General features: G+C 67.3%; 58 protein-coding genes (1 of these 58 running past the window's edge). 43 read left to right on the top strand and 15 right to left on the bottom strand.

Features of this window, described 5'->3' with window-relative positions:
* The first annotated feature begins 118 nt into the window (after positions 1-118).
* From treA to D9R12_RS04135, 4 genes are all read left to right on the top strand, one after another.
* Positions 119-1765 carry an alpha,alpha-trehalase TreA gene (gene treA / locus D9R12_RS04150; RefSeq protein WP_122228331.1) on the top strand — a complete coding sequence of 549 codons (1647 nt, stop codon included), beginning with the start codon at positions 119-121 and terminating at the stop codon, positions 1763-1765.
* A gap of 206 nt (positions 1766-1971) precedes the next feature.
* Positions 1972-2829, top strand: coding sequence for a DNA ligase (locus D9R12_RS04145; protein WP_122228328.1), 858 nt, complete (start codon positions 1972-1974; stop codon positions 2827-2829).
* A gap of 76 nt (positions 2830-2905) precedes the next feature.
* Entirely contained in the window at positions 2906-4114 is a 1209-nt protein-coding gene (locus tag D9R12_RS04140; protein ID WP_122228325.1) for an aldose epimerase family protein, read from the top strand.
* Positions 4115-4245: 131 nt separating this feature from the next.
* Positions 4246-5265, top strand: coding sequence for a hypothetical protein (locus D9R12_RS04135; protein WP_244671763.1), 1020 nt, complete (start codon positions 4246-4248; stop codon positions 5263-5265).
* A gap of 132 nt (positions 5266-5397) precedes the next feature.
* Here D9R12_RS04135 and D9R12_RS04130 read toward each other — a convergent pair whose 3' ends face one another.
* The 3 genes from D9R12_RS04130 to D9R12_RS04120 all read right to left on the bottom strand — a co-directional run bounded on the left by D9R12_RS04130 (position 5398) and on the right by D9R12_RS04120 (position 8195).
* Positions 5398-6594 carry an FAD-dependent oxidoreductase gene (locus D9R12_RS04130; RefSeq protein ID WP_122228322.1) on the bottom strand — a complete coding sequence of 399 codons (1197 nt, stop codon included), beginning with the start codon at positions 6592-6594 and terminating at the stop codon, positions 5398-5400.
* A 153-nt stretch (positions 6595-6747) separates the two neighbouring features.
* On the bottom strand, positions 6748-7473 hold the full coding sequence (locus D9R12_RS04125) for a glycosyltransferase (protein WP_170159139.1): 726 nt from the start codon (positions 7471-7473) through the stop codon (positions 6748-6750).
* 140 nt (positions 7474-7613) lie between these two features.
* A complete protein-coding gene (locus tag D9R12_RS04120) occupies positions 7614-8195 on the bottom strand; it encodes a hypothetical protein (protein WP_014161839.1) in 582 nt (193 codons plus the stop codon).
* A 378-nt stretch (positions 8196-8573) separates the two neighbouring features.
* On the opposite strand from D9R12_RS04120, the gene D9R12_RS04115 reads away from it, so the two are divergent.
* The 4 genes from D9R12_RS04115 to D9R12_RS04100 all read left to right on the top strand — a co-directional run bounded on the left by D9R12_RS04115 (position 8574) and on the right by D9R12_RS04100 (position 13675).
* Positions 8574-8912: a hypothetical protein gene (locus D9R12_RS04115; RefSeq protein WP_122228315.1), complete on the top strand. Its 339-nt coding sequence runs from the start codon at positions 8574-8576 to the stop codon at positions 8910-8912.
* A 208-nt stretch (positions 8913-9120) separates the two neighbouring features.
* A complete protein-coding gene (locus D9R12_RS04110) occupies positions 9121-9414 on the top strand; it encodes a hypothetical protein (protein ID WP_014161837.1) in 294 nt (97 codons plus the stop codon).
* 132 nt (positions 9415-9546) lie between these two features.
* Entirely contained in the window at positions 9547-10500 is a 954-nt protein-coding gene (locus D9R12_RS04105; RefSeq protein ID WP_122228313.1) for an oxygenase MpaB family protein, read from the top strand.
* A 184-nt stretch (positions 10501-10684) separates the two neighbouring features.
* Entirely contained in the window at positions 10685-13675 is a 2991-nt protein-coding gene (locus tag D9R12_RS04100) for a bifunctional diguanylate cyclase/phosphodiesterase (protein WP_122228310.1), read from the top strand.
* 184 nt (positions 13676-13859) lie between these two features.
* Here the strand turns inward: D9R12_RS04100 and D9R12_RS04095 are convergent, their stop codons facing one another.
* Positions 13860-14168: a hypothetical protein gene (locus D9R12_RS04095; RefSeq protein WP_014161834.1), complete on the bottom strand. Its 309-nt coding sequence runs from the start codon at positions 14166-14168 to the stop codon at positions 13860-13862.
* Between the two features lie 146 nt (positions 14169-14314).
* Here D9R12_RS04095 and D9R12_RS04090 point away from each other — a divergent pair, with 146 nt between their 5' ends.
* Complete coding sequence (locus D9R12_RS04090) at positions 14315-15955, top strand: Na+/H+ antiporter (protein WP_122228307.1); 1641 nt, start codon at positions 14315-14317, stop codon at positions 15953-15955.
* 53 nt (positions 15956-16008) lie between these two features.
* Here D9R12_RS04090 and D9R12_RS04085 read toward each other — a convergent pair whose 3' ends face one another.
* Positions 16009-16257: a DUF3297 family protein gene (locus D9R12_RS04085; RefSeq protein WP_014161832.1), complete on the bottom strand. Its 249-nt coding sequence runs from the start codon at positions 16255-16257 to the stop codon at positions 16009-16011.
* A gap of 179 nt (positions 16258-16436) precedes the next feature.
* Here D9R12_RS04085 and D9R12_RS04080 point away from each other — a divergent pair, with 179 nt between their 5' ends.
* Positions 16437-16967 (top strand): DUF6630 family protein, encoded by a 531-nt coding sequence (locus tag D9R12_RS04080; RefSeq protein ID WP_043291430.1) that lies wholly within the window; start codon positions 16437-16439, stop codon positions 16965-16967.
* 13 nt (positions 16968-16980) lie between these two features.
* Here D9R12_RS04080 and D9R12_RS04075 read toward each other — a convergent pair whose 3' ends face one another.
* Entirely contained in the window at positions 16981-17265 is a 285-nt protein-coding gene (locus D9R12_RS04075; RefSeq protein ID WP_014161830.1) for a DUF4031 domain-containing protein, read from the bottom strand.
* Between the two features lie 156 nt (positions 17266-17421).
* Here D9R12_RS04075 and D9R12_RS04070 point away from each other — a divergent pair, with 156 nt between their 5' ends.
* Both D9R12_RS04070 and D9R12_RS04065 read left to right on the top strand, forming a co-directional pair.
* A complete protein-coding gene (locus tag D9R12_RS04070) occupies positions 17422-17835 on the top strand; it encodes an EF-hand domain-containing protein (protein WP_014161829.1) in 414 nt (137 codons plus the stop codon).
* A gap of 101 nt (positions 17836-17936) precedes the next feature.
* On the top strand, positions 17937-18344 hold the full coding sequence (locus D9R12_RS04065) for an EF-hand domain-containing protein (RefSeq protein WP_170159138.1): 408 nt from the start codon (positions 17937-17939) through the stop codon (positions 18342-18344).
* 9 nt (positions 18345-18353) lie between these two features.
* On the opposite strand, the gene msrB is transcribed toward D9R12_RS04065, so the two are convergent.
* Both msrB and D9R12_RS04055 read right to left on the bottom strand, forming a co-directional pair.
* Positions 18354-18827: a peptide-methionine (R)-S-oxide reductase MsrB gene (msrB, locus tag D9R12_RS04060; protein WP_122228301.1), complete on the bottom strand. Its 474-nt coding sequence runs from the start codon at positions 18825-18827 to the stop codon at positions 18354-18356.
* Between the two features lie 91 nt (positions 18828-18918).
* Positions 18919-19485, bottom strand: coding sequence for a DUF3016 domain-containing protein (locus tag D9R12_RS04055; protein ID WP_014161826.1), 567 nt, complete (start codon positions 19483-19485; stop codon positions 18919-18921).
* A 297-nt stretch (positions 19486-19782) separates the two neighbouring features.
* Between D9R12_RS04055 and ku the strand changes: the two genes are divergently transcribed.
* The 3 genes from ku to D9R12_RS04040 all read left to right on the top strand — a co-directional run bounded on the left by ku (position 19783) and on the right by D9R12_RS04040 (position 24083).
* Positions 19783-20745, top strand: a complete 963-nt coding sequence (ku, locus tag D9R12_RS04050) for a non-homologous end joining protein Ku (RefSeq protein ID WP_122228298.1) — start codon at positions 19783-19785, stop codon at positions 20743-20745.
* Between the two features lie 3 nt (positions 20746-20748).
* Positions 20749-23259, top strand: a complete 2511-nt coding sequence (gene ligD, locus D9R12_RS04045; RefSeq protein WP_122228295.1) for a DNA ligase D — start codon at positions 20749-20751, stop codon at positions 23257-23259.
* 140 nt (positions 23260-23399) lie between these two features.
* Entirely contained in the window at positions 23400-24083 is a 684-nt protein-coding gene (locus tag D9R12_RS04040) for a DsbA family oxidoreductase (protein ID WP_170159137.1), read from the top strand.
* A 14-nt stretch (positions 24084-24097) separates the two neighbouring features.
* Here D9R12_RS04040 and D9R12_RS04035 read toward each other — a convergent pair whose 3' ends face one another.
* Positions 24098-24310 (bottom strand): hypothetical protein, encoded by a 213-nt coding sequence (locus D9R12_RS04035; protein WP_014161821.1) that lies wholly within the window; start codon positions 24308-24310, stop codon positions 24098-24100.
* Positions 24311-24519: 209 nt separating this feature from the next.
* Here D9R12_RS04035 and D9R12_RS04030 point away from each other — a divergent pair, with 209 nt between their 5' ends.
* Positions 24520-24807: a DUF3247 family protein gene (locus D9R12_RS04030; protein WP_014161820.1), complete on the top strand. Its 288-nt coding sequence runs from the start codon at positions 24520-24522 to the stop codon at positions 24805-24807.
* A gap of 19 nt (positions 24808-24826) precedes the next feature.
* On the opposite strand, the gene D9R12_RS04025 is transcribed toward D9R12_RS04030, so the two are convergent.
* Positions 24827-25087, bottom strand: coding sequence for a hypothetical protein (locus D9R12_RS04025; RefSeq protein ID WP_043291420.1), 261 nt, complete (start codon positions 25085-25087; stop codon positions 24827-24829).
* 141 nt (positions 25088-25228) lie between these two features.
* Positions 25229-25897 (bottom strand): arylesterase, encoded by a 669-nt coding sequence (locus tag D9R12_RS04020; RefSeq protein ID WP_122228289.1) that lies wholly within the window; start codon positions 25895-25897, stop codon positions 25229-25231.
* A 34-nt stretch (positions 25898-25931) separates the two neighbouring features.
* Between D9R12_RS04020 and D9R12_RS04015 the strand changes: the two genes are divergently transcribed.
* The 5 genes from D9R12_RS04015 (at position 25932) to D9R12_RS03995 (ending at position 32553) form a co-directional block, all read left to right on the top strand.
* Positions 25932-26657 (top strand): ABC transporter ATP-binding protein, encoded by a 726-nt coding sequence (locus tag D9R12_RS04015; RefSeq protein ID WP_014161817.1) that lies wholly within the window; start codon positions 25932-25934, stop codon positions 26655-26657.
* Positions 26654-29161 (top strand): ABC transporter permease, encoded by a 2508-nt coding sequence (locus D9R12_RS04010; RefSeq protein ID WP_122228286.1) that lies wholly within the window; start codon positions 26654-26656, stop codon positions 29159-29161. The genes D9R12_RS04015 and D9R12_RS04010 overlap by 4 nt, the downstream gene beginning before the upstream one ends.
* 88 nt (positions 29162-29249) lie before the next feature.
* A complete protein-coding gene (locus tag D9R12_RS04005) occupies positions 29250-30935 on the top strand; it encodes an ABC1 kinase family protein (protein WP_122228283.1) in 1686 nt (561 codons plus the stop codon).
* A 266-nt stretch (positions 30936-31201) separates the two neighbouring features.
* Positions 31202-31384, top strand: a complete 183-nt coding sequence (locus D9R12_RS04000) for a hypothetical protein (RefSeq protein WP_014161813.1) — start codon at positions 31202-31204, stop codon at positions 31382-31384.
* Positions 31381-32553: an RHS repeat-associated core domain-containing protein gene (locus D9R12_RS03995; RefSeq protein ID WP_083833569.1), complete on the top strand. Its 1173-nt coding sequence runs from the start codon at positions 31381-31383 to the stop codon at positions 32551-32553. Before D9R12_RS04000 ends, D9R12_RS03995 begins: the two co-directional genes overlap by 4 nt.
* Positions 32554-33547: 994 nt before the next feature.
* On the opposite strand, the gene D9R12_RS16235 is transcribed toward D9R12_RS03995, so the two are convergent.
* Entirely contained in the window at positions 33548-33730 is a 183-nt protein-coding gene (locus D9R12_RS16235; RefSeq protein ID WP_147475043.1) for an integrase core domain-containing protein, read from the bottom strand.
* Between the two features lie 136 nt (positions 33731-33866).
* On the opposite strand from D9R12_RS16235, the gene D9R12_RS03980 reads away from it, so the two are divergent.
* From D9R12_RS03980 to D9R12_RS03970, 3 genes are read left to right on the top strand one after another with little or no spacing between them, the layout of a single operon-like run.
* Positions 33867-34964 carry a class I SAM-dependent methyltransferase gene (locus D9R12_RS03980; RefSeq protein ID WP_122228791.1) on the top strand — a complete coding sequence of 366 codons (1098 nt, stop codon included), beginning with the start codon at positions 33867-33869 and terminating at the stop codon, positions 34962-34964.
* A complete protein-coding gene (locus D9R12_RS03975) occupies positions 34961-35671 on the top strand; it encodes a pseudouridine synthase (RefSeq protein ID WP_122228276.1) in 711 nt (236 codons plus the stop codon). The genes D9R12_RS03980 and D9R12_RS03975 overlap by 4 nt, the downstream gene beginning before the upstream one ends.
* Positions 35668-36354 carry an HAD family hydrolase gene (locus D9R12_RS03970; protein ID WP_244671762.1) on the top strand — a complete coding sequence of 229 codons (687 nt, stop codon included), beginning with the start codon at positions 35668-35670 and terminating at the stop codon, positions 36352-36354. Before D9R12_RS03975 ends, D9R12_RS03970 begins: the two co-directional genes overlap by 4 nt.
* A gap of 44 nt (positions 36355-36398) precedes the next feature.
* Here D9R12_RS03970 and D9R12_RS03965 read toward each other — a convergent pair whose 3' ends face one another.
* The 3 genes from D9R12_RS03965 to D9R12_RS03955 all read right to left on the bottom strand — a co-directional run bounded on the left by D9R12_RS03965 (position 36399) and on the right by D9R12_RS03955 (position 38810).
* Positions 36399-37199 (bottom strand): SDR family oxidoreductase, encoded by an 801-nt coding sequence (locus tag D9R12_RS03965; protein ID WP_122228789.1) that lies wholly within the window; start codon positions 37197-37199, stop codon positions 36399-36401.
* 96 nt (positions 37200-37295) lie between these two features.
* On the bottom strand, positions 37296-37868 hold the full coding sequence (locus D9R12_RS03960; RefSeq protein ID WP_122228270.1) for a DUF1415 domain-containing protein: 573 nt from the start codon (positions 37866-37868) through the stop codon (positions 37296-37298).
* 12 nt (positions 37869-37880) lie between these two features.
* A complete protein-coding gene (locus D9R12_RS03955) occupies positions 37881-38810 on the bottom strand; it encodes a LysR family transcriptional regulator (protein WP_122228267.1) in 930 nt (309 codons plus the stop codon).
* A 316-nt stretch (positions 38811-39126) separates the two neighbouring features.
* Here D9R12_RS03955 and D9R12_RS03950 point away from each other — a divergent pair, with 316 nt between their 5' ends.
* The 19 genes from D9R12_RS03950 to D9R12_RS15685 all read left to right on the top strand — a co-directional run.
* A complete protein-coding gene (locus D9R12_RS03950) occupies positions 39127-40485 on the top strand; it encodes a Rieske 2Fe-2S domain-containing protein (RefSeq protein ID WP_122228264.1) in 1359 nt (452 codons plus the stop codon).
* The gene (benB, locus tag D9R12_RS03945) at positions 40482-40970 is read left to right on the top strand and encodes a benzoate 1,2-dioxygenase small subunit (RefSeq protein ID WP_122228261.1); all 489 of its coding nucleotides are present in this window, start codon (positions 40482-40484) and stop codon (positions 40968-40970) included. Before D9R12_RS03950 ends, benB begins: the two co-directional genes overlap by 4 nt.
* 22 nt (positions 40971-40992) lie before the next feature.
* Positions 40993-42027 carry a benzoate 1,2-dioxygenase electron transfer component BenC gene (gene benC / locus D9R12_RS03940; protein ID WP_122228258.1) on the top strand — a complete coding sequence of 345 codons (1035 nt, stop codon included), beginning with the start codon at positions 40993-40995 and terminating at the stop codon, positions 42025-42027.
* Complete coding sequence (gene benD, locus D9R12_RS03935) at positions 42024-42791, top strand: benzoate diol dehydrogenase BenD (RefSeq protein ID WP_122228255.1); 768 nt, start codon at positions 42024-42026, stop codon at positions 42789-42791. The genes benC and benD overlap by 4 nt, the downstream gene beginning before the upstream one ends.
* Positions 42792-42914: 123 nt before the next feature.
* On the top strand, positions 42915-44225 hold the full coding sequence (gene salA / locus D9R12_RS03930) for a salicylate 1-monooxygenase (protein WP_122228252.1): 1311 nt from the start codon (positions 42915-42917) through the stop codon (positions 44223-44225).
* Positions 44226-44310: 85 nt separating this feature from the next.
* Positions 44311-44826 carry an MFS transporter gene (locus tag D9R12_RS15875; RefSeq protein ID WP_210538785.1) on the top strand — a complete coding sequence of 172 codons (516 nt, stop codon included), beginning with the start codon at positions 44311-44313 and terminating at the stop codon, positions 44824-44826.
* A gap of 4 nt (positions 44827-44830) precedes the next feature.
* Positions 44831-46039: a benzoate/H(+) symporter BenE family transporter gene (locus D9R12_RS03920; RefSeq protein WP_122228249.1), complete on the top strand. Its 1209-nt coding sequence runs from the start codon at positions 44831-44833 to the stop codon at positions 46037-46039.
* 222 nt (positions 46040-46261) lie between these two features.
* Positions 46262-46432 carry a hypothetical protein gene (locus tag D9R12_RS15695; RefSeq protein ID WP_170159136.1) on the top strand — a complete coding sequence of 57 codons (171 nt, stop codon included), beginning with the start codon at positions 46262-46264 and terminating at the stop codon, positions 46430-46432.
* Positions 46433-46496: 64 nt separating this feature from the next.
* Positions 46497-46802: a hypothetical protein gene (locus D9R12_RS15690; protein ID WP_170159135.1), complete on the top strand. Its 306-nt coding sequence runs from the start codon at positions 46497-46499 to the stop codon at positions 46800-46802.
* 26 nt (positions 46803-46828) lie between these two features.
* The gene (locus tag D9R12_RS03915) at positions 46829-47866 is read left to right on the top strand and encodes a porin (protein ID WP_210538783.1); all 1038 of its coding nucleotides are present in this window, start codon (positions 46829-46831) and stop codon (positions 47864-47866) included.
* A 133-nt stretch (positions 47867-47999) separates the two neighbouring features.
* On the top strand, positions 48000-48326 hold the full coding sequence (locus D9R12_RS03910) for a non-heme iron oxygenase ferredoxin subunit (RefSeq protein ID WP_122228243.1): 327 nt from the start codon (positions 48000-48002) through the stop codon (positions 48324-48326).
* An 85-nt stretch (positions 48327-48411) separates the two neighbouring features.
* Positions 48412-49602, top strand: a complete 1191-nt coding sequence (locus tag D9R12_RS03905; protein WP_244671761.1) for an ABC transporter substrate-binding protein — start codon at positions 48412-48414, stop codon at positions 49600-49602.
* Between the two features lie 57 nt (positions 49603-49659).
* Positions 49660-50520, top strand: a complete 861-nt coding sequence (locus D9R12_RS03900; protein WP_122228237.1) for a branched-chain amino acid ABC transporter permease — start codon at positions 49660-49662, stop codon at positions 50518-50520.
* Between the two features lie 40 nt (positions 50521-50560).
* Entirely contained in the window at positions 50561-51562 is a 1002-nt protein-coding gene (locus tag D9R12_RS03895; RefSeq protein ID WP_210538781.1) for a branched-chain amino acid ABC transporter permease, read from the top strand.
* Between the two features lie 12 nt (positions 51563-51574).
* Entirely contained in the window at positions 51575-52333 is a 759-nt protein-coding gene (locus tag D9R12_RS03890; RefSeq protein WP_122228231.1) for an ABC transporter ATP-binding protein, read from the top strand.
* Positions 52333-53067: an ABC transporter ATP-binding protein gene (locus D9R12_RS03885; RefSeq protein WP_122228228.1), complete on the top strand. Its 735-nt coding sequence runs from the start codon at positions 52333-52335 to the stop codon at positions 53065-53067. The genes D9R12_RS03890 and D9R12_RS03885 overlap by 1 nt, the downstream gene beginning before the upstream one ends.
* A 36-nt stretch (positions 53068-53103) precedes the next feature.
* A complete protein-coding gene (locus D9R12_RS03880; protein WP_202944891.1) occupies positions 53104-53592 on the top strand; it encodes an aromatic-ring-hydroxylating dioxygenase subunit beta in 489 nt (162 codons plus the stop codon).
* A gap of 40 nt (positions 53593-53632) precedes the next feature.
* On the top strand, positions 53633-54910 hold the full coding sequence (locus D9R12_RS03875) for an aromatic ring-hydroxylating dioxygenase subunit alpha (RefSeq protein WP_122228225.1): 1278 nt from the start codon (positions 53633-53635) through the stop codon (positions 54908-54910).
* Between the two features lie 215 nt (positions 54911-55125).
* On the top strand, positions 55126-55151 hold the 5' portion of the coding sequence (locus D9R12_RS15685; protein ID WP_170159133.1) for a hypothetical protein. Its footprint extends 148 nt past the window's final position; only the first 26 of its 174 coding nucleotides appear in the window; the start codon lies at positions 55126-55128; its stop codon lies off the right edge, out of view.

Below are 55151 nucleotides of genomic sequence, written 5' to 3'. Positions count from 1 at the left end.
AGTAGCAGATGTTGCTGGCCTATCGCTGGTGAGGCCAGTGGTGGGTGGTCCGCCATCACGGGTGGGCGACGCGGGGCGTCGTACATCTTTTTCCCCCTCGCCGATCCTGTCCCGTCGCATGAAGCCGTCCAATCCTCGCGCTTGCGCCTCGCTTCTTGCGCTGGCGATGTCGGCGCTGCTGGTCTCCTGCGCCAGTACCCCACAAGTTCAAACCCCGGTGGCAGCGCCTGCCGCTGCATCGCCGATGCGCGCGGTCGCATCGCCGGCCACGCCCGACCAGCTGTTTCCGCAGCTGTTCGAGGCGGTGCAGATGCAGGAGATATTCGAAGATCAGAAGCACTTCGTGGACATGATCCCCAGGCGTGAGCCGGCCCGGATCGAAGCCGATTACCTGGTCGCACGGACCCAGTCCGGCTTCGACCTGAAGGCGTTCGTGCTGCAGAACTTCGCCGAAGACCCGCCGATCCAGGTGCCGCCGATCCGTCAGGACACCGACCTGCGCACGCACATCAAGCAACTGTGGCCGGTGCTGACGCGCAGCTTTACCGAGGTGCCGGCGTACAGCAGCGCGCTGGCGCTGCCCGAGCCGACGGTGGTACCGGGCGGGCGCTTCCGCGAGGTGTACTACTGGGATTCGTACTTCACCATGCTGGGCCTGGCCCAGAGCGGCCGCACCGACCTGGCGCGGCAGATGCTGGACAACTTCGCCTACCAGATCGACACCTATGGCCATATCCCCAACGGCACGCGCAGCTATTACCTGAGCCGGTCGCAGCCGCCATTCTTTGCCTGGATGGTCGGCGACGAGGCCGTGCGCAGCGGCCAGGCGGTGTATCGAACGTACCTGCCACAGCTGCAGGCCGAGTACGCCTACTGGATGCGCGGCAGCCGGGTGCTCAAGCCCGGTGATGCGGCCGCGCGGGTGGTCAGGCTCGCCGACGGCAGCGTGCTCAATCGCTACTGGGACGATCGCGACATCCCGCGCCAGGAAGCCTGGGCGCACGATGTCCGGACCGCCGCGCAGGTGCGCGACGCGCGCCCCGGTGAGGTCTATCGCGACCTGCGCGCGGCCGCCGAATCGGGCTGGGATTTTTCCAGCCGCTGGCTCGATGATCCGCAAAAGCTGTCCAGCATCCACACCACCCAGATCGTGCCGGTCGATCTCAACAGCCTGATGTATCACCTGGAAGCCACGCTGGCCGATGCCTGCAAGCTGCAGCCGCAGGCGTGCACGATCGACTATGCCGCCCGCGCACAGTCGCGCAAGCACGCCATTGAACGGCATCTGTGGAATCCGAAGGGCTATTACGCCGATTACGACCTGCGCACCGGCGCGCCGCGCATGCAGGTCACGGCGGCCGCCGTCTTCCCGCTGTTCGCCGGGATCGCCACGCCCGCGCGCGCCGCGCAGACGGCCAGGATCATCGAGGCGCAGCTGCTGCGCCCCGGTGGCATCGCGACGACGGCGGTGCGCAGCGGCCAGCAATGGGACGCGCCCAATGGCTGGGCGCCGCTGCAGTGGGTCGCCGTTGCCGGCCTGCGCCGCTACCGGCACGACGCGCTGGCCGAAAGGATTGGCCGCGGCTTCCTGGGCCGGGTGCAGGCGGTGTTCGCCGCCGGGCACAAGCTGACCGAGAAGTACGACGTGGAGGCCACCGGCAACGCCAGCGGCGGCGAGTATCCCAACCAGGACGGCTTCGGCTGGACCAATGGCGTCACCCTCAAGTTGCTGGACCTGTACCCGCCGCCGGCCACCGTGCACTGAGCCGTGCGGCTGCCGCCAAAGGCAGGGGCGGGGGGCTGCGGCGCCTTTGCCGTCCCTTCTGCTTCCGTGCCGTGCCCGTGGCTCGCGCGCGCTGCCGGTGCGCGAGGCCGATGCAGGCTTTTCCTACCGGCCAGTGCGGCATGTCCCGATAGGCGCAGGTCGCAAGGTGGAAGACGCTGAGGGTCCCTCGTCCACGGAGCAGGCCGATGCGCGTCATGTTGCTGTCGCTGTTGCTGAACTGTCTGCTGCTGGGCGTGCCGGCGCATGCCGAGCCGCCGCGCCTGATGCTGGCCACCGGGTACCACGGCCACGTGGCGCTCGCCGATTACCTGGTCAGCGAAAAGCTCGATGGCGTGCGCGGCCGTTGGGATGGCCAGGCGCTGTGGACGCGTGGGGGCGCACGGATCGACGCGCCGGCCTGGTTCACCCGCGGCTGGCCGACGCAGCCGCTGGATGGCGAGCTGTGGCTCGGGCGTGGCCGGTTCGATGCGGCCAGCGCGCTGGTCCGCGCAGGCAACGCGGACGATCCGGCATGGCATGACCTGCACTTCATGCTGTTCGACCTGCCGGCCGATGCCGGGCCGTTCGAAGCACGCGTGGCGCGGATGCAGGCGCTGGTCAAGGCCAGCGGCAATGCGCAGCTGCGCTTGGTGGAGCAGCGCCGGATCGACAATGTCGCCGCACTGGACGCGCAGTTCGCCCGGGTCGTGGCCGCCGGTGGCGAGGGCCTGATGCTGCACCGGCGTGATGCGCATTACCTGGTCGGGCGCAGCGATGCGCTGCTCAAGTACAAGCCCTACGACGATGCCGAGGCGCGGGTGGTCGCCCACCTCGGCGGCAAGGGCAAGTATGCAGGCCTGCTTGGCGCGCTGCTGGTGCAGCTGCCGGATGGGCGAAGCTTCCGTATCGGCAGCGGCTTCACCGATGCCCAGCGCGCCGCGCCGCCGCCGCTGGGCGCCTGGGTGACCTATCGCTACAACGGGCTGACCAGCAAGGGCCTGCCGCGCTTTGCCCGCTTCCTGCATGTGCGCGACGAACCACCGCCACCCGATCCGCAGCGCTGAGAGGCGCGGGCCGGTCTTGACCGGCGCTTTGCACCGGCGCGGCCACACTGCCACTTCGATTCGGGAGGAGCGCAGCATGATGCGCATCGCAGTGATGGTTGCCGTGCTGGCCGCAGCGGTCTGTGGATGCAAGCCGGCCGAGGCGCCGCAGGCGGCGACACCGGACACCGCAGCCACGCCATCGGCAAGCAGCACACCGGTCGATACGCCGCGCGTGGGTGCCAGTGATTTCGGCACGCTGCCTGATGGCCGTACCGTGCAGAAGTACACGCTGGACAACGGCCGGGGCCTGACCGCGGTGATCCTCACCTACGGCGGCATCATCCAGTCGCTGATCGTGCCCGACCGCGACGGCAAGCGCGATGACGTGGTGCTGGGCTACGACACGCTGGAGGATTATCTGAAGGACGGCGCGAGCATCAATACCAATTTCGGGGCGCTGATCGGCCGTTATGCCAACCGCATCGCCAAGGGCACCTTCAGCCTGGACGGCAAGACCTACCGGATTCCAATCAACAACAACGGCAATGCGCTGCACGGCGGTCCGCAAGGCTTCGCGACCCGGCTGTGGGAGGCCACGCCGGCCGCCGACGGCACCCCTTCGGTGGCCCTGCACTACCGCTCGGTCGATGGCGAGATGGGGTTCCCCGGCAACCTGGATGTGACCGTGGTGTACACCCTGGAGACCGACGGCCTGAAGCTGGACTACCGGGCCACCACCGACAAGCCGACCGTGCTCAATCTGACCAGCCACGCCTATTTCAACCTGGCTGGTGCAGGCGCCGAATCGGTGCTTGACCACACCGTGCAGATCAACGCCAGCCAGTACACGCAGGTCGATGCCGAGTTGATCCCCACCGGCGAGCTGGTCGCGGTGGAAGGCACGCCGTTGGATTTCCGCACGCCCACCACGCTTGGTGCGCGCATCCACCAGGATTATCCGGCGCTCAAGTACGCCGAGCCCAGGCAGGGTGGCTATGACTTCAACTGGGTGCTGGACAGGGCCGGTGCGGACACACCCGCGGTGGTGGTGGAAGAACCGACCTCGGGCCGGACCATGTCGGTCTACACCACCGAGCCGGGCATGCAGCTGTACACCGCCAACTCGATCGATCGCATCGAAGGCGGCAAGGGCGGCAAGACCTACCTGCACTGGGGCGCGCTGGCGCTGGAAGCCCAGCACTTCCCCGACAGCCCCAACCAGCCGGACTTCCCCAGCACCCGCCTGGACCCGGGCCAGACCTATACCCAGACCACGGTCTATCGGTTCGGCGTCGCCAGGTAATGGCCGACCTTTCCTGAACGCTTTGCACACGCCGGTCACCCGGCATCACGCAACCGCAGCAACTGGCCGCAGCGACTCCCGCACACTTGACCATTGGCGTGGCGGAACGGTTGCAACACTTGGCGGCAGTGGTGAGACAGGGCTGGCGGGACGAGCTGGGGCTGCAGATTCCTGCGGCGCTGCTGACGATATTGATGATGGCGCTGTTCGCCATGGTGCTGTTGAAGACGCCAATGGCGCGGCTAGGACCGCTGCGCACCAGCGAAACCAGCGTCATGCGCCTGGAATTCCTGCAGCGCCAGGTCAGCCGGCCCACGCCTGCGCCGCCCCCGGACACCGCCCGGCCCGAGGCGTCCCGCGCCCCGGCCAGGACTGCCGCTGCCACGCCGGCCCAGGCCGAGCCACAGCCGGCGCAGCCGGCCGCGCCCAGGGCCCTGGTGGTGACCACGCCGACCAAGCCGCCCGCCAGGCCCGAATCCATCGCCAACGCCATCTACACCCGTGACGGCCAGGTGCGCCTGCCGCCGGGCGTGGCCGAAGCGCCGCCGTCCACGCCGCCCGGCACGCCGCCGGGCATGGCCAGCGCGCGCGATGCCGCCAAGGCCCGCAACGTGCTGGAAAAGCCCAACCCCATCGATTACCAGGAAACCCGCTTCGAGAAGGACTGGGCCGCCAAGGGCACCCTGGGTGATGCGGCTGCGCAGAAGATCAACGGCGTGATCAAGGACATGTTCAAGAGCGATCGCAGCAGCGCGGTGGCCCGTCCGCCGCCGGCCACCCGCTTCAACCCGGCGCTGGCGCAGAACCAGGCCGACCTGGGCAGCGAAGCCACCGGCGATGCCTACAAGGCCGCGCCGATCGGTTTCGAAAAAGCCCCGCAGCCCCCGGGCCAGGCCAGCAAGGCCATCCACGCCCAGCTCGATGCGTTGCAGGGCCGCGCCCTGATGTGCAAGGACCGGCAGAAGGACAAGTGGCTGGCCGACGTGCGCAAGCACCTGACCGAGCTGGAGCGCAACGAAACCGCGCTGACCCACGGTGCCGACGTGCAGCGCGCCCAGTACTACCTGCCGCAGGCCATCGACGCGGCCTACGACCTGTCGCGGCGCGCGCTGTGGTATGCCGACAGGCGGCTGTCGGCCTGCGGCGGGTAGGGGCGCCTGGACCCCGATGCCGTAGGGCGGGTCTCGACCCGCCACCGCGATGTCCGTAGGGCGGGTCTCGACCCGCCACTGCAATCCCGGTGGACCGCGCATGGCGGGTCAAGACCCGCCCTACGGCAGGCTTCAGGCAGCCGGAAACAACCTGGCCAGCTGCGCCACGGCCGCATCGGTGCTGGCACGGTCAATGGTGGTGTCGGCGTTGTTGAAGTCGCCCGGCATCTGCGCCTGGACCAGGATGCCGTCGCGGCGCGGCACCACGTTGAGGTTGTGGCCGCGCCAGTACAGGCCGTAATCCACTTCCGGCTGCGGGATCAGGCGCGCGGTCTGGCCGCGCACCGGGATCACGCTGTCATCGCCCAGCAAGGCACGCGCGCCGTAGCCGGTGCAGTTGATCAGGGTCTTCTCGCGCAGCTCGGCGAACTGGCGCGGGCTCTCGAACTCGCGCGCCTGGAAGCTGCCGCCGGCGTCCAGGAAGTCCTCCATCAGCATCCGGGCGTAGGCGCTGATGTTGAAGAGCAGGCCCGGATAGCGCGCCGCGTACGGCACCGGGAACGGATGTTCGCCCGGATCGAGCTTCAGCCCATGCGGGCGCAGGCCGTGGAGCAGGTCCGATTCCAGCGACGGGTAGTCCGGCTCGTCGTCCTCGCCGCCACCGCCGGCCGGCTGGTCCAGCGGCACCTCGGACAGCACGTAGCTGTCACGCCATTCCACCGGCGCCCCGGCAAGCCCGAGCATGCGCTGGTATTGCTGGAACGAAGCGGTGGCCATCTGCGTCCACAGCGCCTTGAAGGCCGGGCTGGCGTGTTCGGTGGTGCAGATGCGCGAGTCGGGTGACCACACGCCGGTGGCCAGGAACGAGCGGCTCGCCGGCAAGGTCTCCCTGGCGTAGATGCGCACCTTGAGCCCGGCCTCCTGCGCCACCCGCGCGGTGGTGATGCCGATCGCGCCGCAGCCGATCACCGCGATCTCGGTGTCGCCGCTGGCCAGGGCCAGGCGCACGGCCTGCTGCGCCGAGCCCCAGGACAGCGACCAGCCACTGCCGCCGTGCCCGTACTGGTGCACCACGGTGCGCCGGCCGATGCGTTCGGCCTCGATCCGTGGCCCCTGCGCGCGGAACGGCCGCGTGCACACGGTCACGGCCACCACCCGGTCGGCGCGTGCCTTGATCGGCGCCAGCGGCTTTGCTGCCGCAAACGGCAACTGGCCCAGCGGCGCGGCTGCGGCATGCGGGGAAGGCGGCGGGGTCTGCGCCAGCAGCCGGCCGGAACCGGCGAGCGCGGCCAGCGCGCCGGCTTGGCGCAGGAAATGGCGACGTTGCATGCGCAGTCCTTGGTAAGGAGGGGAGGCATATCCTGGCCCAGGTCGGGCATCTGGGCGTGCTGGTGTCGGTGGCGGCGAGCAGGCCGAGCTCGGGCCGCCGGCAACGGTCGAGGCCAGCGCGCAGGCGCGGAAGGCGATGGGCCTGGCCCAGCTTCAACCCGGCGGCCGTTTTCCCGCCTCATGTCCGCGCCGGGCGCCATACCAGAAGTCCAGCCGCTCGCGCGAATGCAGCAGGCCGCGCCCGTGTCGGGCCAGGGCGAGCAACAGCTTCACGTGCTCCCAGGCGCTGAAGGTCTGCAGCTTGCGCGGCGAGGTCCACACCACGCCGCGCAACAGCACAAACCGTCCCTGCCGGGCCAGCGCCCGGCTGATGACCACGTCTTCACCGGCATACAGGCGCGCGTCGAACCCGCCGACCTGCTCGAAGGCCTGGCGCGTGCAGAACAGAAAGCAGCCGGGCGCGATCCGCGCCAGCCGCAGCAGGCCGCCCAGCAGCGGCTCGCCCAGCCGCGCATGCCATGCGACCGGGCCCTGCAGCCGCACCCGTGCGCCGCCACCGGCCGCGCCGTCCTCCATCGCCTGCAGCGCCGCACGCAGGATCCCTGCATCCACATGCGTATCGGCATCGATGAAACACAGGTGGGTGCCGCGCGCATGGGCCGCGCCGGCATTGCGGGCGGCGGCGATGTGGCGTGCCTGGATCGGCAGCACCTGGACGCCGGCTGCGTGGGCCACCGAGGCCGTGGCGTCGGTGGAGGCGTCATCGACCACGATGATCTCGTGGGCGATGGCCAGTTCACTTGCCGCGGTCTTGAGCACGGCCAGGGTCTGCGGCAGCAGCCGGGCCTCGTCGTGCGCGGGCAGGATGAAGGAGAGCATCGCGCGCATCGTGGCATGCGCCAGGTTGCAGGCGCGTGCGCCCCCGCCCCAGTGTGCCGTCACCTCATTGACTGGACCGGCTCAATGCACCGTGCCAGGCTGCCCCGGGGTGGTCGCCAAGCCGGCGGCGCAGCCCGGCGTCAGCCGGCGTTGCCCAGCATGGTCAGCTCGCGTGCCAGTTCGGCATGGCGTCGCTGGCGTCCCATCTGGCGCATGATGCGGATGTCCTCGTGGCGCAACGGACGGCGGGCGACCACGCGCTGCTTGTACTCCAGCACTTCCGGATAGGCGCGGGCCAGTTCCAGCGCTTCCTGCAGCTGTTCGAGCGAATCGTGCTCGCCGCCGATCGGTTCGCGGCTGGCAAAGGCGGTGACCCAGCGCGACAGGCCGGCCTTCTGGTCGAACACCTGCGCGATCAGCCACAGCACGAACAACATGCCCACCCAGATCAGCAGCACCAGGATGATCTTGGGGAAGCTGGGGTTGTAACTGTGTTCCCACAGGTTGTCGGCAATGATCGCCAGCGCCGTGAGCGAAGCCAGCAGCCAGACCATCACCGAGCCGGCCAGCCACTGGCCCTTGGCGATGTCCAGCAGGTGGATCTCGTGCTCGATGCCGCGGTCGCTCTTGCTCAGCCAATAGGCAGCCTGCTGTTCCAGCGGCTTGCGGTGCAGCTCGTTGTCCGCAATCAGCAGGTTCAGGCCCTTGAAGAGTTGGCTCATGTGCATGTCCTCGGGTTGACAGTATTCGCGTTGCTGATCAGTAGGGGCGACTGCCTGAAGGCCAGCATAAGCCTGACGCGCGCGAAATTGCCGTGAGACGAAAGTCGAAAATCGGCTAGCAGCCTGTCGGGCTTTGGTGGTCGAGGCGAGAATTCGGCTGTGCGAGGTCAGATTTTCGACGGTTCGCCGGCCCATAGTGGTGCTATGGGCCAAGAAGCGACGGAAAGATGGACCGCACAGGCGGATTCGCAGCCCGGCCGACCAAAGTCCGACAGACTGCTAGGGGAGGGAATGCTGCGGTGCAGCGTCCTTCACGCCGTTCTAAGCCGCCTGCCACGAAAGTCGAAGCTGTTTCCATCCCCCCACGGAAGCTCCCTCATGAATGCTCACTCCGAACGGCGTCAGGGCACTGCCTGCATCATCGTCAGCATCGATCGCGAACGCAGCTTCTGGAAGAACCATTACACCGAGTTGCCCTGCCGCCAGGCGGGCCTTGGGTTCGACGCGTGCTGGCCGCTGCTGGCGTGTGCCTACGACATCTACTTGCGTCATCCCAACGTGGGGCGCGATGTGGGTGCGGTGATGTATGCCAACGCGCCGGAGGTCGTTGCCCAGGCCGTGGAGTCCACTCTGGCCGGGCGCATCTTCAGCCGGGTGATGGATCGTATCCACCGCGCCACCACCCGCCTGGAATATCCGCACATCGTCCAAGCCTGAAGCCCGTGCGGACGGCGCCCGGACCGAGGTGAAGCCAGGCGCCGTGTGCCACGAGTCACGCAGGTTATCGGAGAAAACGTGACGCCCGTCGCGGGCGCGGGCTGTTTTAACCGAAAATTCACGGATTGATTGACCGTTTTGGAACAAGCGCGCTGCAAGCCTATGGGGGCGGGGCAAGGCCCCCACTCCCCGAAACTTGGAGACGCGAATGACGTATCAGACCGAAGAGAACGCCCGCGCCACCCTCATCGACATCGAACGCGAGCGCGAATACTGGCGCCAGCACTACGCGCGCATGCCGCGTGCCTCGCAGCATCGTTCCTTCGAGTTGTACTGGCCGGCGCTGTCCAGCGCCTACGATGTGTATCTCAACCATCCCCACACCGACGAAGACACCGGTTCGGCGCTGTACGCCAATTCCCAGGCGGTTCGCTCACGCGGGCTGAGCCTGGAAGAGGCCCGCGCGGTCTATGCCGAGGTCTGGCAGCGCATCAAGGGCTGACGCCCGCGCTGGGTCGGCTGGACCGCCAAGGGCGCCTGGACGCCTGGACGCCGTGCGGCGGCCAGGCGCTCCCCCGGCGCGCAGACGCGGCAGGGGCTGCGCGAGGCGTGTCCTGTCCCGTTACGATGCGCCATGCCCCTGAGCCGCATGCTTGCCCGCTGCGCCACATCGCCGATCCGCCGCTGGGTCCTGGACGCCTTTCCGCGCGGCCAGTCCGGGATCGACTACGACCAGCCGGCCGGCGATGCCGGCCTGTTTGGTCCGGACAGCGTCACCTGGCGCATCCATGCCGACTTCCCGGGAATGCTGGCCGGCGGGCTGTCATCGCTGATGCTGCAGGCGCTGCACCCGCGGGTGCTGGCGGGGGTCTATGACCATTCCAACTTCCGCCACGACCTGGTCGGCCGTCTGCGCCGGACCACGGCCTTCGTCGCCGGCACCACGTATGCAGCAACCGACCAGGCCCGGCACCTGATCGAACGGGTGCGCCGCATCCATCACCAGGTGCGCGGCACCACTGCCGACGGACTGGCCTACGCGGCCGATGATCCGGACCTGCTGACCTGGGTCCACGTGACCGAGGCGCACGGCTTCCTCCAGGGTTACCGGCACTACTGCCAGGCCGTGCCCGAAGCGCTGGCAGACCGCTACTACGATGAAGGACGACGGGTGGCCCAGGCACTGGGTGCGCGTCAGGTGCCCGCTTCGCAGGCCCAGGTGCAGGCTTATTTCGAGGCGATGCAGCCACAGCTGCGCTTCGACGCCCGCTCGCGCGAGGTGATGGCGGTGCTGGCCCGGATCCGGCTGCCGGTGCCGCTGGCCGGGCTTTCGCGCGATCTGTTTTTGGGCGCCGCGGTCGCGTTGCTGCCGGACTGGGCGCCGCCGCTGCTGACCCTGGGCCGTGCCGATCGCGCCCGGGCGGCGGTGTCATCGGCCGCGCTGCGCACGATGGCGCCGCTGTTCCGCATGGCGTTGACCGATGGCGTCTGCGCCCGGGCGTGTGCGCGGATCCCGGTTCCGCTGGAGCAGCTGCGTCGATGGCCAACGCAGGCGGAAGTGCCCTCGACGTTCACCGCACCGGGTTGACCGGCAGCGCAGGTAACCCAGTCACGCCGCCGCTGCGCCCGGCCTGCAGCCGCCAGCGCCGGCCTGCATCGGCGTATGCTCCCCCACAGGCCGAGGTGTCTCGCAGGGCAGCGGGGGACACGACGGCTTCTGGGCTTCCTTGCAAAGGGGGGGAAGCAGGAAACCCGACCAAGCGCACGCCTGCATGGAACGTCCCGATTCACGCCATCGCCCCCTCCAGCCGGTCGTGCAGGCCCGCACGGTGCTGGGCTTTGGCCTGTTGCTGGCCCTGGCCCTGGCCATCGGCCTGGGCTACTGGGTGGTCAGCGACCGTCGCCACCGCCTGGACGCTGCCGAGCGCCAGAGCCAGGCGCTGGCGGCCGGCGTGGGGCGGGTGATCAACCTCGAACTGCGCAACATCGAACGCGCCATGCACGGCATTGCCGGCGATGCACAGCAGCTGCTGGAGACCGTGCCTGAGCAGGCATCGGCGCTGATCTCCGAATCCATCGCCGGGGTCGTCTCGCGCCATCGTGAAATCCACAGCATCGTACTGGTCGCCGCCAACGGCGTGGCACTGACCGATGGGCCGGGCGAGCCGGGCTTCGGCGACTGGATCGGGCGGGCCCCGCACGGACCGGACACGCGCCTGCAGTTCGGGCCCGCGTACGCCCTGGCCGACGGCCGCTGGGTGCTGCCGCTGGCCCTGGCCATGCCCGCCGGCCGTGGCGCCGGGCAGCGCTGGATCCTGGCCCGTCTCCTTACCGATGAGCTGCAGTCCATGACCGCTGGCCTGGACAGCGGGCGCGATGGGGTGGTTAGCGTCATTGGCCCCGGCAACATCCTGCTGGCGCGCAGCCTGGACGGGACTGCCAGGCCCGAACTGGTCGGCCGCCAGGTGGCCGTGCCTTCGCCGCAGGAACTGCGCCAGCGGCCGGAAGTTGCCCAGCACGCCAGCCAGGTCGATGGCCTGCGCCGAGTGGTGGCCGGCCATGCGCTGGTCCACTATCCGCTCCAGGCCTGGGCCGGCCTGTCGACCCGCCAGGTCCTGCTGCCGTGGTACCGGTTCGTGGCCATCGCAGTGATGCTCTACCTGCTCTACTGGGCGCTGCTGCTGGTGATGCTGCGTGCCGTCGGCCGTGTCGACCGTGCTCAGCGCGACATCCTGGAACAGCTGCAGCGCAATACCGAACACCTGCGCCTGGCCCAGTACACCGGCAAGGTCGGTGCCTGGGCAATGGAGCAGCACACCCGCGAACTGGTCTGGGGTGGGGACATCAGCGCCATGTTCGGCCTGGGCCAGGCGCACAGTTCCTCGCTGCGGCTGTTCGGCCGCCACGTGCACCCCCACGACCGCAGGATGCTGGCGCGCCGTTTTGCCAGTGCCTGGCGAAGTCACAGCGCGTTCTCCAGCGAGTTCCGCCTGGTGGCCGACGATGGCACCGAGCGCTGGGTGGTCGGACGCGGCGGCGTGGTCCAGGACCAGGCCGGACGCCAGCGCATGACCGGCACCCTGGTGGACATCAGCGAGCGCATGGAAGCCATGTCGCGGGTGAGCGATGCCGAACGCCAGTTTCGCCTGATCTTCGACCGCAACCCGTTGCCGTTCTGGGTGCATGACGCGCACAGCCTGCGCTTCCTTGAGGTCAACCGTGCCGCCACCGTGCAGTACGGCTTCAGCCGCGAGGAATTGCTGACCATGGAGCTGGGTGACCTCTGCCCGGGCGGCTTGCCCGACGCCAGTGGCCTGGTGGAAGACCCGGCAGCCGGTTTCGACGCCGCGCACGTGTCCCAGCACCGGCGCAAGGATGGCTCGACCCTGCAGGTGCGCGTGTATGGCAGCGAGATTCGTTTCGGCGGCCGCGACGCCAGGCTGGTGCTGGCCGAGGACGTCTCCGAGCGCCTGGAGTACGAGAAGGAACTGGCCTATCGCGCGCGCCACGACCAGACCACCGGCCTGATCAACGTGCAGACCCTGAGCGATCGCCTGGACCAGGGCCAGCATCCGGGCTACCAGGTCGTGTACCTGCAGCTGCGCGGGCTGCAGCCGATCCGCGATTCGCTGGGACGGGAGACCGCCGACGACGTGCTGCGCACGCTGGCCGCGCGCCTGCAGCAGTGGGCCGACGACTTCGGCCTGGCCGCGCACCAGCCCGACGAGGACTTCGTCCTGGCCATCCTGCATCCGCAGCGCTCCAGCGCCGCGCTGGAGGCAGCGATCGAAGCGGTGCGCGAGCCGATCGGCCAGGGCGATGGCTCGATGCAGCGCCTGGACGCGCGCTTCGGCCTGGCCCAGGACGATGGCAGTGGCCAGCGCGCCGAACGCATCATCGACAACGCCGCCCTGGCCGCCCACGCGCTGGAAACGGCGGCTTTCGAGATCTCGCGCTACGACGGCGCCCTGGCGCGCGGCTACAGCGAGCGCCTGCGCATGGCCGCGCGCCTGCGTGCGGCGATCGAGCAAGACGAATTCGAGCTGCACTTCCAGCCCATCCTGCGCCTGGCCGACGGCAGCGTGGCCGCATTGGAGGCGTTGGTGCGCTGGCCGCAGCGAGACGGCACCTACATCCCGCCCGGCGACTTCATCCCGCTGTGCGAGGACACCGGCCTGATCGTGCCGCTGGGCAACTGGATCCTGCGCCGCGCTGCGCAGGCGCAGGCGTGGCTGCAGCGCCAGGGCTGCCAGGACCTGCCGGTGGCGGTGAATGTTTCGGCGATCCAGATGCTGCAGGGCGACCTGCCAGGCGAACTGGAAGCGGCCTGTCTGCAGGCCGGCATCGCCCCACATGCGCTGCACATGGAGTTGACCGAAAGCGTGGTGATGAACCGCCCCGAGCAGGGCATGGCCGCGATGCAGCGCCTGCGCGAAGCAGGCGTGTGCATCTCGCTGGACGATTTCGGCACCGGCTTTTCGTCGATGTCCTACCTGCGCCACCTGCCGCTGAGTTCGATCAAGCTCGATCGTGCCTTCATATGCGACGTCGACCGCGACGAGCGCAACGCCAGCATCTGCAGCGCGCTGCTGATGCTGGGCCACAGCCTGGGACTGGTGATGATCGCCGAGGGCGTGGAGCGGCCGGAGGAGCTGGAATGGCTGCGCCGCCATGGTTGCGATCAGGTGCAGGGCTTCCTGCTGGGCCGCCCGCAGCCGCTGGAATCGGCCTTGCTGCGCGTGCGAGGCGTGGCCTCGCACTGACACCGCGCATGCACCTTTGCAACGGCGTTGCCGATCCGGTTGCGCGGCGTCCTGGGCCCGGGTTTGCGCGGGCGGATCGATGCGGCCATCTGATGTCCTGCTGCAGCTTCCGGGTCCTGGCGACCGACGGCTGCAGGCCGGCGCGCATCGATCCGCGGTGGAGCGTGTCGCCCCGGGGGCGCCCTCAGCCGGTGAGGATGCGGCGCCACACCTCACCGATGACCTGTCCGGCGCGGGCCCAGTCCAGTTGTTGGTGCAGGGGCAGCTGCGCGTAGCGGCGGCGGATGTCCGGCCACAGCGCATCCAGGTGCGCGTGCGGGTGCAGCAGGTAGGTGTCGTAGGCGAACTTCAACGTGGGTTCGGCCTGGCCATAGCTCGGCCGGCCGACCGGGTACTGGGCGTAGTGCTCGCGCCACCAGCGCAGCTCGTGGTTGATGTCCACCACGATGGCACGCGCCTGGGCGGTCTGCGACGTCGGCGTGATGGCATTCATGCGTGATTCCCTGCATCTTCGTCCCTGTGGCGCCCACTCTAGAAGCCGATCGGGTGAAGCAGCCGTCAAGCACGCCGTGCGCGCCGGACCGGTCAGGTCCTGATCTTCCGCCCGCAGCGACGCGCCGGTCTGCTAGGTTTCATGGAATGCATTCGATCGAAATCGTCCTGGCCATGCTGCTCGCGGTGGCCGCCAGTGGCTTCCTGGTTTGCGTCCTGCCCTTCTCGTTGCCGCTGCCGCTGGTGCAGATCGGCCTGGGCGCGGTCATCTCCAGCTTCAACCGCGGCGTGGCACTGGACCCGAAGCTGTTCTTCCTGCTGTTTCTGCCGCCGCTGCTGTTCTTGGACGGCTGGCGCATCCCCAAGCAGGGTCTGTTCCGCGACAAGGGCGTGATCCTGGAACTGGCGCTGGGCCTGGTGATGTTCACCGTGTTCGGCGCGGGCTTTCTGATTCACTGGATGATCCCGGCCGTACCGCTGCCGGTGGCCTTCGCGCTGGCGGCGATCCTCTCGCCCACCGACCCGATGGCGGTGTCCTCGATCGCCTCGCGCGCGCCCATCCCCAGGCGCCTGATGCATATCCTGGAAGGCGAATCCCTGCTCAACGACGCCTCGGGCCTGGTCTGCTTCCAGTTCGCCGTGGCTGCGGCACTGACCGGGACCTTCTCCATCGCCAATGCCTCGGTGACCTTCCTGTGGCTGGCCCTGGCCGGCGTGGCCTGCGGGGTCGGCGTGACCTATGCGGTCAACATCGTGCAGCGCTGGATCGCGCGCCACTTCGGCGAAGAAGGCGGTTCGCCGATCCTGGTCAGCCTGCTGATCCCGTTCGCGGCCTACCTGCTGGCCGAAGGCGTGCACGCCTCCGGGATCCTGGCCGCGGTCGCGGCCGGCATCACCATGAGCTACTTCGAGCTGTCCGGCCGGGCCGCGGCCAGCGTGCGCATCCAGCGCACGGCGGTGTGGGACATGGTCCAGTTCACCCTCAATGGCATCGTCTTCACCCTGCTCGGCGAGCAGCTGCCCGGCATCGTGCGCAACGCGATGCGCAGCGTCGAATCCGGCCACCTGGACCCATGGTGGCTGGCCGTGTATGTGGCGGCGATCAGCATCGGCCTGATGCTGCTGCGTTTGATCTGGGTGTGGCTGTCGCTGCGCTGGAGCATCCTGGCCGCGCGCGTGCGCGGCCAGCAGCGGGCAAGCCCCCACTGGCGGATCATCGTGGCCACCTCGTTGGCGGGCGTGCGCGGCGCGATCACCCTGGCCGGCGTGCTGACCTTGCCGCTGGCGCTGTCCGATGGCACGCCGTTCCCTGCGCGCGACCTGGCGATCTTCCTGGCCGCGGCGGTGATCATGGTCTTGCTGCTGGTGGCGGCCATTGCGTTGCCGCGCCTGCTCAGGAACCTGCAGGTGCCCGAGGAATCGGATCAGCAGCACCAGGAAGACCTGGCCCGAAAATCCGCCGCGCGCGCTGCGCTGGCGGCGGTGGAAGCCGAGCGCCAGCGGCTGGCCGCCAGCGCAGATCTGGTCGAGGATGGCGAACTGCTCACCGCTTGCGCCGAGCGGGTCAGCCAGTTGTACCAGCGCCATGTGGACCGCCTGGGCGGCGAGGCCGACATCGCGCCCGAGCGGGCGCGCCGGATCGAACAGATCGAGCGTCAGATGCGCCTGGCCGGCCTGCGTGCCGAACGCGCCGAACTGTTCCGCCTGGCGCGCGAGCACAAGATCTCCGAGGAGGTCTCGCGCAAGCTGGTGCGCAACCTGGATCTGCTGGAAACGCGCCAGCGCTGAGCCTTGCCCGCGCGCGGCGCACAACGCTGGCGTGTGCGCGCCGCCGCCCTGCCTCAGGCCGCAGGTGCGGTCTTGAAGTACGGCTCGACGCGGCCCTTGATCTTCATCGTCATCGGCTGGCCGCGACGGTCCAGCGACTTGCCGACCTGGACCCGGATCCAGCCTTCGGACACGCTGTATTCCTCCACGTTGTCGCGCTCGGTGCCGTTGAAGCGCACGCCCACCCCGCGCTCCAGCGCGGCCTGGTCATGGAAGCGGCTGCCGGGATCGACGGCCAGGCGGTCGGGAGGGGTATCGCGCATGGTGACGGACCTGCCGGAAAATCGAGGGCGCACAGGATAAGCGGCGTCTGCCCGCGATGCATCCGGCGGCCGCGACGCAATCGGGCTGAACCGGGCCCGGCTCGGCGGCTTTGCAAGCGCGTCGGTGCGGGCCATGCTTGGCGCTCGTGCTGCTGCGCCCGCGTGTCCTTGCCATGTCCCTGCCCGACAACACCGCTGATTACGAAGACGACTTCGACCCGTTCGATCCTGAAGAAACCCAAGCCCCCGAGGTCCTGGCCTGGAACCTGCTGCTGCTGATCAATCCGGGCGATGAGGACAGCGCGCTGCGCCAGTTCGAGCTGTTGCGTGAGCGCCTGGCCGGCGGCGCCGACGCGCCGCTGCCGTGGCTGCTGCGCGACATCGTGGACTGGACCGCCGGATTCTTCGTCGCGCCCGACGACACCCAAGGGCTGACCGAGGCCATCGATGAACTGGCAGCGCGCTTCGGCCTGACCATCGACTGGGGCGGGGACCGCGACGACGAGGGATTCATGGATGACCACGACGTGCCCAGCCTGCTGTCGCTGGCCCACCACCGGCTGCGCGAGCATGGCTACACCCTGTGGTGCTGGAATGCCGATTCGGAAGGTTATGGCGGCTGGATGGCGCTGCGCCGCGACGACGATGGCATGCGCGCACTGGCCCAGGTCCTGCAATTCGAACTGCGCCCGGCCAGCGAGGCCGGCTGAGACCACTGCGGTGTCAGGGCGCCAGGCCGCGGCCCTGGGCCTTGGCCACGGCGATCACCGCGCGCACCCGCAGGCGGTCGCGATGGCGCGAGATCGCCACTGCGCCCAGGAGGATGGCCCGTTCACGACGCTGCGTATCGATGTCGTAGTGCGCGCCGCTGAGCTTGTCCTGGAAGGCGTGCCGCGGCAGCCCCAGGCGGGCGGCGAAGGCGTGCAGTTCATCCAGCGTATCGGCCATCAGGTGGGCCCAGCGCCGGCCGCGCCAGGGCATCACCGCATCGTCAACGTACACGGCCATCGCCGTCGCTCCACTGCACACCCAAGGTGAAGTATCGCCCATGCCCGACGCCGCGCGCAGGCCTTTACATGCTTCGTTCGAACCCTTGACGGTTGGGTAACCGGCAGCTGGCCATGGTGGGATGACAAGCGGCTTCTGCGCCGCGGGAGATCTCCCATGAACGTGCTTCGTTGCCTGGCCATCGCCCTGGGCCTGCTGTGCCCGATCGTCGCCCAAGCCGATGCGCTGCATGACCGTTTTCAGGGCATGGACGCCAACCACGATGGTCGCCTCGACCCGCGCGAGCATGCGGCTGCCGCGCAGGCCATGTTCAAGCAGCTCGACGCCGACCTGGACGGCAGCGTCAGCGTCGATGAGATGCGCCTGGCACGTCAGGCGATGGACGAGCCGGCCAGCCCTGGGCAGGTGCGCCAGGCCATTGCCACGATGGACGACAACGGCGACGGACAAGTCGATGCCGACGAACATCGGGCCATGGCCCAGGCGCGGTTTGCGCGCGCCGATGCCAACCACGACGGCGTTGTGACCGAAGCGGAGATGCGGCAGGCGCCAGGCCCGGCAGCCAGCTGAGCATCGGCCGCGCCAGGGCGCTTTTGCAGCGGCGGCATGCAGGCCGGTGGTGGTCCATCATGGCGGTCCCTTTCCCGCTTCGAGCGGCAGGTTTCCCGGATATGCCTTTCTCACGCCGCCGTGCCGTGCCGGCCTTGCTGCTGGTGCTGGGCACGGCCACCGCTGCGGCGCAGACAGGCTGGCTGGACCAGTTCGGCAAGCTGGATGGCAATGGCGACGGGATCATCGCTCTGGCCGAGTACCAGGCCGGCGCGCGTGCCGCATTCGCGCCACTGGATAGCGACAGGGACGGCTGGATCACACTGTACGAGATGCGCGCCTCACTGGACCCCAATACCGGCGGCGCTGGCGCCGACGGGCTGGCGCGCACGCGCATGGCAGCGATGGACCTCAACCATGACAACCTGATCAGCGAAGGCGAATACGTCGCCTTCGCCGACCAGTCGATCGAGACTTACGACAAGGACGGCGATGGTCGCCTGACCCGGCAGGATTTCCAGGCGCGCTGAGCGCGATGGTCAGGCGGCCTGGGCCAGCTGTGCCTCGGCGCCGCCTCGGTGCAGCGGGTCGGGCAGGGCCTGGCCGGCTTCGGTGAAGGCCAGCGACACCGAATTCAGGCAGTGGCGCTCGTAGGTCGGCGGCGGGCCGTCAGGGAACACGTGGCCCAGATGGCTGCCGCAGCGGGCGCAGGTGATCTCGGTGCGGACCATGCCGTAGCTGGTGTCGCGGACGGTCCTGATGTGGGCCGGATCGATCGGCTTGAAGAAGCTCGGCCAGCCGGTGCCGGACTCGAACTTGGCGCTGGAGGCGAACAGCGGCAGCCCGCACAGGCGGCAGGTGTAGACGCCCTCCAGCTTGTTGTCCAGGAACGCCCCGCAGAACGGCGCCTCGGTGCCGTGCTGCAGCAGCACGTGGCGCTCCTCGGCACTGAGGCCAGCGATCAGTGCGGCGCGCTGGGTGGCATCGGGGGACGTAAGGTCGAACTGGCTCATGGCGGCGTCCTGGCAGGTCAGTTGGGATGCACAAAGGATCGGGGCGCGTCAGGCCGGGTTCAACGGTCCGGGCGTGCCCCGGATGCAGGCATTATGGATGGGCGCTGAGTTCGCGCTTGTCGCTGAACTCGCGGTGGATCCACTGGTTGATCATTCTCTTCTCGTAGCGCAACGGATCGTGCTCCATCGGCCGGGCGCCCACCAGGTAGCCCAGGTCGGTCAGCTTGCGCTGGCCCTGGTCTATGACCCGGCCGTCGGCATCGCGCAGGGTGAAGTCGAAGGTCAGCCGCGGCGGGTAGATGTCCTTCATGACCCGGATGTGGTCGGCCGAGGGCCCGTGCCAGGGCTCGTACTCGCCGGCGCGCTGGATGTCGGTGATGTGCACGTCCAGGGTCTGGCCCGGCTGGAGGGCCTTGCTGGCTTCCTTGCGCAGGTACTCGGCCAGGTCACGGACCCAGGTGCCGCGCGCGGCTTCCCACTTGTTGGGGCTGTAGCGGATATCGGTGAACTGCGCCGGGTCGGCCCAGGACACCGAGACCGGCCCCTGCGCCGGCAGCTCGCGTGGCAGGTCGGGATCGGTGACGCGGGTGGCGGCGGCCATGGCCGGCAGCGTGGCCAGCGCCACGATGGCGGCCAGGGCGAAAGTGGTGAACTTCATGGCGGTTCCCCGTCGTTGAGGAGATCAGCCGATGCTAAGCCCTGTACTGGTGGATGCGCATGGCCGGTGATGGCGCCGTTTGGTTGTCATTCCGGGAGCGCCCGGGTGGCCTGGACGCAGGTGCTGGCCAAAAGCGAGGTGCCCTGGTCATCGCCTGGCCAGCAGGGCTGCAGGTAGCGCCGCCGCGCAGGCCGCCTTGCGCCGCTCACGGCCCGTCACGGCCCGTCAACGCCGTGGCTTCGCACACTTTGGACCTCAAGCGGCGCATCCCGCGCGGCACGTGCCAAGGGACCTGCCATGGCCCGCCCGATCTGGACCGGAACCCTGACCTTCGGCCTGCTCAATGTGCCGGTGTCGCTGATGCCCGGCGAGCGCAAGGTGGACCTGCACTTTCGCATGCTCGACTCGCGCGACAATTCGCCGATCCGCTTCGAGCGGGTCAATGCCGAGACCGGCGAGGAAGTGCCGTGGAAGGACATCGTCAAGGCCTTCGAGTACGACAAGGGCAACTACGTCGTGGTCGACGAAGCGGACATCAAGTCGGCCGCCCCGGACAGCCATGAGTCGGTGGAGGTGGAGACCTTCGTCGATGCCTCCGAGATCGACGTGCGCTACTACGAAAAGCCCTACATCCTGGTGCCCGGCAAGAAGGCCGAGAAGGGCTATGTGCTGCTGCGCGAAACCCTGCGCGACACCGGCCGGGTCGGCATCGCCCGGGTGGTGATCCGCACCCGCCAGTACCTGTGCGCGGTGATGCCGCAGGGCGATGCGCTGGTGCTGATGCTGCTGCGCTATCCGCAGGAGTTGGTGGCACCGGACGACTACAAGCTGCCGGCCGGCAACGCCGGCGATTACCGGGTCACGCCCCGGGAGATGGAGATGGCGCGCAAGCTGATCCAGTCCATGAGCGGGACCTGGCAGCCGGAGGAATACCACGACGAGTTTCGCCAGCGCCTGCAGGAGATCATCACCCGGCGGATCAAGGACACCGGCGCCACCGCCACGGTGGACGAGCCAGGCCACGCGCGCCAGGGCGATGCCACCAACGTGGTGGACTTCATGTCGCTACTGCAGAAATCACTGGGCGAGAACAGGCGCACCCCGGCCAAGAAGACCGCGACCAGCGCGGTGGTCAAGAAGGCGCCCGCCAGGAAGGCGGCCAAGAAGGCGGCGAGCAAGGCGCCAGCCAAGAAAGCCGCGGCCAAGAAGCGTGCCGAGAGCAAGCCCACCAGGAAGCCCGCGCTGCGCAAGGCAGGGTGAACCGTGTCGCTGCACGAATACGAGCGCAAGCGCCGCTTCGACCAGACCCCCGAGCCGCGCGGTGGACAGGCTGGCCGCGCCGGTCATCGCCCGATCTTCGTGGTGCAGTTGCACCACGCCTCCTCGCGCCATTACGACTTCCGCCTGGAAGCCGATGGCGTGCTCAAGAGCTGGGCCGTGCCCAAGGGCCCGTCCTTGCGCCCTGGCGAAAAACGCCTGGCGGTGGAAGTGGAAGACCACCCGCTGGACTACGCCAGTTTTGAAGGCGACATCCCGCAGGGCCACTACGGCGCCGGTCACGTGCAGGTGTTCGACCACGGCCACTGGACCTGCGAAGGCGACCCGCTGGAAGCCATCGCCGCCGGCAAGCTGGATTTCATCCTGTTCGGCGAGAAGCTCGGCGGTGCCTGGAAGCTGGTGCGCACCAACCTGCGCGGCAAGCAGCGCCAGTGGCTGCTGATCAAGCGTGACGACGAATTCGCCGCCGACCAGGAAGCAGACGATCTGGTCGCTGCGCCGGCCGCTTCGGCCGCCGCCACGGCGCGTTCGAAGCCTGCGCGCAGCAGGGCCACGACCAGCGAACAGGCCGCACCCGGGACGCCAGCCAGGGCGCCGGCCATGCCGCGCAAGCGTGGCAACAGCGAGGCAGCCTGGAAGCGCCGCGCGCTGGAACTGGACGGGGCCCGCGACACGCCGTATCCGCCCGGCTACCCGCCGCAGCTGTGCAAGCTGCGCGCGCTCGCGCCGGCCGGGGATGACTGGCTGCACGAGATCAAGTGGGATGGCTATCGGCTGCTGGCCGACCTGGTCCAAGGCGAGGTCAGGCTGCGCTCACGCAACGGCCTGGACTGGAACGCCATGTTCCCGGAAGTGCTCGCCGCGGTGCGCGCGCTGCCGGTGCGCGATGCGCGCCTGGATGGTGAGCTGGTGGTGGTCGATGCCCAGGGTCGCAGTGATTTCTCGGCGCTGCAGCGGACCATCGACGGCACCGCCAAGGCGCAGCTGCGCTACCTGGTGTTCGACCTGCCGGGTGTGGCCGGGGTGGATATCAGCCGCGCGCCGCTGCGGCAGCGCAAGGCGCTGCTCAAGACGCTGCTGGGCGATGGGCCCGGCCTGATCGCCTTCAGCGACCACGTGCTGGGCCATGGCCCGCAGGTGTTTGCCACCAGCGCCAGGGCCGGGCTGGAGGGCATCGTCAGCAAGCGTGTGGATTCGGCCTATGCCGGCGGGCGTTCGGAGGCCTGGGTCAAGGTCAAGCACGAGCAGACCGATGAATTCGTGGTGGTCGGCTACACCGCTCCCAAGGGCACGCGCAGCGGCTTTGGGTCGCTGCTGATGGCGCGCGTGGACAAGGGGGTGCTGGTGTACGCCGGGCGGGTGGGCACCGGCTACGACGATGCCATGCTCAAGTCGCTGCTGGCGTGGCTGCAGCCGCTGCACAGCGACCGCGCCCCGGTGGAGCTGCCCGCGCATGTGCCGTTCAAGCCGCGCAGCGTGCATTGGGTCAAGCCGCAGCTGGTGGCCGAAGTGGCCTTCCGCGGCTGGGGCAAGGAGGGCCTGCTGCGCCAGGCCGCATTCAAGCGCTTGCGTGAGGACAAGGACATGGCTGCACTCCAGGCCGATGCCGGCGATGCCGGCGATGCCGGCGATGGCGCCGGCACGGTGACCATCACCCATCCCGAGCGGGTGGTGTACCCCGGGGACGGGATCACCAAGGGCCAGGTGGCCGACTACTACCGCCGTGTCGCGCCGCTGCTGCTGCCGGAGCTGGCCGGTCGGCCGCTGTCGCTGCTGCGCTGCCCGAACGGCGCCGGTGGTGAATGCTTCTTCCAGAAGCACTACGCGCCGTCGCTGGGCAAGGCCGTGCACGCGGTGCCGCTGAAGCAAAAAAGTGGCACCGAGGACTACCTGTACGTCGAGGACATCGACGGGGTGCTGGCGCTGGTGCAGATGAATACCCTGGAGCTGCACCCGTGGGGTTCGACCGTGGCTGCGCCGGAAAAGCCGGACCGGCTGGTGTTCGACCTGGATCCAGGCCCGGGCGTGTCCTGGCCGCAGGTCAAGGATGCCGCGCGGCAGGTCCGCGCCAACCTGCGCAAGACCGGGCTGGAGAGCTTTGTGCGCCTGTCCGGCGGCAAGGGCCTGCACGTGGTGGTGCCGATCGACCCGGGCCCCAGCTGGGACACGGTCAAGGAGTTCTGCGAGGCCTTCGCCAATGCTATGGCCCAGCAGCAGCCCGAGCGCTATATCGCCACGATGAGCAAGGCCAAGCGCGAGCAGAAGATCTTCATCGACTGGCTGCGCAACGGCCGCGGCAGCACCAGCGTGTGCAGCTGGTCGCTGCGTGCACGCGAACACGCCACCGTGGCGATGCCGCTGCGCTGGGAAGAGCTGGGCAAGGTCGACTCACCCGACCAGTTCACCCTGGACAAGGCCCTGCAGCGCGCCGCGCGCCTCAAGGGCGACCCGTGGAAGGACATCGCCACGCTCAGCCAGGCGCTGCCGCACGCCTGAGCGCGGCAGACAGCTTGCACCGCAACCGGCGCCGATCATCGGCGCGCGGTACCGCCGGCACGGTGCATCCCAGCGGCATGCTTGAGTCGATGGGAGGTGCGCGCTGCAATGGCCATTCCCACCTCTTCCAGGACATCGCCATGCCCCAGCCAGAACCCGCCGTGCACGGCGCCGGCCAGCCGGTGCGGGTGGATTTCGTTTCCGACGTGGTGTGCCCCTGGTGCGCGATCGGCCTGAAGTCGCTGCTGGCGGCGGCCCAGCGCATCGATGGCCTGCAGCTTGAGCTGCATGTCCAGCCGTTCGAACTGGACCCGGAGCTGGCGCCGGGCGGCGAGGACCTGCGCCAGCGGCTGATGCGCAAGTACGGCATGAGCGCGGCCCAGTACGAGGCCAGCGGCCAGGCCATCCGCGAACGCGGCGCCGCGCTGGGTTTCACCTTCGACCTGGACAAGCGCACGCGCAGCTTCAATACCTTCGACGCCCATCGCCTGCTGCACTGGGCCGGGGAACAGGATGCCGGCAGCCAGCTGCGGCTCAAGCTGGCGCTGCTGGAGGCGTATTTCACCCACGGCCTGGATGTGTCCGATCACGCCATCCTGGCGCAGGTCGCCGCCCAGGCCGGCCTGGATGGCGCCCAAGCCCGGGCCGTGCTGGACAGCGACCGCCATGCCGAGGCGGTGCGGCGCGATCAGGCGCGCTGGCGCCAGGCCGGGATCAGCGCGGTGCCATCGGTGGTGTTCAACCAGCAACACCTGGTTCAGGGCGGCCAGCCGGTGGAGACCTTCGAGCAGGCGCTGCGCCAGCTCTCGGGACTGGCCGCCTGAGCGAAGCGGGGCGTTCAGCCGTGGCGGGAGACCAGCACGGCTTCGCGGCCGGCCATGTCCATGATCACCGCGCTGCGGATGCCATGCTGGATATGCAGGTTGGCCGCGATCACCGCGGCGGTGTGCAGCGCTTCGGCGCGGTCGTCGAACCAGAACCGGCCATGCTCGCCTTCGTAGAGTTGCCAGCCGCGCTCGTGTGCGGTCACGGTAAACAGGACCCGTTGCATGCTCGCGTTTCCCCGTGGATGTGGGTCTCCCCCCGAAGGCAAGCGTGCCTGCGCGCGCGAGCCAAAGCGCTCGGGCGACACCGCGGCGGGCCGTAGGAAAAGTCCGGTTCCGGGGCGGCCCGCCTTGTCCGGGCACCGTCCTCGACGCGGCGTTACATGGCCGGGCGCGAGCATGGCGCCATCCGACTTTCCGCCCGAGAGCAGAGCCCATGAGCAAATACGCCGAGCGCGTCCACACCGACCGCAACAAGATCGCCGAGCTCGAAGCGCTGGTCACCCAGCTTCCCTCCGAGGCCAGGGTCGCGCTGCTGCTGGAAGATGGCCGGCAGCTGCGCGGCACCGTGCCGGTGCAGCCGACCGTTCAGATCTTCCGCGATGCCCAGGAGCAGGAAGGGGTCAATGCGCTCCTGCGCCTGGACGATCTTGCAGATCCCAGCCACCAGCATCATCTGTGGCTGGACCAGGTTCGCAAGGTGACGCCGCTGGGCTCGTTCTGATGCCTGATGCTCGATGCCACTATGGCTCGGCGCTGACAGCCTCGGCCTGGAACCGACGCGCATAGCCGCGCTCCTCGGCGACCCGCGCCACTTCCGCATCGGCCAGGTCCGGCGCTCCGTAGACCGCATAGACCACCTCGCCGTCGTGACGGCCCACCAGATGCAGCTTGTAGCGCGGGCGGCCGGTATGGCCGTTCTCGGGGTAGTGGACCGGCGGCTGCGCGCCATCCAGGTCCATCTCGCTGTTGTCCACGACGCCGCCAACGAACAGGGCACGCAACATGTCGATCTCCGGTGTGGGAAGGCCTGCCTGATCATGGTGACCGCCCTGTTCTCCACGCATGAAGCCGGCCTTGCCCAAACAGAAAGACCGCGTGGACAGGCGCGGGCTTTCGTTGATGCAGTTGGCAGATCGAGCGCGTTATTTCAGCAACGGCGCCAGCGCAGGCCAGACGAAGTCGCGGATCTGCGGCTGCACTTCGGTGGTGGGATGCAGGTTGTCGGCCTGGAAGTTGGCCCGGTCGCCGGCGATGGGCTGCAGGAAGAACGGGACGAACGCGGTGTGGTACTGCCGGGCCAGCGCGCTGTAGAGGCTGGCAAAGCCCTCGGTATAGGTCCGGCCCAGGTTGGGCGGCATCTGCATGCCCAACAGCAGCACCCGGGCGCCGGCGGCCTGCGAGGCGGTGATCATCTTCTCCAGGTTGGCCCGGGTCTGGTCCAGCGGCAGGCCGCGCAGGCCATCGTTGGCGCCCAGTTCGATCACCACCACGGCCGGCTTGAGCCGCTGCAGCTGGGCGGCGATGCGCGAGGCGCCACCGGCGCTGGTCTCGCCGCTGATGCTGGCGTTGACCACGTTCCAGCCGGGTTTTTCGCGGGCGATCCTGGCGGCGGTCAGCGGCACCCAGCCCTGGTCTGGGCCCAGCCCGTAGCCGGCCGACAGCGAGTCGCCCATCACCAGCACGGTTTTGGTGGTCGCCGCGGTGGCGGCCCGGGGCGCTGGCTGGGCCAGCAGCGCTTGCATGAATGTCATCACCACCAGCGCCAGCCACCATTGCGCGCGGCGGCGCACGACCGCATAACCTGCCTGCATCTTCTTTCTTCCGGTATCCAAGAACTCCCCCATCATGGCCGACGCTCCCCTGCTGCACGCTGACACGCCCCTCGCTTCCTCCCAGGCCGCACCGGTGCTGCAGGTCGCCTCGCTCGGCAAGCAGGTCACCCTGCCGGGCAGCACCCTGACCATCCTGGACGGGGTGTCCTTCCAGATCGGGCGCGGCGATACGGTGGCCATCGTCGGCGCCTCCGGTTCGGGCAAGAGCACGCTGCTGTCGCTGCTGGCCGGGCTGGATACGCCCAGCAGCGGCACGGTGACCCTGGATGGCCAGGTGCTCTCGGCACTGGACGAAGACGGCCGGGCGCGGGTGCGTGGCGAGAAGGTCGGCTTCGTGTTCCAGAACTTCCAGCTGCTGCCTTCGCTGACCGCGCTGGAAAACGTGATGCTGCCGCTGGAGCTGCGCGGCGACGCCGATCCGCGGGCGCCGGCCGAGAAGATCCTGGCCGACGTCGGGCTGTCCGCGCGCCTGGCCCATTACCCGCGCCAGCTCTCCGGCGGCGAGCAACAGCGCGTGGCCCTGGCCCGTGCGTTTGTGACCAGGCCGGCGCTGCTGTTTGCCGATGAGCCGACCGGCAACCTGGACCAGCGCACCGGTCAGGCCATCGAGGAGCTGTTGTTCGCCCTCAACGCCCAGGCCGGCACCACCCTGGTGCTGGTTACCCACGACGAGGCCCTGGCCGGGCGCTGCACCCGCGTGCTGCGCCTGGACAGCGGCAAGCTGGTGGCCGGCGCATGAACACCCTGGCGCTGGCCTGGCGCCAGTTGCGGCGCGATCTGGCCGCCGGCGAAGTGCGCATCCTGCTGGCCGCGCTGGTGCTGGCGGTGGTGGCGGTGACCTCGGTGGGCCTGGTCACCGACCGCGCCGAGCGCGCCCTGGCGATCCAGGCCAACCGTCTGCTCGGCGGTGACGTGGTGGTGCGCAGCGATGCGCCGATCGAAGGCGCCATTGCCCAGGCCGCCAAGGCCCCCGGCCTGCGCAGCACCGGCACGATCGAGCTCAACACCATGCTTCGGGTCGGCCAAGGCGAGGATGCGCAGCTGCGCCTGGGCGAGCTGCGCGCGCTGGGCCAGGGGTTTCCGCTGCGCGGCAGCTTCACCCTGACCGATGCCAACACCCCGGACGAACACCCGGCCCGCGGCATTCCCGCACCGGGCACGCTGTGGATGACCCGGGCCGGCGCCGACACGCTGGGCGCGCGGCTGGGCGAGAAGGTCAGCGTCGGCGATGCGACCCTGACCCTGGCCGCCCTGGTCACCCAGGAGCCGGACGCGGCGCTGGATTATTTCGACGTCGCGCCCAAGGTCTTCCTCAACGCCGCCGACCTGCCGGCCACCGGCCTGGTCCAGCTGGGCAGCCGCATCGGCTACCGGCTGGTGGTGGCCGGCGATGCCGGCGCGGTCGAGCGCTTCACCGCCACCGCGCGCAAGGCGCTGCAGCGCGGCCAGCGGCTGGAGACCATCCAGGACGCGCGCCCGGAAGTGCGCTCGGCGCTGGACCGCGCCGGGCGTTTCCTCGGCCTGGCCGCGCTGGTCTCGGTGATCCTGGCTGCGGTGGCCGTGGCGATGGCTGCGCGCCGGCACAGCGAACGCCATCTGTCCGGCGTGGCGGTGATGCGCTGCCTGGGCGCCCAGCAGTGGCAGCTGGTCGGCATCCACGTGGGCGAGCTGATCCTGCTGGGCCTGATGGCCTGCACGGTCGGGGTGGCGATCGCCTTCGCGCTGCAGTGGGCGGTGGCCGGGTGGCTGGCCTCCATGCTCAAGGTCGCCATTCCGCCCGCGGGCTGGGGGCCGATCGCGCAAGGCTACGGCGTGGGCCTGATCGTGCTGCTGGCCTTCGGTGCGCCGCCGGTGCTGGCCCTGCGCCGGGTGCCGGCGCTGCGCGTGCTGCGCCGCGACCTGGAGCCGACCGAACCCAGCGCCGTGCTGGTCGCGGTGACCGGCTTTGCCGGCCTGGCCGCGCTGTTGTGGTGGAAGGCCGGTTCGCCGGCGCTGGGCTTTGCCATGCTCGGCGGCATCGCGGCCACGCTGCTGGTGCTGGCCGGCCTTGCCTGGCTGCTGATCCTGGCCGTGCGCAGGCTGCGCTCGCGCCTGCGCGGGGCGCTGCGTTACGGGTTGGCCAATGTCAGTCGCCGCGCCGGCACCAGCGTGGCGCAGGTCTCGGCGCTGGGCCTGGGGCTGATGGCGCTGCTGCTGCTGACCTTCGTGCGCACCGACCTGCTGGATCGCTGGCAGCTGTCGCTGCAGGCCGATGCGCCCAACCGCTTCATCATCAACGTGCAGGACGATCAGGTGCAGCCGGTGACCCGGTTCATCGCCGGACAAGGGCTGGACGCACCGGTCCTGTTCCCGATGGTGCGGGGCCGCCTGCTCAGCCTCAACGGCAAGCCGGTCAGCGGCGCCGACTACACCGACGCCGAAGCCCGCCGCTTCGCCGAACGCGAGTTCAACCTCTCCACCACCAGCACCCGGCGCGAAGACAACCAGGTCACCGCCGGCAGGTTCTGGGGCGCGGGGCCTACGCCCAGCCCGGAACTGTCGGTGGAAGAAGGCTTCGCCGAACGGCTGGGCTGGAAGCTGGGCGACATCGTCGCCTTCGACATCGCCGGGCAAACGCTGAGCGGCAGGATCACCAGCCTGCGCAAGGTGGATTGGGAGAGCTTCAAGCCCAACTTCTTCGTGCTGGTCTCGCCCGGCGTGCTCAAGGACTACCCGGCCAGCCACATCACCGCCGTCCACGTGCCGGCCGACCATCCGCGCTTCACCGCGCAGCTGGTGCAGGCCTTTCCGAACCTGACGGTGATCGACATCGACCAGGTGCTCAAGCAGGTGCGCAGCACCGCCGACCAGGTCAGCACGGTGGTGCAGGTGGTGTTCTGGTTTTCGCTGGCCGCCGGCCTGCTGGTGCTGATGGCCGCGGTCAGTGCCAGCCAGGACGAGCGCCTGCTGGAAGGCGGGGTGATGCGCGTGCTCGGCGGCAGCCGGCGCCAGCTGCGCATGGCCCAGGCCTCCGAGTTTGCCGCGATCGGCCTGCTCTCGGGCCTGGTGGCGGCCATTGCCGCCTCGATCCTGTCCGGGGTGGTCGCGGTCAGGGTGTTCGACCTGCCATGGGAACCGAACTGGACCCTGGCGGCGGTCGGCGGCGCGGCCGGCGTGCTGGCGGCACTGGTGGCCGGCCTGTTCGCCACCCGCAAGGTGCTGGATGCACCGCCCTCGGTGACCCTGCGCGAACTGCAGGGCTGAAGCGGCGGGCCAGCGCGATGCAGGCTTCACCGGCCTGTGATCCCAGCGTTCACACAATCCGCGCACCCACTCATCCGGACCCGCACCCATGACCCAAGACGGCCTGGCCGCCACCCCAGACCCTGCGCCGGCGCGCAGCGAGGGGACGATGGAGCGGCGCAAGCAGATCATGAAGTTCCTGTTTCGTTACCGGAACTCGGGGGTGTTCTCCGGCCTGGGGCAGGACGCGCTGCGCGAGGAGGCGACCGTCGAGGACGGCACCCCGGCCCAATTCAGCCGTGACCTGGAAGCATTGGGGCCGACCTTCATCAAGCTCGGCCAGATGCTGTCCACCCGCCCGGACATCGTCCCGCCCAGCTACGCCACCGCGCTGGAGCGGATGCAGGAAGAAGTCTCGCCGGTGCCGGTGGAACAGATCCGCCAGGCGCTGGAAGCCGACCTGGGCGTGCGCCTGAGCAAGGTCTTCCAGACCTTCGACCCCGAGCCGCTGGGAACCGCATCGCTGGCCCAGGTGCACCGCGCGGTGCTGCGCGATGGCACGCCGGTGGCGGTCAAGGTGCAGAAGCCCGGGGTGGCCCAGCGGCTGCTCTCGGACCTGGCCATGCTGCGCTCGATCGCCGGGGCCGCCGACCGGCTGACCAAGGTCGGGCGCACCCTGCGCTTCAGCGACTGGCTGGACGAGTTCACCCGCACCCTGATGGCCGAGCTGGACTACGTGGCCGAGGCCGAAAACCTGGAACGCTTCGCCTTGCACCTGGAGGCCTACCCCGAGCTGGTGGTGCCGCGCCCGGTGTGGGACCTGACCCGTCGCCGGGTGCTGACCATGGAGCTGATCGAAGGGGTGCGCGTGGACCAGGTGCCGGCGGTGCGCCGGATCGAGCAGCCCATGCTGCCGATGGCTTCGGCGCTGCTGCGCGGCTACCTGGATCAGATCTTCATCTTTGGCGAGATCCACGCCGATCCGCATCCGGGCAACCTGCGGGTGACCGCCGACAACCGGCTGGCGATCTTCGACCTGGGGATGGTGGCCAATGTGCCGCCGGGCCAGCGCGAATGCCTGCTCAGGCTGCTGTTTGCGGCCGTGGATGGGCGCGGCGAGGCGGTGGCCCGCGAGATGCTGGCGCTGGGCACGCAGCTGGAGGAGTTCGACGGCGAGCGCTTCAGCCGCGAGACCGGCCAGCTGATCAGCCGCTATTCGGCGCACAGCGGCACCACCTCCGAGGGCCTGGTGGTGCTGGAGCTGGTCCGCACCGCGATGGCCTGCGGCCTGCGCACGCCGCCGGAGCTGTCACTGCTGGGCAAGGCCCTGCTGAACCTGGATACCGTCTGCCGCGCGCTCTCGCCCGAGCTCGATGCCAAGGCCGTGGTCGAAGGCCACCTGCAACACGTGATGCGCGCGCGCCTGCGCCAGTCGCTGTCCTCGCCCAACATGGCCAGCGAGCTGATGGACCTGCAGTCGCTGGCCCGCGAAGGCCCGCGCAAGCTGTCCGACATCCTCAGCCTGCTCTCCGAGAACAAGCTGCAGATCCGCGTTTCCGGGCTGGAGGAATCCCACCTGATGGAAAGCCTGCAGAAGATCGCCAACCGCGGCGCCGCCGGCGTGGTCACCGCCGCCCTGATCCTGGCTTCGGCCCTGATGATGCGCGTGCCCACCGCCAGCACCCTGTTCGGCTATCCCACCGTGGCCATGATCCTGTTGTTCATCGGCGCCATCCTGGGCGCCAGCATCGTCATCAGCGCCCTGCTGGGGGACCGCAAGGTCAAGAGCCGCTGATTCCATCGGATCTGAAGTCACTGCTGGCCCTGCGCATGTTCGCTTCTCGCATGACAGCCAAGCCGTGCGTTTGCCACATCGGCCGCGGCCCACGCAAGAGCCAGCGCGCGAAGCCGACGTAGATGCGCTCATGCTGCTCGAGCACCTGCTGGTTGCCGGGCAATCCATCAAAGGCCCTGAGCGGCGCCTTGACGCGGCTCGGCGCCCGGCCATGCGCGCCCTGACCTGGAGGGTAGAATGCAGCCGTAGCCCACGAGGTTCTTGCCATGACCACGCTCAGCCAGCAGGTGCACCAGATCGCCGAGCAGTTGCCGCCGGAGGCGACGTGGGATGAGGTGCGTTATCAGGTCGAGCTGCGTGCCTCGATCGAGCGGGGTCTGGCCGACGTCAAGGCCGGGCGTGTGGTGCCGGTGGAGGAGTTGCTGGCCGAGTTCGGCATGCTGGAATGAGGGTCGTCTGGTCGGCGGAAGCGACCCGCAGCCTGCGCCAGATCTTCACCTGCATCGCCCAGGACTCGCCGATGGCTGCCCGTACCTTCGACTACGGCAACCGGCTGCGGGACGTACCGGGCAAGGAGTCATATCGCTACGACGCCCAGGGTCGCCGCGTCCTGGGCCAACGCAATGGCGGCCTGATGCTCTCGCAATATTCCAGCGCCGGGCAGCTGATGTACGAAGAACGCAGCGGCAAGGGCAACTTCGAGCACATCTACCTGGGCGGCAGCCTGCTGGCCACGCGCAACAGTGGCGTGATCAAGTACCAACACACCGATGCGCTGGGCAGCCCGGTGGCCGTCACCGACACCGCCGCGCAGGTCATCGAGCGCACCCAGTACGAGCCCTACGGCGCGGCCATCGGCAAGACGGTCGATGGCGTGGGCTACACTGGCCATGTGATGGATGGCCCCACCGGGCTGACGTATATGCAGCAGCGCTATTACGATCCGAGCATTGGAAGGTTCCTTAGCGTTGATCCGGTAACGGCTTACAGCAACCCGGTTGGTGCGTTCAACCGCTACTGGTATGCAAATAACAACCCTTACAAGTTCACCGATCCGGATGGGCGATTCGTTCAAGCTCTTTGGGGTGCGCCCGTTGGTGCCATTGTCGAAATTGCGGCGCAGAAGATTGCCAATCCAGGCCAACCGATTAACTGGAGATCTGTCGGCGTTTCAGCCGCAGTCGGAGCGGTGTCTGGAGGCGTTGCGTCGGTCGCGCGTGTTGCAGCGATCAGAGGCACTGTTACTGTCGGCAAAGCAGTAACAGCAACAAATGCGGCTGTTGGTGCAGCAGGTTCAGCAATGGATAGCGCCGTCAATGGGGAATCCATTAGCGCTGGAAAGATGGCGCTTGCAGCAGCGACCAATGGCGGCCTCAGTCTTGCGGCTGGCCTAGCTGAAGCTAAAGGCGTTCTGGCAGAGAAGATGGCATCTGGCAGCCCGACATCCCCTCAAGGCATTGGCGATCACATTCTCAGGACTACTCAATCTGCAGGTGGGTCAACCGCCAGCACATCAGCCGTTCAAGGTGCAGCTTCGGCTGGTGGCCGTGTTGTTGATATAGCGAAAGAAACAGCAGTGTCTGCTGCGCAGAAGAAGGCGGAAGAGAGGATCAAATGACAAAGAAAAAAGTTCTATCCGCTGAGCTCCCCGCCTTGCTCGTTTCGTCTGGCTTAGGCGCCATCTTTTGGTTCTACCTCGGAATGCAGAAAGGCCTTTTATTGTTCTTAGCAGTTTTTTTGTTATTGCAGCTCTTCGTGCTGCCACCTGTTTTTAGGAAACGCAACTAAAGGGGACCGCAACTAAAGGGGACGGGGGTAATTAAGCTGACCCATGAAGCACAAGGCCCGCAGCGATGCGGGCCTTGTCGTTGGTGCGCCCGGCACGGGCGCACTCCTGGAGGTGCAAGTCCTCCTGCAAGTTGATCACGACGAGCGAAGCGAAGCGCAACTGCATGAGGGTGACCGAGTGTGGGGGGAGGAAGCGTGGAGCGCAGCTGCGAGCCGATGAACAAGAGCCGGATAGAGGGCGCTGCCGAGCAGGGCGAGCGGGCCAATGACCGCGAAGCTCTCGTGATCAAGGCGAGGTGGCGTAGATCCGGCGGTTGTGCGGCGAAGGAGTGTGTTCTTACCCGGGGAGATCTCGCCTTGTGGGTGACCAGCCCGAAGGGCGCAGGACAGCCGTAGGCTGGTCCTGAGCGTGGCGAAGGATGCGCGCAGCGCACAAAGCCCGACGGCCATGCCGGAGCGAGAAGTATGCAAAGGCCGTAGTAGCTGGCGCCGAGGCCGATGAGGCTACAAGGCAAGAGCCAAGGGCCGAACGAGCGTGAGTGACCGAGGACACGTGTGATGTCAAAGCCATGCGTCAGATGCCGCTGCGATGCGGGCGGGCGTAGCGCGCGGTGAAGCCGGGCGTGATCCTGCCAGCGATGAAGCCAGCGGCCCGCCGCGTGAGCACCCCTACGTGTCAACGTGCGACGACTGCCTTTTTCTCGGGATTCAACGCCACCGCGTCGATGAGATCCCAATTTCGGCGTGGCCCGCTCCAGCGCGCCGGATTGGCCTGCCCGGGCCTGCTGCTATAGCGCATGGCGCGCCTGGAGCAGGGCCACGTCCTACCCGGCGTGGCGCTGCTGCGGGCTGACGTCGCCGATGCCGCTGTGGCGGTGCTCGACGTTGTACCAATGCACGAAGGCCGCAGCCCACTGGCGTGCACCGTGCAGGTCGGCAAAGCCCTTGGCCGGGAATTCCGGCCGGTGCTTACGTGACGGTGCGGGACAGCGACTCGACGAAGGCATTGTCGTCGCTGACCCTGGGCGGTGCGTAGGGGGGAGGCCGATGCGAGGCGCCCAGCAGGACCGGTCGAGCCCGTTGACCTCGCGTCGCTGGCTGGACGGCGAACGCATGATGAATGGCTGGGGTTTTTTGGCCGCAATGCTGCCGCACAGTAGAATCGCGCGCCTTGATCCTGGTTTTGGTGGCCATCCGGTGGCGAGCTGCGACCTTCCCCTGGAAGCCCTGGTCCACGCGCTGCGCTCGGGCGCCATTGCCGGTGCCGGCGGCGATGCGCTGTTCCTGCGTGCGCGCCCCGGGGCGGCCCTGCGCACGCTGCAGGGGCTGAGGCTGCGCTGCGAGCAGAGCTTCCGGCCGGCCTTCGATGCATTGCATCGGCAAGGCTACGAGGTGGAGCTGCAGTGCGATGCCACTGCGCAGTCGCCGCTGGTGCTGGCCCTGCCGCCGCGGCAGAAGGAGGAAACCCGCGCGCTGCTGGCGCGGATGGTGGCGCATTGCGCGCCGGGCGGTCGGATCGTGGCCAGCGTGGCCAATGACGAAGGCGCGCGTTCGGTGGAGAAGGACCTGGCCCAGCTCACCGACCTGGGCGGCTCGATTGCCAAGCACCACTGCCGGGTGTTCTGGAGTCCGCCGCTGGACGGTCAGCACGATGCGCAGCTGGCCGCGCAGTGGGCGCAGCTGGATCGGGTGCGGCCGATCCTGGATGGGCGCTTCAAGAGCCGCCCCGGGGTGTTTGCCTGGGATCGGGTCGATGCGGCCTCGCAGCTGCTGGTGGGAGCCTTGCCGACCACGCTGCGCGGCGCCGCGGCCGATCTGGGTGCAGGCTGGGGCTTTCTGTCCGATGCACTGCTCAACCGCTGCGCGGGCATCAGCTCGCTGGATCTGTATGAAGCCGAGGCGCGCGCGCTGGAGCTGGCCCGCGAGAACCTGGCCGCGCATGCGCCGCGCGTTGCACTGGCGTTCCACTGGCACGACGTGGTCGCAGGACTGGGCAAGCGCTTTGATGTGATCGTCAGCAACCCACCGTTCCACGCCCTCAGTCGCGGCGAGCGCCCGGACATCGGCCGTCGCTTCATCGAGACCGCCGCCGCCTCGCTCAACCGTAATGGCCAGCTGTGGCTGGTGGCCAACAAGCACCTGCCCTACGAAGCGGCGCTGGATTCGCGCTTTGCCGATGTGCGCGCGGTGGCCGAAGGCGGTGGCTTCAAGGTGATCGCCGCCACCGGCGCGCGCGCATGAAGATCGTGCGCCACATCGCCAACCTGGGCTATGGCAGCCGCAGGCAGGTGCAGGCGCTGTTCGGCCAGGGCCGGGTCACCGATGCGGCCGGCGCGGTGCTCTACACCGACGACCCGGTCGACCACGATGCGATCCGCATCGACGGCCAGCCGCTGGATCCGGCGCCGGGGCTGTGCGTGCTGCTGCACAAACCGATCGGCACCACCTGTTCGACCCGGGACAGCGGCCGGCTGGTCTACGACCTGCTGCCGCCACGCTGGCGCCTGCGCCAACCGGTGCTGTCCACCGTCGGGCGGCTGGACCGCGACACCAGCGGCCTGCTGCTGCTGACCGACGATGGCGGCCTGCTGCACCGGATCATCTCGCCCAAGGCGCAGTTGCCCAAGGTCTACGAGGCCACCTTGGCGCAGCCGCTGCGCGGCGACGAGGCGGCGACCTTCGCCAGCGGCACGTTGCTGCTGGACAACGAAACCAGGCCGCTGCTGCCGGCCGCGCTGGAAGTCATCGAACCGCGGCGGGTGCGTGTGACCCTGCACGAAGGTCGCTACCACCAGGTCCGGCGCATGTTCGCCGCGGTCGGCAACCATGTCAGCGCGTTGCATCGCAGCCGCATCGGCGGGCTGTCGCTGGAGGGGCTGGCCGAAGGCCAATGGCGGGTGCTGGACGCGGCCGACCTGGCCCGGCTGTTCGCGCCGGACGCGCCATGAGCGATGCGGTGGAAGCGCTGGCGTTCACGCCCGATGCGGTGATCTTCGACATGGACGGGCTGATGCTGGACAGCGAGCGTGCCTCGCTGCGCAGCTGGAGCCGCGCCGCGCGCGAGCTGGGCGTTGAGATCGAGGACGAGCACTGGCTGCGCCTGGTCGGCCACAGCGCGGACGCCTGCCAGGCCATCCTGCGCGAGCGCCTGGCCCCGGCGCAGGTCCAGGCACTGCTGGCGCGCGCCCATGCGCTCTACCACCAGCAAGTGCAGGCCGGCGTGCCGCTGCGGCCGGGCATCGGCGAACTGCTGCAGCTGCTGCAGGCGCATGGCGTCCCGTGTGGCGTGGCCACCTCCACGCATCGGCCGCTGGCCCCGCGCAAGCTGGAAATGGCCGGGCTGCTGGGATACTTCAAGGCGATCACCACCGGCAACGATGTGGCCCATCCCAAGCCGGCACCGGACATCTACCTGCTCGCGGCCCAGCGCATGGGGGTGCCAGTGGCGCGCTGCCTGGCGCTGGAGGATTCGCCGGCCGGCGTGAGCGCCGCGCTGGCTGCCGGCATGACTGTGATCCAGGTGCCGGACCTGGTGGTCCCCGACGAAGGGCTGCGCGCACGCGGACACCGCATCGTCGCCTCGCTGCACCATGCGCGCGAACTGCTGCAGGCGCGCCTGCGCGCCGGCTGAGCGCGCCGTCCTGGGCAAGGCATGGCCGCCGCTGCGCCAACGCTTCAGACGTATTGCATCTTGCGGGTCATGCCGCCATCGACGATGAATTCCTGGCCGGTGACGAACCCGGACAGCGCCGGCGCCAGCAACTGCACCGCCAGCGCGCCGATATCCTCCGGCGTGCCCACGCGCCCGGCCGGGTGCTGGGCATGGTCGGCCCCGGAAAGCTTCGGCGCGCGCCGTCGCTGCGGTGCGCGCCAGGCATCGGTGGCGATCCAGCCCGGGCTGATGACGTTGACCCGGACCTGTGGGCCTTCGCTCAGCGCCAGGGCATGGGTGAAGGCGACCAGCCCGCCCTTGGCCGCCGCGTAGGCTTCGCTGTGCGGCTCGGACTGGTGGGCGCGGGTCGAGGCAATGTTGACGATCGCGCCGCGGTCCTGGCGCAGCGCCGGCAGCGCATGCTTGCTGCACAGGAAGGCGCCGTGCAGGCTGGACAGGCGCGCATTCCACTGCGCCAGGTCCAGGGCATCCAGCGGCGGGACATGCGGGCCCGGCGGCCCGGCGTTGTTGACCAGGCCGTGCAGCTGGCCGAAATGCTTCAGCGCCGCGGCCACGAACGCGGCCACGCTGCGCTCGTTGCTCACATCCATGCGCTTGAAGAATGCATCGCCGCCGCGGTTCCACTCCGCAAGGCAGGCCCTGCCGGCCTCGGCGTCCAGATCGCCGATGGCCACCTGACCGCCTGCGCCCAACACCGCCTGGGCGATGCCGCGGCCGATGCCCTGGGCGCCGCCGGTGATCATCACCACCCGGCCCGCCAGCGGTGCGGGGTTCCAGGGGGTGATGGATGGGATCAGCGGCATGCGCGGCTCCTGGAGGTTGCGGAGCGCCGAGTGTGGCCCGGCGCGCATCCAGATCGCGTGCAGCGTGTGCCTGCAGGACGCTCGGGGCGGGCCGCGTCAGTCCGCCATCAGCCGCCCCCAGCCCTCCACGCCCAGCTTGTCCAGGGTGTCGATGTTGCGCTGGACGATCACGTCCGGATCGGGGAAGGCGGCCACCGCGCGTTCCACGCTGTCCTCGCGCAGCAGGTGCAGGGTGGGCCAGGGCGAACGGTTGGTGTAGTTGGAGACATCGTCCGGCGCGGTGCCGGCGAACTGGTAATGCGGATGGAAGCTGGCCACCTGGACGATGCCCTGCAGGTCCAGCGTCTCCACCGCCGCATCGGCGTTGTCCAGGAAGTCGTTGTATTCGATGAAGTCGCCCAGCACCTGCGGATGCACGATCAGGGTGGTGTCCACCACCTCGGCCGGAGTGTCGCGCAGGACCAGCAGCTCCTCGGCCAGCTGTTCCAGCAGCGCCTCGGGGGTGGTCGCATCGCTGAGCACCAGACGCACCTGCTGCTTGAGGTACACCGCCTTGGCGAACGGGCACAGGTTCAGGCCGATCACCGCCCGCTCCAGCCAGCGGCGGGTGTCGGCGATGGGATCGTGCCGCCCATCCCATGGCGCGGCTTCGGTGTCGATGGGGGGCATGGGTGCGGTGTCCTACGGCGTGGTCAGGCGATTGTGGGGGATGTCCAGCCACGGCGGGTTTTCCGCGTACATCTCGCAGATCAGCTGCCGGAGCAGGGCGATCAGCGCCGGGTCCTCGTTGCGGCGGTAGCTCATGACCACCGGCGAGGTGGCCTCCTGGTCATCGATCAGCCGGTAGCGCAGGTCCGAGCGTAGGAACCGGGCCGAAGCCGGGATCAGGCACACGCCGGTTTCGGCCGCGACCAGGCCCAGCGCCGTCTGCAGGTCACGCACCTCCTGTAGCTGCGGCGGGCGTACGCCATGGTGCCCCAGCAGCGAGAGCATCTGGTCGGCGAAGCTCGGCCGCGGCTCACTGGGATAGACCACCAGCTTCTGGCCCTTCAGCGCCGCTGGCTTCAGCGGCGCATCCTCGGCGGCCAGCGCAAAGGCCGGCGGGATCGCCACCACCAGGCGTTCCTCGCGCAGCACCTGGCGCTCCACGCTGGGATCGCTGCTGCGCATGCGGCCAAAGCCGACGTCGATGCGGCCGCTCTTGAGGCCTTCGACCTGCGGGCCGGACATCATCTCCACCAGACGCACGTCGGCATCGGGCCGCGCCTGGCGCAGCCGGCGCACCACGGTGGGCAGGCCCGCGTACAGGGTGGAGGCAACGAAGCCGATGCTGATCACCCGTCGTTGACCGTGGCCGACGCGGCGTGCGGCGTCCTTCATCTGCTCCACGCGTCCGAGCACCTGCTGGGCCTCCTCATAGAACAGGCGCCCGGCGTCGGTAAGCCGGATCGGCCGGCTGCTGCGCACCAGCAGCTGTACGCCAAGTTCTTGCTCCATCTGCTGGATCTGCCGGCTCAGTGGCGGCTGGGCGATGTGCAGCTGCTCGGCGGCACGGGTGAAATTGCGCTCGCGCGCGACGGCGACGAAGTACCTGAGCTGGCGCAGATCCATGAGGCTTAGACCAAAGTCTTAACTATACCGGCGGAACATGGTGCGGTGCATCAAAGCGAGCAATACAAGGCTTTGCGGCGGCAAGAATACCATAAAAGTATTGTTAAAAGACTAAAGACGTGTTGGACTCCATCGCGCATCGGTCCCAAGAATCGGCATCCGGCGCGCGCCTTTCCCCCGGTCAGCCACCCGGCCCCGACGATCGAACGCGTCGAGGCCGTCTTGCCGCACCTGCGCCAGCCCGCACACGCGGTCCCCCTCGCCATCGTTCCGCCGCGCGCCTTGCGCGCAACAGCAACCGCACCGGAAGCCCCGCATGTCCGCCATCATCGAAAACAAGACCGACCTGGAGCAGCTGCTGGCCACCGCGGTGCAGGACGATCCAGTGGCCGGCCTCTACCGCTGCCGCCGCGACATCTTCACCGATCCCGACCTGTTCGAGCTGGAGATCAAGCACCTGTTCGAGTCCAACTGGGTCTATCTGGCGCACGAGAGCCAGATCCCGAACAACAACGACTACTTCACCACCTACATCGGCCGCCAGCCGGTGGTGATCACCCGCGACAAGGCCGGCGAGCTGCATGCGGTGATCAACGCCTGCGCGCACCGCGGCGCAATGCTGTGCCGGCGCAAGCACGGCAACAAGGGCAGCTTCACCTGTCCCTTTCATGGCTGGACCTTCAGCAACACCGGCAAGCTGCTCAAGGTCAAGGATGAAAAGACCACCCAGTATCCGCCGCAGTTCGGCGAGCACGGCTCGCATGACCTCAAGCGCGTGGCGCGCTTGCAAAGCTATCGCGGTTTCCTGTTCGGAAGCCTGAGCGAGCAGGTCGCCCCGCTGGAGGACTTTTTGGGCGAGACCAGGATCATCATCGACCAGATCGTCGACCAGGCACCGGATGGCCTGGAAGTGCTGCGCGGCAGTTCTTCCTACATCTACGACGGCAACTGGAAACTGCAGATGGAAAACGGCTGCGACGGCTACCACGTCAGTTCCGTGCACTGGAACTATGCGGCCACCATGGGCCGGCGCAAGCAGACCGGCACCAAGGCGGTGGACGCCAACGGCTGGAGCAAGAGCGTCGGCGGCGTGTACGGCTTTGACAATGGCCACATCCTGCTGTGGACCAACTCGCTCAACCCGGAAGTGCGCCCGGTGTGGAACCGCCGCGAGGAACTCGCCGCGCGCTTGGGCGCGGCCAAGGCCGAGTTCATCACCCGCCAGACCCGCAACCTGTGCCTGTACCCCAACGTGTACCTGATGGACCAGTTCTCCACCCAGATCCGGGTCACCCGCCCGATCGCGGTGGACAAGACCGAGGTCACCATCTACTGCTTCGGCATCAAGGGCGAGAGCGCGCAGGACCGCGCCACCCGCATCCGCCAGTACGAGGATTTCTTCAATGTCTCGGGCATGGGCACGGCCGACGACCTGGAGGAATTCCGCGCCTGCCAGAACGGCTACGCCGGTACCGCCGCGGCTTGGAACGACCTCAGCCGCGGCGCGCCGCTGTGGGTGCAGGGTGCCGACGAGAACGCGCGGAAGATGGGCATCAAGCCGCTGCTCAGCGGCAACCGCAGCGAGGACGAGGGCCTGTTCGTGCGCCAGCATGAGTACTGGGCCAGGGCCATGCGCCAGGCACTGGCGCGTGAAGCGACCGGAGACGCGGCTTGAACCAGGACCTGCCCGCCATCGCTGCCTTCCTCTACCGCGAGGCACGCCTGCTCGACGACCGCCAGTGGGACGCGTGGCTGGAGCTGTACGCCAGCGACGTCAGCTACTGGATGCCGACCTGGGACGACGACGACCAGCTCACCGAGGACCCGCACTCGCAGATCTCGCTGATCTTCTATCCCAGCCGCGACGGGCTGGAGGACCGCGTGTTCCGGATCAAGACCGAGCGCTCGGGCGCCTCCACGCCCGAGCCGCGCACCAGCCACAACGTCAACAACATCGAGCTGCTGGACACGCGCGGCGATGAGCTTGACGTCCGCTACAATTTTCATACGCTCAGCCACCGCTACAAGGTCACCGACCAGTTCTTCGGCACGTGTTTCGTGACCCTGCGCCGGCAAGGTGAGAGCCTGCTGATCAGCAACAAGAAGATCGTGCTGAAGAACGACTACATCCGCCAGGTCATCGACATCTATCATGTCTGATCAGCCTGGCCGAAGGATTCCCATGCACTACCGCATCGCCCTGAATTTCGAAGACGGCGTCACCCGCTTCATCGACTGCAACGCAGGCGAGAAGGTGCTGGACGCGGCCTACCGCAACAAGGTCAACCTGCCGATGGATTGTGCCGACGGCGTGTGCGGCGCCTGCAAGTGCCGCGCCGAGGCTGGCGCCTATGACCTGGGTGAGGACTACATCGACGATGCGCTGACCGAGGAAGAGGCGCGGGCCGGCCTGGTGCTGACCTGTCAGATGGTGCCGTCCAGCGACTGTGCCATCGCCGTGCCGGTCACTTCCACCGCCTGCAAGACCGGCGCCAGCACATTCAAGGCGACGGTGGCGCAGGTGCTGCCGCACGCCGATGCCGCGCTGGAGCTCAAGCTGGAAGTCGCAGGCGATGCGCCTGATTTCCTGCCCGGCCAGTACGTCAACATCGCCGTGCCCGGCAGTGGCCAGAGCCGCGCGTATTCCTTCAGTTCCAAGCCCGGTTCGCACGCGCTCTCATTCCTGATCAAGCGCGTGCCCGGTGGCCTGATGAGCCGCTATCTGGACAGCGCCAGCCCGGGCCAGGTGCTGGAACTGACCGGCCCGCTGGGCAGCTTCTACCTGCGCCAGGTCAAGCGCCCGGTGCTGATGCTGGCCGGGGGCACTGGGCTGGCGCCGTTCCTGTCGATGCTGGCCTGGCTGGAAGACACCGGCAGCGACCATCCGGTGCACCTGGTGTATGGGGTGACCCGCGGCGCCGACCTGGTGCTGGTGCCGGAGTTGCAGCGCTTGGCCGAACGCTTGCCCTTCTTCAGCTTCGACACCTGCGTGGTCCAAGCCGAATCCGGACACCCCAGGATCGGCTACGTCACCGAGCACCTGCTGCCCGAAGCGCTGCACCAGGGCGCGGTGGATGTGTATCTGTGCGGTCCGCCGGCCATGGTTGATGCGGTGCGCAACCACTTTGCCCAGATCAAGGTCGAGCCGGCCGGCTTCTACTACGAGAAGTTCACCCCCAATGCGACGGCCGGCACGGTGCAGGAGCTGGCCGCATGAGCCGCTTTTCCGGCAAGGTGATGGTGGTGACCGGGGCTGCGCAGGGCATCGGCCGCGGGGTCGCGCTGCGGGCTGCGGCCGAGGGTGCACAGGTGCTGCTGGTGGACCGCGCCGAGTTCGTCGCGGAAGTCGCAGGCGAGGCGGGAAACGGTGCGGCATTCTTCATCACCGACCTGGAAACCCATGCCGGCGCGCAGGCGGCAATGGACTTTGCCGCACGGACCTTTGGCGGGATCGACATCCTGGTCAACAACGTCGGCGGCGCGATCCGCATGCGGCCGTTTGCCGAGTTCGAGCCTGAGCAGATCGACGCGGAGATCCGCCGTTCGCTGATGCCCACCCTGTACGGTTGCCACGCGGTGCTGCCGCACCTGATCGCGCGCGGCGCAGGCACCATCGTCAACGTCTCCTCCGTCGCCACCCGCGGCATCTACCGGATGCCCTATTCGGCGGCCAAGGGCGGGGTCAATGCCATCACCCAGTCGCTGGCGATGGAATACGCCCATCGCAACATCCGCGTGGTGGCCACCGCGCCGGGTGGGACCAGCGCGCCGCCGCGCCGGGTCCCGCGCAATGCCAGCGGCGATACCGCGCAGGAACAGGCCTGGATGGGCGAGGTGGTCGAGCAGTCCACCGCCTCGGCATTGCTCAGGCGCTACGGAACCATCGACGAACAGGTCGCGCCGATCCTGTTCCTGGCCTCGGACGAGGCCTCCTACATCACCGGTTCGATCCTGCCCGTGGCCGGAGGCGATACCGGCTGAAACACGCCCCGCGCCTTGCGCGCAGCGGCTTTGATTCTTCATATCACACAGATCCCAGAGACGGACCATGCAACGCTTGGACACTTCATCAATACGCTACGACATCGCCCTGGAGCGCAGGTCGTGAGCCGCGCACCGTTGCGGATCGGCATCGTCGGCGGCGGCATTGCCGGCGTGGGCCTGGCCCTGGGCCTGAGCCGCCATGATCACCTGGACGTGCAGCTGTTTGAATCCGCTGCGGCCTTTGGCGAGATCGGCGCCGGCGTGTCCTTTGGCCCCAATGCGGTGCGCGCGCTGGCCGGGCTGGGCATGGGCGAGACCTATGTCGAGCTGGCCGACCGCACGCCTGCGCCATGGCAGGACCTGTGGTTCCAGTGGCGCCGCGGCGAGGACGCGCGCCTGATCGGTGAAACCTACGCACCTGGCGTCGGTCAGTCCACGGTGCATCGCGCCGATTTTCTTGATGCACTGGCGCGGCTGTTGCCGGACGGGCTGGCACGCTTCGGCAAGCGCGCCGTGGCCGTGCGCCAGGACGCGCAGGGCATCCAGGTGGAGTTCACCGACGGCACGCAGTATCACGGCGACGTGCTGATCGCCGCCGACGGCATCAAGTCGGCCATGCGCGATGAGGTGCTCAAGGGCCTGGGCCAGCCGCCGGTGGCGCCGCGCTTCACAGGCACCTGTGCATATCGCGGCCTGATCGACAGCGAACGACTGCGTGCGGCCTACCTCGCCCGCGGCGTGGACACCGCGCTGATCGACATGCCGCAGGTGCTGCTGGGCCTGGATGCGCACATCCTCACCTTTCCGGTCAAGCACGGGCGCCTGATCAACGTCGTGGCATTCTTCTCCGACCGCAGCACGCCCGATCCGCAGTGGCCCGCGCAGCAGCCCTGGGTGCGCGAGGCCAGCCGCCGCGAAATGCTCGATGCCTTCGCGCATTGGGGCGTGGCAGCACAGACCATACTGGAGTGCATCGACACGCCCACGCACTGGGCGCTGCACGACCTGGCCCAGCTTCCCGGCTACGTGGATGGCCGGCTGGCGCTCATCGGCGATGCCGCCCACGCGATGCTGCCGCATCAGGGTGCCGGCGCAGGGCAGGGGCTGGAGGACGCCCACCTGCTCGCCCATCTGCTGGCCGAGCCGGGCCTGACCGGCGCCCAGCTGCCCGAGGTATTGCAGGTCTATGACCAGCTGCGCCGTCCGCGCGCCTGTCGCGTGCAGCAGACCTCGTGGGAGACCGGCGAGCTGTATGAAATGCGCGATTCACGCGTCGGTGACGACGATGCGCGGCTGGGGGCAACGCTGGCCACCCGCTACGACTGGATCTGGAACTACGACCTAGCCGACGAGCTGGCCCGCGCGCGCAGCGCGCTGGGCTGGCCCGCCGCCGCGGCCAGCGCCCAGAAACAGGCCCTGGCCATGCGCTGAGGCCGATCACGCCGAACAGGTTCAAGGGCGCCCTCGCCGAGGGTCGCCTCTTAAAACGCAGTGCACATCCTGGGAGGGAGAGGCCATGCGCAGCATCGATGTGAGCGAGGCGATCGACCAGGGTCACTTCAGCAGGTTCCAGTGCTCGGTGGTCATCGTGTGCGGGTTGTTGCTGATCGTCCACGGCTACGACGTGTTCGTCGCCGGCACGGTGCTGCCGACCTTGATCAAGGAGTGGGGGCTGAGCAAGCCGCAGGCCGGCATCCTGCAGGCCTGGGCGCTGTTCGGGATGATGTTCGGCGCGCTGGTGCTGGGGCCGCTGGCCGACAGGATCGGCCGCAGGAAGGGCCTGGCGGTGAGCTTCTTGCTGTTCACCGTGGCCACGCTGTGCACCGGCTTTGCCGCCAGCCCGGACCAGCTCCATGCCAGCGTTGCCCAGCTGTACACCATGTCGGTGCGTTCGACCGGACTGGGCTGGGCCTCGGGCGTGGGCCGGGTCGGGGCGATCGTCGGGCCGACCCGGGGCGGGGTGGTCTTTGCGATCTCCAACCAGCGTGCGCCCTCCGCGCCGCAGCTGGTGGTCGCGTACAACGCGCCATGAGCCGATGACCGCGCTGGCTCAGCTGATCAAGGACGCCTCGCTGTCGGCCGTGCTGGCTGGCGTGATCGCCACGCTGATCTCCTTCGCCGGTCCGCTGGTGATCGTGTTCCAGGCCGCGTCCGGATTGCCCGCGCCCCTGCTGGCTTCGTGGGTGTGGGCGATCGCGATCGGCAGCGGCGTGCTGGGGCTGGGCCTGAGCCTGTTCTACCGGGTGCCGGTGGTGATCGCCTGGTCGATTCCTGGCTCGGTGCTGCTGGTCAGCCTGCTGCCGACGGTGGACTTCGCGGTGGCCGTCGGGGCCTACCTGGTGGCCAGCGCGGTCATGCTGGCGGTGGGCCTGTCCGGCGCGTTCGACCGCATCGTGGCGTGGCTGCCGCCGGCGATCACCGCGGCGATGCTGGCCGGCATCCTGTTCGGCTTTGCCACCAAGCTGTTCGTGGGCATGGCCGCGCAGCTGCCGCTGGTGCTGGCGATGTTTGTCGCCTTCTTCATTGGCCGGCGCTGGTTTGCGCGCTATGCGGTGGTGGCGGTGCTGCTGAGCGGGGTGGCCGTGGCGCTGGCCACCGGGCAGGTGCATGGACCGCTGCCTGCGCTGGCGCTCACCCGGCCGCTGTGGGTCAGCCCGCAGTTCGACTGGCAGGCGATCGTCGGCATCAGCATTCCGCTGGTGGTGGTCGCACTGACCGGGCAGTTCATGCCGGGCATCGCGGTGCTGCGGACCAGCGGCTACCCGCGCCCGGCGGCCGGACCGCTGCTGGCCTGGTCGGCGGCCGGGTCGGCGCTGCTGGCACCATTCGGCTGCCACGGCCTGAATCCGGCCGCGGTCACCGCCGCGATCTGCACCGGCGCCGAAGCGCATCCGGATCCGCAGCGCCGGTACGTGGCCGGTGCGGCCGGCGCCATCGCCTACCTGGTGCTGGGTTGCTTTGCTGGCACCGTGTTGGCGCTGTTGGCGACCTTGCCCAAGGAGCTGATCGCCACCCTGGCCGGACTGGCGCTGTTCCCCAGCATCGCCACCTCGCTGACCGCGGCAGTGGCCGACGCGCGTGACCGCGATGCGGCGCTGGTGACGTTCATCGTCTGCGCCTCGGGGATGTCGCTGTTCGGCCTGGGTGCAGCGTTCTGGAGCCTGGTGTTCGGCGTGGCCACGCACCTGCTGATGCGGGGTCGCCGCGCCCGCGTCGCGGTGCCTGCGGGAGGTGCCTTGCGCTGACGCGGCTGTTGCGAGGGGAGCCGGCGCGGCTGTAGAGCGCGACGGAAAGTTGCACCGCTACACCGCCACTGCATCGGGATCGCCGGGCAGGGCATCGATCAAGGTCATTCCTGGGAGGGAATACATGGATCCACCCATCATGCCACTCGGTGCGCCTGCCCTGCGGGGCCATCACCGGCGTCATCGTTCGCGCCGGGCATCGCCCTGGAGCGGTGACCAGAGATGCCGCCCGGCACCAGCGCGGATGCCATCTGGAAGGCGAAGTACTGGTGCCGTGGCAGAGAAACATCGAACAGCAGCAGGTTGCAGCGAGTAAATGCCGAACCCACGCTGCGCGAAGCGATGGAGGAGGAAGGCGAAGGATTCAAGTCAAATGCTGCACTTGATCATTGAAGCGTCCTTTCTTTTGGTGGTTAAAAAAAACAGCGTTTTTCGATTAAAACGGGAGAGATAATCGATGATTGTTCATAAAAGAACCAATAGCTTGCCAATGAGGAAAACCACGCTGTGCGTGGCGATGCTGGTTGCCCAGGCGATTTCAGCGGCACCGGCTTCTGCTCAGGCGTCCGATACAGAGGTTCGAGAGCTGAGGGCGATGGTCGAACAGCTGCAGAAGAAGATCGAAGAAATCGAGGCGGCGCAGAAGGCGGGGGCTTCGGCAGTGGCCTCGAGCGCCACGCCAGCGGCGCCGGCGACGGCGTCGACTCCCGCGCCTGCGACCGCGGCCCGGCCCGGCCCGGCAATCTTCTGCCGGAAGGGTTGACGATCTACGGAACGCTGGATAGCGGCGTGGAAAACGTGACCAATGTCGGTCCGGGCGAGGGCACGGTGACCCGTGTCCCATCCACCACCGGCTCCGTCCCCAGCAACGTGGGTCTGGATCTTCGTCGCAGCGTGGACGACTCGATTGCCGTGGTGGGGAAGGCGGAGATGGGCATTTACCTGGATAGCGGAAGCTCCGGCCAGGGCAGCCGGCTGTTCGGTCGCCAGATCTATATCGGCCTTGATTCGCGCCGCTTTGGCAGTGTCACCTTCGGACGCCAGTATTCGATGCTGCTGTATGCCCTCGGTGGCGGGGATATCCTTGGCCCGAATATCCAGGGCATCGGCTCGTTCGACGCGTATATTCCCAATGCCAGGCACGATAATTCGGTCGTGTGGCGTACCAAGTTCGACAAGCTATCGCTCGGTGCCCACTATTCGTTCGGCCGCGACGCGTCCACCACATCCTCGGTCTCGGTGCCTGGCTCCGGTATCTGCGGAGGCGAAGATCCAGGTGATGCCTCGCGTTGCCGTAGCTGGTCGGCCATGGCCAAGTACGACGATCCTCGCTTTGGCGTTGCCGTCGCCGTCGACAACCAAAACGGCGGCAGCGCAACGACCCAAGCCAATCTGTTCAACGGTGCATCGTTGATTCCGATGCCCTCGTCCAGCGACGAAGACCGTCGCATCACCGCCAACGGCTACGTGCGCTTCGGCGCACTGAAGCTGGCTGGAGGCTGGCTGGGGCGCAAGGTCAGCACGACCAGCCGTGATGTGACGCAGGATATGACTTGGCTGCAGGGTGAATACGCCATCACGCCGAAGGTGGTCGTCGATGGCGGCTTCTTCCATGTCGAGAATGACGATCAGGACACCAAGGCCAACCTCTACGTGATCCGCGGAAGCTACAGGTTCGACGACCGGCTGAGTACCTATCTGTCGCTGGGCTGGGTGGATAACGGTGAGGACGCGGCCTACGGCGTATCCACCGGCGGTGGGGGCGTTTCGCCGGCGCCAGGAAATTCCCAGCTCGGATCGATGGTCGGCGTCCGCTATCGGTTCTGACAAAAACAGAACGGGTGGCTACGCAGGCTTGGCGGCATGGCGACACCGTTGCGCCTGCCACCTGGGTAGCACCCTTGATCGGGTGGTGCACCTATCAATAGACATTATCTAGAGCAACGAGGCCATTCATTTTATGAGTAGCGAAGCGAAGGCTCTGGACTGGCAGCGGGTCGCCAGTATCTACGACTTCGATGATGAGGACGTGCTGTGCGTACAGGCGGGCAGCCGTCGATTGGCTCTGTACAAAGTGAACGGCGAGTTCTACGCCACCGACGAGATGTGCAGCCACGGCAAGGCGAGCCTGTGCGAGGGATTTCTCGAGGGCTACCGGATCGAGTGCCCCCTGCATCAGGGGCTGTTCGACGTACGCGATGGCAGCCCCGCAGGTACGCCGGTGACGGAGGGCATCAACAGTTACCTCGTGCAAGTCGATGGCGAGGACATACTGGTAAAGGTGTAACGCGTAGTCGAGCCATAGGTCCCGGTCTCTTTCGAGGCCGGAAATCCGGGTCTCTTTCGAGGCCGATAAGTAAAAGGAGACGCAGATGAATTTTTTCAACGTAGTGGCAAAACGCTTTGCACTGGCTGCAGCCGCTGCTGCACTCATGATTTTTACAATGCCGGCCGCAGCGGCGACGCAGAAGAAAGTCAAGATCGGTCTGCTACTTCCTTACTCAGGCACATACGGGATGCTCGGCACCAGCGTGGACCGAGGCCTGCGCCTGGCGATCGAACAACACGGGAACAAGCTCGGGGGGCGCGAGGTTGAATTTGTCGTGGTCAACAGCGAGGCCGACCCAGGCAAGGCCGTGAGCAACATGCAAAAGCTTATCTCGGCCGAGAAGGTCGACTTCGTGGTCGGCCCGATCCACTCCGGCGTCGCCATGGCTGCGCTCAAGGTGGCACGCCAGACCGGCACCATCCTGGTGATCCCAAACGCCGGCCTGAACGTGGCCACGCGTGAGCTGTGTGCGCCCAATATTTTCCGCACTTCGTTCTCGAACTGGCAGCCCAATTACGCGATGGCCAAGCCGGCCTATGATCAGGGCTATCGCCGCATCGTGACCATATCCTGGCGCTACGCGGCTGGTACTGAGCATCTGGGCGGTTTCGAAGAAGAATTCAAGCGCTACGGCGGCCAGATCGTCAAGCAGATTCTGGTCCCCTTCCCCAGCGTCGACTTTCAGACCTACCTCACCGAGATCGCGTCGATCAAGCCCGACGCTGTTTATACGTTCTTCGGTGGCGGCGGCGCCGTGAAGTTCATCCAGGACTACGCCGACGCCGGCCTCAAGGGCAAGATTCCACTGCTCTCCACCGGCTTCCTGACCGAGAGCCTTAAGGGCCTGGGCAACCGCGCGGACGGCATTCGCACCACCCTGCATTACGCCGATGATCTGGACAACAAGTACAACATTGCCTTCCGTAAGGCGTTCAAGGATCGCTACAACGACGAAGCCGGCGTCTATGCGGTGCAGGGTTACGACTCCGGCCTATTGCTCATTCGCGCTATGGAGGCTGTCAAGGGCGACACCTCCAATCAGGCAGCGCTGATCGAGGCGATGCGCAAGGTGAAGTTCCAAGACAGCCCGCGCGGCCCCTGGACCATGTCCAAGGCGCACAACCCGATCCAGAACATCTACATGAGCGAAGTGCGCGGCGGCAAGAACGTGATGGTCGGCACTGCGGCAAAGGCCCTGGACGACCCGGCAACCGGCTGCAAGATGGCCAAGTAGCGCAGATGGCGGCCGGCCCATACCGGCCGCCCTTTACATAGCTGGGAGGAGCTGTCGATGGACCTGTCCACTTTTTTCATACAGATGCTCAACGGCATTCAGCAGGGCTTGCTGCTGTTCTTGATTGCCAGCGGCCTGACCCTGGTTTTCGGCATCATGCACATCATCAACCTCGCACATGGGGCGCTATATATGATCGGCGCCTATATGGCGTTCTGGTTGACCTCGGTTCTGGGCAATTTTTGGCTGGCCGCCCTCGCCGCGCTTCCAATCGCGCTGCTGCTGGGGATCACGCTGGAGAAGTTGTTGATTCAGCGCATCTACAAGCGTGACCACCTCGACCAGGTGCTACTCACTTTTGGACTCATCCTCGTCTTCGATGCCATGCAAAGCATCCTGTGGGGAAACGACGTGCACAGCGTGCCCGTCCCTGAGTCTCTGCGCGGCGCAATCGTGCTCACCGAGAATCTCGAGTATCCCGTTTACCGCCTGTTCCTCTCGGGCGTATGCGTGGCCATCGCCATCGCCATGTACGTGATCCTGCAAAAGACGCGGCTGGGCATGATTATCCGCGGCGGCACCAGCAACCGCGAGATGGTGCAAGCCCTGGGGATTAATATTTCCTGGACGCATACATTGGTGTTCGCCGTCGGTACCACTCTGGCCGCTTTCGCCGGCGTGCTGGCCGCCCCGATCTCCTCGGTGTATCCGGGCATGGGCAATGAGGTCCTGATCATCTGTTTCGTGGTGGTGGTCATCGGCGGCATCGGCTCAATCAAGGGCGCCTTTCTCGGCGCGCTGATGGTAGGGCTGACCTCCACCTGGGGCGCCGTACTGGTCCCTCACTTCGCAGGCGCGGTGGTGTACGCCCTGATGGCGGTCATCGTTCTGTGGAAGCCCCGCGGCCTCTTTGCATAGGAATTTCTCGATGCGCTCTCTGCCTCGCTCAATACAGATTATGTTATTGGTACTTACGGTTCTGCTTGCCCTTTACCCCCTGTTTGGCGAAGCGCTGGCCGGAAGCAAGCATGAATATGTTACGCAAAAGGTTACCACGATCATGATTCTGGCCATTATGGCCCTGAGCCTGGATCTGCTGGTCGGGGTGGGGGGCATGGTCAGCGTTGCACAGGCTGTCTTCTTTGGCATCGCCGGCTACACCCTGGCACTGACCGCACCGGAGTTCGCACCGGCCAATATCTGGGTCGCCCTGCCAATGAGCCTGCTGCTCGCGGCTTCGGCTTCTCTGATCATTGGCGCGCTGATCATCCGCACTTCGGGCATCTTCTTCATCATCGCCACGATTGCTTTTTCGCAGATGTTCTTCTATCTGTTCCACGACGCCCCGTTCGCGGGCGGCTCCGACGGAATTTACCTGATGTTCAAGCCCGAGGTGAGCATTGCTGGCGTACAGCTGCTTGATCTGGAAAACAGCACCACGCTTTTTTACGTGGTGCTTGCCTCGATGCTGGTAGTCTATCTGCTGCTGCGTACACTGCTACGTTCGCCATTCGGACGGGTACTCTCCGGCATTAAAGAGAACGAAATCCGTGTCCGCGCTCTGGGCTATAATCCGGTGATCTACAAGCTCGTCGCCTTCGTTATCGCCGGTACCCTCTCGGGCTACGCGGGCTTTCTTTCGGCCACGCAGTATGGTTTTGTGAATCCGGGCGACGTCAGTTGGATGCTTTCGGCCCACGCACTCATCATGGTAATTCTCGGCGGCATGGGTACCTTGTTTGGCCCTATCCTCGGCGCCTTCGCGTTCGAAGGGCTGCAATATTGGTACTCGACCATCACCCCGCACTGGGAGCTGCCCATGGGTTTTACCGTGATCGCGCTGGTGCTGCTGCTGCCCGGCGGGATCGGCGGACTGCTGTTGAAATGGGCTGAGCGCAGGAACAAGCCCATCGCCCAGCCTGCTGCGCCGGACACCGACAAGGCCGTCCCCAGTGAATGAAGGAGCCGATTTGTGAGCGAAAATATTCTCGAAACGCACGGGCTGACGCGCCACTTCGGTGGGCTCACTGCCGTCTGCGATGTCTCGCTGAGCGTGGGCCCGCGCCAGGTGCACGCGATCATTGGCCCCAATGGGGCCGGGAAAAGCACGATGGTGAACCTGCTCACCGGGCATCTGGCGCCCAGCAAAGGCCAGGTGCTCTTCCACGGCCGTGATATTTCTGGGTTGTCGCCCAATGCGATCTCACAGCTGGGTATCGGTCGCAGCTTTCAGCGCACCAATATCTTTCCAAGTTTTACTTGTCTGGAAAACTGCTGGCTGGCCGCGCAGTCGCGCCTTCCACATTCGATGCGCTTCTTCCGCCGCGCCGAGACCTACCGTGCGGTGCGTGCCCGCGCCGAGCGTGGGCTGGAGCTGTGTGGCCTGAACCACCGTGCCGACATGCCGGCCTATGCCATGAGCTATGGGGAACAGCGTCAGCTAGAAATCGGCATGGTGCTGGCCACCGAGCCCACCTGTCTTGTACTTGACGAGCCAATGGCCGGCATGGGCCAGGAGGAGTCGGCGCAGTTGGCCACACTGCTCAGGCAGCTGGCTGAGGACTATCCCTTGGTACTGGTCGAGCATGACATGGATGCGGTATTTAGCATCGCCGACGTGCTCACGGTCATGGTCAACGGCCGGGTCCTGGCCAGCGGGCCGGTGGATCAGATTCGCGCCGATGCTGCAGTGCAGGAAGCGTATTTGGGCGACGGCGGGGAGGTCTACTGATGGCAGAAGCAATGCAAAGCGCGCCCGATTTGTTGGTGCAGGCGAGTCATCTGCATACCTACTACGGCAACAGCCATGTGCTGCATGGAGTGGATTTGAATATCGCCCGCGGCGAGAGCGTGTGCCTGCTCGGACGCAACGGAATGGGCAAGACCACCACCATCCGCTCAATCCTGGGTCTGACCCCGCCACGACAAGGTCGCGTACTGATCAATGGGCGCGACGTAAGCCGCGCGGCGACCCACGAAATCATCCGCCAAGGCATCGGCTACGTGCCCGAGGGGCGCGGTATGTTCCCAAACCTGACCGTGCGCGAGAGCCTGGTCATGGCTGCCCGCGCTGGACGCGACGGACGCAACGAGTGGGATCTTGCCCGAGTTCTGAAGACGTTCCCGCGGCTTGCCGAGCGCATCGATCACCTTGCTGGCAATCTCTCCGGCGGCGAACAGCAGATGGTGGCGATCGGTCGTGCCCTCATGCTCAACCCCGACCTGCTGATCCTCGACGAGGCCACCGAAGGCCTGGCGCCGCTGATCAGAAAGGAGATATGGCAGGTGGTGCGCACCATCAAGGATTCCGGCATCGCCACCCTGATCGTCGACAAAAACCTCAACGTGCTGCTCGGCTTTACCGACCGCAGCATGATTCTGGTTAAGGGCCGCATCGTTTACGACGGTCCAAGCCTGGCCCTGCAGGGCCAGCCGGAACTGCTTCAAAAACACATCGGCATATGAATGCCGCAAAGAGTCATTTCCGAATCGGAGGAAGACATGCAAGTGGAGACACTATCGGCGATGGAACTCCAGTACCACGTGGAGCAATTGCTAACCCGCTATGTCCAATGCATCGATGATGATCGGCTGGAAGCATGGCCGGACTTGTTCGTGGACGATTGCAGCTATCGGATCATTCCGCGCGAGAATGCCGATCGCGGCATGTCGATCGGCATCATGGATTGTGACAGCCGCGGCATGTTGCATGACCGCGTCGTCTCGCTACGCAATGCCAACGTCTATCCCGAGCACTTTTACCGGCACCTGGTGAGCAGTGTCCATATAGCAGGCATCGACAATGGCGAGATCAGCGTCCAGAGCAACTATGCGGTGCTGCAAACCCGCAACGACGGCACTACCAAGCTCTACAGTGCCGGCCGCTACATGGACCGCATCGTCGCGGTCGGCGACGCCCTGCGCTTCAAGGAAAAACTGGTGATCTTGGACACTTATCGCATCGACACCCTGCTCGCGCGCCCTCTTTAGGGCGAACGTCGCGCAGACTCTGAACAGAGGAGAACACACAATGAACGTCGCATCTGAGCAGGCCCAGGCACGGGTCCAGTTGACGGAGGAAGGCCACCGCGTTCCGTACAAGGTCTTCACCGAGCGCAAGTACTTCGATCTGGAGCAGGAGCGGCTGTTTCGTGGCAATAGCTGGTCCTTCGTCGCACTGGAGGCCGAGATCCCCAGCGCGGGCGACTACAAGGCCACTTTCGTGGGGCAGATCCCAGTGATCGTCACCCGCGCCGAAGACGGCAGCGTGCACGTGATGCAGAACCGCTGCGCCCACCGCGGCGCGCGCGTGTGCCGCAGCCTGCGCGGCAACACGCCTAACCTGGAGTGCGTGTATCACCAGTGGGCCTACGATCTCAAAGGCAACCTGATCGGCGTGCCGTTCCGCCGAGGCATCAAGCGCAAGGGCGGCATGCCTGAGTCGTTCGACATGAGCAGGCACGGCCTCACGCAGCTGCGCGTGGAGACGTTGCACGGCGTGGTCTTCGCCACGTTCTCCGAAGAGGTCGAACCGCTGCAGGAGTATCTGGGCGAGCGGACGGTTAATGCGATAGCACGTATTTTCAATCGCCCGATCAAGGTCCTGGGCGATCAGCGACAGTACATTCACGGGAACTGGAAGCTCTACGCGGAAAACACGCGTGACCCCTATCACGCCAGTCTTCTGCACTTGTTCCATGCCACCTTCGGCCTGTACCGCTCCTCGCAGACAGGGGGCTCGCTGCTCGGTGGCCGCCAGGGCCGTCACTCGATGTTGTATTCGCAGAGCAGCTCGAACAACGACGAGCTCGACAAAGAGATATTCAAGGACGCGCGCTCCTTCGACTCCAACTTCAGGCTGCAGGATCCTTCCCTGCTGGCCGGACGCAAGGAGTTCGACGATCCGGTAACGCTGATGATCCTGGCGGTCTTCCCAAACCTGGTGTTACAGCAGATCGCCAACACGCTGGCGGTACGACAGATCGTCACCTACTCCGAGAACGAGTTCGAACTGGTGTGGACGCAGTTCGGCTATGCCGACGACGACCAGGAGATGCAGTCCATCCGCCGCAAACAGAGTAACTTGATCGGGCCGGCCGGGCTGATTTCGATGGAGGACGGCGAGGCGGTAGAGCTGGTGCACGGCGCGGTGGTGCGCGATCAGGAGCAGGCTTCCTACATCGGGATGGGCGGCGGCAAGGCTGAGGACGCCGAGCACTTGGTCACCGAGGGCGCCATAGTCGGCTTCTGGGACGCCTATCGCGACACCCTGGGCCTGGGCAAGCAATATCAATTGGGGACCGAATAAGTCTTCGTAGGTTGGCATGAGCCAGTTTGAGGTTGAAATACTCGACCCTGCCGAGCACTCATCCTGAGGCGAGCAGCGCGGCGTGCTTTCTGCCGTGGCCGCTTTCCTCCATGTCAAAAAGGGTGATCGGAGCACCAGGGCCGACCTCTACGTGATCCGCGGAATCAGCTCGGATCGATGGTCGGGGTAACCTATCGTTTCTGACCGAAAACAGAATGGACGGCGACGCAGGCCTGGCGGC

It is taken from the genome of Pseudoxanthomonas spadix (assembly GCF_003703395.1).
GTDB lineage: Bacteria > Pseudomonadota > Gammaproteobacteria > Xanthomonadales > Xanthomonadaceae > Pseudoxanthomonas_A > Pseudoxanthomonas_A spadix.
This window is presented reverse-complemented; position numbering and strand designations above follow the sequence as displayed.

Excerpts from the sequence above, each read along its gene's own strand:
- treA (WP_122228331.1), top strand. The coding sequence starts at position 119 with ATGAAGCCGTCCAATCCTCGCGCTTGCGCCTCGCTTCTTGCGCTGGCG.
- D9R12_RS04145 (WP_122228328.1), top strand. The coding sequence starts at position 1,972 with ATGCGCGTCATGTTGCTGTCGCTGTTGCTGAACTGTCTGCTGCTGGGC.
- D9R12_RS04140 (WP_122228325.1), top strand. The coding sequence starts at position 2,906 with ATGATGCGCATCGCAGTGATGGTTGCCGTGCTGGCCGCAGCGGTCTGT.
- D9R12_RS04130 (WP_122228322.1), bottom strand. The coding sequence starts at position 6,594 with ATGCAACGTCGCCATTTCCTGCGCCAAGCCGGCGCGCTGGCCGCGCTC.
- D9R12_RS04125 (WP_170159139.1), bottom strand. The coding sequence starts at position 7,473 with ATGCTCTCCTTCATCCTGCCCGCGCACGACGAGGCCCGGCTGCTGCCG.
- D9R12_RS04120 (WP_014161839.1), bottom strand. The coding sequence starts at position 8,195 with ATGAGCCAACTCTTCAAGGGCCTGAACCTGCTGATTGCGGACAACGAG.
- D9R12_RS04115 (WP_122228315.1), top strand. The coding sequence starts at position 8,574 with ATGAATGCTCACTCCGAACGGCGTCAGGGCACTGCCTGCATCATCGTC.
- D9R12_RS04110 (WP_014161837.1), top strand. The coding sequence starts at position 9,121 with ATGACGTATCAGACCGAAGAGAACGCCCGCGCCACCCTCATCGACATC.
- D9R12_RS04105 (WP_122228313.1), top strand. The coding sequence starts at position 9,547 with ATGCCCCTGAGCCGCATGCTTGCCCGCTGCGCCACATCGCCGATCCGC.
- D9R12_RS04100 (WP_122228310.1), top strand. The coding sequence starts at position 10,685 with ATGGAACGTCCCGATTCACGCCATCGCCCCCTCCAGCCGGTCGTGCAG.
- D9R12_RS04095 (WP_014161834.1), bottom strand. The coding sequence starts at position 14,168 with ATGAATGCCATCACGCCGACGTCGCAGACCGCCCAGGCGCGTGCCATC.
- D9R12_RS04090 (WP_122228307.1), top strand. The coding sequence starts at position 14,315 with ATGCATTCGATCGAAATCGTCCTGGCCATGCTGCTCGCGGTGGCCGCC.
- D9R12_RS04085 (WP_014161832.1), bottom strand. The coding sequence starts at position 16,257 with ATGCGCGATACCCCTCCCGACCGCCTGGCCGTCGATCCCGGCAGCCGC.
- D9R12_RS04075 (WP_014161830.1), bottom strand. The coding sequence starts at position 17,265 with ATGGCCGTGTACGTTGACGATGCGGTGATGCCCTGGCGCGGCCGGCGC.
- D9R12_RS04070 (WP_014161829.1), top strand. The coding sequence starts at position 17,422 with ATGAACGTGCTTCGTTGCCTGGCCATCGCCCTGGGCCTGCTGTGCCCG.
- D9R12_RS04065 (WP_170159138.1), top strand. The coding sequence starts at position 17,937 with ATGCCTTTCTCACGCCGCCGTGCCGTGCCGGCCTTGCTGCTGGTGCTG.
- msrB (WP_122228301.1), bottom strand. The coding sequence starts at position 18,827 with ATGAGCCAGTTCGACCTTACGTCCCCCGATGCCACCCAGCGCGCCGCA.
- D9R12_RS04055 (WP_014161826.1), bottom strand. The coding sequence starts at position 19,485 with ATGAAGTTCACCACTTTCGCCCTGGCCGCCATCGTGGCGCTGGCCACG.
- ku (WP_122228298.1), top strand. The coding sequence starts at position 19,783 with ATGGCCCGCCCGATCTGGACCGGAACCCTGACCTTCGGCCTGCTCAAT.
- D9R12_RS04040 (WP_170159137.1), top strand. The coding sequence starts at position 23,400 with ATGCCCCAGCCAGAACCCGCCGTGCACGGCGCCGGCCAGCCGGTGCGG.
- D9R12_RS04035 (WP_014161821.1), bottom strand. The coding sequence starts at position 24,310 with ATGCAACGGGTCCTGTTTACCGTGACCGCACACGAGCGCGGCTGGCAA.
- D9R12_RS04030 (WP_014161820.1), top strand. The coding sequence starts at position 24,520 with ATGAGCAAATACGCCGAGCGCGTCCACACCGACCGCAACAAGATCGCC.
- D9R12_RS04020 (WP_122228289.1), bottom strand. The coding sequence starts at position 25,897 with ATGCAGGCAGGTTATGCGGTCGTGCGCCGCCGCGCGCAATGGTGGCTG.
- D9R12_RS04015 (WP_014161817.1), top strand. The coding sequence starts at position 25,932 with ATGGCCGACGCTCCCCTGCTGCACGCTGACACGCCCCTCGCTTCCTCC.
- D9R12_RS04010 (WP_122228286.1), top strand. The coding sequence starts at position 26,654 with ATGAACACCCTGGCGCTGGCCTGGCGCCAGTTGCGGCGCGATCTGGCC.
- D9R12_RS04005 (WP_122228283.1), top strand. The coding sequence starts at position 29,250 with ATGACCCAAGACGGCCTGGCCGCCACCCCAGACCCTGCGCCGGCGCGC.
- D9R12_RS04000 (WP_014161813.1), top strand. The coding sequence starts at position 31,202 with ATGACCACGCTCAGCCAGCAGGTGCACCAGATCGCCGAGCAGTTGCCG.
- D9R12_RS03995 (WP_083833569.1), top strand. The coding sequence starts at position 31,381 with ATGAGGGTCGTCTGGTCGGCGGAAGCGACCCGCAGCCTGCGCCAGATC.
- D9R12_RS16235 (WP_147475043.1), bottom strand. The coding sequence starts at position 33,730 with ATGCCTTCGTCGAGTCGCTGTCCCGCACCGTCACGTAAGCACCGGCCG.
- D9R12_RS03980 (WP_122228791.1), top strand. The coding sequence starts at position 33,867 with ATGCTGCCGCACAGTAGAATCGCGCGCCTTGATCCTGGTTTTGGTGGC.
- D9R12_RS03975 (WP_122228276.1), top strand. The coding sequence starts at position 34,961 with ATGAAGATCGTGCGCCACATCGCCAACCTGGGCTATGGCAGCCGCAGG.
- D9R12_RS03970 (WP_244671762.1), top strand. The coding sequence starts at position 35,668 with ATGAGCGATGCGGTGGAAGCGCTGGCGTTCACGCCCGATGCGGTGATC.
- D9R12_RS03965 (WP_122228789.1), bottom strand. The coding sequence starts at position 37,199 with ATGCCGCTGATCCCATCCATCACCCCCTGGAACCCCGCACCGCTGGCG.
- D9R12_RS03960 (WP_122228270.1), bottom strand. The coding sequence starts at position 37,868 with ATGCCCCCCATCGACACCGAAGCCGCGCCATGGGATGGGCGGCACGAT.
- D9R12_RS03955 (WP_122228267.1), bottom strand. The coding sequence starts at position 38,810 with ATGGATCTGCGCCAGCTCAGGTACTTCGTCGCCGTCGCGCGCGAGCGC.
- D9R12_RS03950 (WP_122228264.1), top strand. The coding sequence starts at position 39,127 with ATGTCCGCCATCATCGAAAACAAGACCGACCTGGAGCAGCTGCTGGCC.
- benC (WP_122228258.1), top strand. The coding sequence starts at position 40,993 with ATGCACTACCGCATCGCCCTGAATTTCGAAGACGGCGTCACCCGCTTC.
- benD (WP_122228255.1), top strand. The coding sequence starts at position 42,024 with ATGAGCCGCTTTTCCGGCAAGGTGATGGTGGTGACCGGGGCTGCGCAG.
- D9R12_RS15875 (WP_210538785.1), top strand. The coding sequence starts at position 44,311 with ATGCGCAGCATCGATGTGAGCGAGGCGATCGACCAGGGTCACTTCAGC.
- D9R12_RS03920 (WP_122228249.1), top strand. The coding sequence starts at position 44,831 with ATGACCGCGCTGGCTCAGCTGATCAAGGACGCCTCGCTGTCGGCCGTG.
- D9R12_RS15695 (WP_170159136.1), top strand. The coding sequence starts at position 46,262 with ATGCCGCCCGGCACCAGCGCGGATGCCATCTGGAAGGCGAAGTACTGG.
- D9R12_RS15690 (WP_170159135.1), top strand. The coding sequence starts at position 46,497 with ATGATTGTTCATAAAAGAACCAATAGCTTGCCAATGAGGAAAACCACG.
- D9R12_RS03910 (WP_122228243.1), top strand. The coding sequence starts at position 48,000 with ATGAGTAGCGAAGCGAAGGCTCTGGACTGGCAGCGGGTCGCCAGTATC.
- D9R12_RS03905 (WP_244671761.1), top strand. The coding sequence starts at position 48,412 with ATGAATTTTTTCAACGTAGTGGCAAAACGCTTTGCACTGGCTGCAGCC.
- D9R12_RS03900 (WP_122228237.1), top strand. The coding sequence starts at position 49,660 with ATGGACCTGTCCACTTTTTTCATACAGATGCTCAACGGCATTCAGCAG.
- D9R12_RS03895 (WP_210538781.1), top strand. The coding sequence starts at position 50,561 with ATGTTATTGGTACTTACGGTTCTGCTTGCCCTTTACCCCCTGTTTGGC.
- D9R12_RS03885 (WP_122228228.1), top strand. The coding sequence starts at position 52,333 with ATGGCAGAAGCAATGCAAAGCGCGCCCGATTTGTTGGTGCAGGCGAGT.
- D9R12_RS03880 (WP_202944891.1), top strand. The coding sequence starts at position 53,104 with ATGCAAGTGGAGACACTATCGGCGATGGAACTCCAGTACCACGTGGAG.
- D9R12_RS03875 (WP_122228225.1), top strand. The coding sequence starts at position 53,633 with ATGAACGTCGCATCTGAGCAGGCCCAGGCACGGGTCCAGTTGACGGAG.